47 protein-coding genes (1 of these 47 running past the window's edge) are annotated in these 57,671 nt (G+C 62.3%); 16 read left to right on the forward strand and 31 right to left on the reverse strand.

Going from position 1 to position 57,671, the window contains the following annotated elements:
* The 5 genes from ACSYDV_RS00005 to ACSYDV_RS00025 form a co-directional block, all read right to left on the reverse strand.
* Positions 1 to 578: hypothetical protein (locus ACSYDV_RS00005; protein ID WP_438321682.1), on the reverse strand; the 578-nt coding region annotated here is incomplete at its 3' end.
* Between the two features lie 139 nt (positions 579 to 717).
* Positions 718 to 1,377 carry a class I SAM-dependent methyltransferase gene (locus ACSYDV_RS00010; RefSeq protein WP_438321683.1) on the reverse strand — a complete coding sequence of 220 codons (660 nt, stop codon included), beginning with the start codon at positions 1,375 to 1,377 and terminating at the stop codon, positions 718 to 720.
* Between the two features lie 46 nt (positions 1,378 to 1,423).
* Positions 1,424 to 2,110: a helix-turn-helix domain-containing protein gene (locus ACSYDV_RS00015; protein WP_438321684.1), complete on the reverse strand. Its 687-nt coding sequence runs from the start codon at positions 2,108 to 2,110 to the stop codon at positions 1,424 to 1,426.
* A 256-nt stretch (positions 2,111 to 2,366) separates the two neighbouring features.
* Entirely contained in the window at positions 2,367 to 2,972 is a 606-nt protein-coding gene (locus ACSYDV_RS00020) for an NADPH-dependent FMN reductase (protein WP_438321685.1), read from the reverse strand.
* A gap of 11 nt (positions 2,973 to 2,983) precedes the next feature.
* The gene (locus tag ACSYDV_RS00025) at positions 2,984 to 3,748 is read right to left on the reverse strand and encodes a phytanoyl-CoA dioxygenase family protein (RefSeq protein ID WP_438321686.1); all 765 of its coding nucleotides are present in this window, start codon (positions 3,746 to 3,748) and stop codon (positions 2,984 to 2,986) included.
* A gap of 108 nt (positions 3,749 to 3,856) precedes the next feature.
* Between ACSYDV_RS00025 and ACSYDV_RS00030 the strand changes: the two genes are divergently transcribed.
* Positions 3,857 to 4,771 carry a LysR substrate-binding domain-containing protein gene (locus ACSYDV_RS00030; RefSeq protein ID WP_438321687.1) on the forward strand — a complete coding sequence of 305 codons (915 nt, stop codon included), beginning with the start codon at positions 3,857 to 3,859 and terminating at the stop codon, positions 4,769 to 4,771.
* A 29-nt stretch (positions 4,772 to 4,800) separates the two neighbouring features.
* Here ACSYDV_RS00030 and ACSYDV_RS00035 read toward each other — a convergent pair whose 3' ends face one another.
* Positions 4,801 to 5,232: a hypothetical protein gene (locus tag ACSYDV_RS00035; RefSeq protein WP_438321689.1), complete on the reverse strand. Its 432-nt coding sequence runs from the start codon at positions 5,230 to 5,232 to the stop codon at positions 4,801 to 4,803.
* A 477-nt stretch (positions 5,233 to 5,709) separates the two neighbouring features.
* Here ACSYDV_RS00035 and ACSYDV_RS00040 point away from each other — a divergent pair, with 477 nt between their 5' ends.
* Together ACSYDV_RS00040 and ACSYDV_RS00045 are read left to right on the forward strand one after the other, a co-directional pair.
* On the forward strand, positions 5,710 to 8,040 hold the full coding sequence (locus ACSYDV_RS00040) for a TonB-dependent receptor (protein WP_438321690.1): 2,331 nt from the start codon (positions 5,710 to 5,712) through the stop codon (positions 8,038 to 8,040).
* A gap of 179 nt (positions 8,041 to 8,219) precedes the next feature.
* Positions 8,220 to 10,229, forward strand: coding sequence for an alpha-glucosidase (locus ACSYDV_RS00045; protein WP_438321691.1), 2,010 nt, complete (start codon positions 8,220 to 8,222; stop codon positions 10,227 to 10,229).
* On the opposite strand, the gene ACSYDV_RS00050 is transcribed toward ACSYDV_RS00045, so the two are convergent.
* Positions 10,175 to 11,104: a LysR family transcriptional regulator gene (locus ACSYDV_RS00050; RefSeq protein ID WP_438321692.1), complete on the reverse strand. Its 930-nt coding sequence runs from the start codon at positions 11,102 to 11,104 to the stop codon at positions 10,175 to 10,177. The genes ACSYDV_RS00045 and ACSYDV_RS00050 overlap by 55 nt on opposite strands.
* A 53-nt stretch (positions 11,105 to 11,157) precedes the next feature.
* Between ACSYDV_RS00050 and ACSYDV_RS00055 the strand changes: the two genes are divergently transcribed.
* From ACSYDV_RS00055 to ACSYDV_RS00065, 3 genes are all read left to right on the forward strand, one after another.
* The gene (locus tag ACSYDV_RS00055) at positions 11,158 to 12,711 is read left to right on the forward strand and encodes a glycerol-3-phosphate dehydrogenase/oxidase (RefSeq protein ID WP_438321693.1); all 1,554 of its coding nucleotides are present in this window, start codon (positions 11,158 to 11,160) and stop codon (positions 12,709 to 12,711) included.
* Position 12,712: 1 nt separating this feature from the next.
* Entirely contained in the window at positions 12,713 to 14,116 is a 1,404-nt protein-coding gene (locus ACSYDV_RS00060; RefSeq protein ID WP_438321694.1) for an FAD-binding oxidoreductase, read from the forward strand.
* Between the two features lie 105 nt (positions 14,117 to 14,221).
* The gene (locus ACSYDV_RS00065; RefSeq protein WP_438321695.1) at positions 14,222 to 15,649 is read left to right on the forward strand and encodes an FGGY family carbohydrate kinase; all 1,428 of its coding nucleotides are present in this window, start codon (positions 14,222 to 14,224) and stop codon (positions 15,647 to 15,649) included.
* A 128-nt stretch (positions 15,650 to 15,777) separates the two neighbouring features.
* Here the strand turns inward: ACSYDV_RS00065 and ACSYDV_RS00070 are convergent, their stop codons facing one another.
* A complete protein-coding gene (locus ACSYDV_RS00070) occupies positions 15,778 to 16,614 on the reverse strand; it encodes a hypothetical protein (RefSeq protein WP_438321696.1) in 837 nt (278 codons plus the stop codon).
* Positions 16,615 to 16,788: 174 nt separating this feature from the next.
* Between ACSYDV_RS00070 and ACSYDV_RS00075 the strand changes: the two genes are divergently transcribed.
* Positions 16,789 to 18,126 carry a spinster family MFS transporter gene (locus tag ACSYDV_RS00075; RefSeq protein WP_438321697.1) on the forward strand — a complete coding sequence of 446 codons (1,338 nt, stop codon included), beginning with the start codon at positions 16,789 to 16,791 and terminating at the stop codon, positions 18,124 to 18,126.
* A complete protein-coding gene (locus tag ACSYDV_RS00080) occupies positions 18,123 to 19,289 on the forward strand; it encodes an iron-containing alcohol dehydrogenase (RefSeq protein ID WP_438321698.1) in 1,167 nt (388 codons plus the stop codon). The genes ACSYDV_RS00075 and ACSYDV_RS00080 overlap by 4 nt, the downstream gene beginning before the upstream one ends.
* A gap of 106 nt (positions 19,290 to 19,395) precedes the next feature.
* Here ACSYDV_RS00080 and ACSYDV_RS00085 read toward each other — a convergent pair whose 3' ends face one another.
* From ACSYDV_RS00085 to ACSYDV_RS00100, 4 genes are all read right to left on the reverse strand, one after another.
* Positions 19,396 to 20,463 carry an LLM class flavin-dependent oxidoreductase gene (locus ACSYDV_RS00085; protein ID WP_438321699.1) on the reverse strand — a complete coding sequence of 356 codons (1,068 nt, stop codon included), beginning with the start codon at positions 20,461 to 20,463 and terminating at the stop codon, positions 19,396 to 19,398.
* Positions 20,460 to 21,362, reverse strand: coding sequence for an aldo/keto reductase (locus ACSYDV_RS00090; protein WP_438322809.1), 903 nt, complete (start codon positions 21,360 to 21,362; stop codon positions 20,460 to 20,462). Before ACSYDV_RS00090 ends, ACSYDV_RS00085 begins: the two co-directional genes overlap by 4 nt.
* A gap of 106 nt (positions 21,363 to 21,468) precedes the next feature.
* The gene (locus ACSYDV_RS00095; protein WP_438321700.1) at positions 21,469 to 22,719 is read right to left on the reverse strand and encodes an MFS transporter; all 1,251 of its coding nucleotides are present in this window, start codon (positions 22,717 to 22,719) and stop codon (positions 21,469 to 21,471) included.
* Positions 22,720 to 22,999: 280 nt separating this feature from the next.
* Positions 23,000 to 24,079: a LacI family DNA-binding transcriptional regulator gene (locus ACSYDV_RS00100; protein WP_438321702.1), complete on the reverse strand. Its 1,080-nt coding sequence runs from the start codon at positions 24,077 to 24,079 to the stop codon at positions 23,000 to 23,002.
* A gap of 113 nt (positions 24,080 to 24,192) precedes the next feature.
* Here ACSYDV_RS00100 and ACSYDV_RS00105 point away from each other — a divergent pair, with 113 nt between their 5' ends.
* Positions 24,193 to 25,260 (forward strand): YeiH family protein, encoded by a 1,068-nt coding sequence (locus ACSYDV_RS00105; protein WP_438321703.1) that lies wholly within the window; start codon positions 24,193 to 24,195, stop codon positions 25,258 to 25,260.
* 263 nt (positions 25,261 to 25,523) lie between these two features.
* Here the strand turns inward: ACSYDV_RS00105 and ACSYDV_RS00110 are convergent, their stop codons facing one another.
* From ACSYDV_RS00110 to ACSYDV_RS00125, 4 genes are all read right to left on the reverse strand, one after another.
* Positions 25,524 to 26,444, reverse strand: a complete 921-nt coding sequence (locus ACSYDV_RS00110) for an alpha/beta hydrolase (RefSeq protein ID WP_438321704.1) — start codon at positions 26,442 to 26,444, stop codon at positions 25,524 to 25,526.
* A 181-nt stretch (positions 26,445 to 26,625) separates the two neighbouring features.
* Positions 26,626 to 28,776: a TonB-dependent receptor gene (locus ACSYDV_RS00115; RefSeq protein ID WP_438321705.1), complete on the reverse strand. Its 2,151-nt coding sequence runs from the start codon at positions 28,774 to 28,776 to the stop codon at positions 26,626 to 26,628.
* Positions 28,777 to 28,863: 87 nt separating this feature from the next.
* On the reverse strand, positions 28,864 to 30,036 hold the full coding sequence (locus tag ACSYDV_RS00120) for a metal-dependent hydrolase family protein (protein WP_438321706.1): 1,173 nt from the start codon (positions 30,034 to 30,036) through the stop codon (positions 28,864 to 28,866).
* Positions 30,037 to 30,339: 303 nt separating this feature from the next.
* Complete coding sequence (locus ACSYDV_RS00125; protein ID WP_438321707.1) at positions 30,340 to 32,655, reverse strand: TonB-dependent receptor; 2,316 nt, start codon at positions 32,653 to 32,655, stop codon at positions 30,340 to 30,342.
* 224 nt (positions 32,656 to 32,879) lie between these two features.
* Here ACSYDV_RS00125 and ACSYDV_RS00130 point away from each other — a divergent pair, with 224 nt between their 5' ends.
* Positions 32,880 to 34,088, forward strand: coding sequence for a helix-turn-helix transcriptional regulator (locus ACSYDV_RS00130; RefSeq protein ID WP_438321708.1), 1,209 nt, complete (start codon positions 32,880 to 32,882; stop codon positions 34,086 to 34,088).
* Positions 34,089 to 34,290: 202 nt separating this feature from the next.
* Here ACSYDV_RS00130 and ACSYDV_RS00135 read toward each other — a convergent pair whose 3' ends face one another.
* Positions 34,291 to 35,205 (reverse strand): alpha/beta hydrolase, encoded by a 915-nt coding sequence (locus ACSYDV_RS00135; protein WP_438321709.1) that lies wholly within the window; start codon positions 35,203 to 35,205, stop codon positions 34,291 to 34,293.
* Positions 35,206 to 35,445: 240 nt separating this feature from the next.
* Between ACSYDV_RS00135 and ACSYDV_RS00140 the strand changes: the two genes are divergently transcribed.
* The 3 genes from ACSYDV_RS00140 to ACSYDV_RS00150 all read left to right on the forward strand — a co-directional run bounded on the left by ACSYDV_RS00140 (position 35,446) and on the right by ACSYDV_RS00150 (position 38,935).
* Positions 35,446 to 36,753 carry a spinster family MFS transporter gene (locus ACSYDV_RS00140; RefSeq protein ID WP_438321710.1) on the forward strand — a complete coding sequence of 436 codons (1,308 nt, stop codon included), beginning with the start codon at positions 35,446 to 35,448 and terminating at the stop codon, positions 36,751 to 36,753.
* 145 nt (positions 36,754 to 36,898) lie between these two features.
* Positions 36,899 to 37,075: a TetR/AcrR family transcriptional regulator gene (locus ACSYDV_RS00145; protein WP_438321711.1), complete on the forward strand. Its 177-nt coding sequence runs from the start codon at positions 36,899 to 36,901 to the stop codon at positions 37,073 to 37,075.
* Between the two features lie 894 nt (positions 37,076 to 37,969).
* On the forward strand, positions 37,970 to 38,935 hold the full coding sequence (locus ACSYDV_RS00150; RefSeq protein ID WP_438321712.1) for an alpha/beta hydrolase: 966 nt from the start codon (positions 37,970 to 37,972) through the stop codon (positions 38,933 to 38,935).
* A 252-nt stretch (positions 38,936 to 39,187) separates the two neighbouring features.
* On the opposite strand, the gene ACSYDV_RS00155 is transcribed toward ACSYDV_RS00150, so the two are convergent.
* The 12 genes from ACSYDV_RS00155 to ACSYDV_RS00210 form a co-directional block, all read right to left on the reverse strand.
* Positions 39,188 to 40,387 (reverse strand): spinster family MFS transporter, encoded by a 1,200-nt coding sequence (locus ACSYDV_RS00155; RefSeq protein WP_438322810.1) that lies wholly within the window; start codon positions 40,385 to 40,387, stop codon positions 39,188 to 39,190.
* Positions 40,388 to 40,601: 214 nt separating this feature from the next.
* The gene (locus ACSYDV_RS00160) at positions 40,602 to 41,591 is read right to left on the reverse strand and encodes an amidohydrolase family protein (protein ID WP_438321713.1); all 990 of its coding nucleotides are present in this window, start codon (positions 41,589 to 41,591) and stop codon (positions 40,602 to 40,604) included.
* On the reverse strand, positions 41,584 to 43,212 hold the full coding sequence (locus ACSYDV_RS00165; RefSeq protein WP_438321714.1) for an AMP-binding protein: 1,629 nt from the start codon (positions 43,210 to 43,212) through the stop codon (positions 41,584 to 41,586). Before ACSYDV_RS00165 ends, ACSYDV_RS00160 begins: the two co-directional genes overlap by 8 nt.
* A gap of 4 nt (positions 43,213 to 43,216) precedes the next feature.
* The gene (locus ACSYDV_RS00170; RefSeq protein WP_438321715.1) at positions 43,217 to 44,029 is read right to left on the reverse strand and encodes an enoyl-CoA hydratase/isomerase family protein; all 813 of its coding nucleotides are present in this window, start codon (positions 44,027 to 44,029) and stop codon (positions 43,217 to 43,219) included.
* Positions 44,013 to 44,852, reverse strand: coding sequence for an SDR family NAD(P)-dependent oxidoreductase (locus tag ACSYDV_RS00175; protein ID WP_438321716.1), 840 nt, complete (start codon positions 44,850 to 44,852; stop codon positions 44,013 to 44,015). Before ACSYDV_RS00175 ends, ACSYDV_RS00170 begins: the two co-directional genes overlap by 17 nt.
* Positions 44,849 to 45,589 (reverse strand): SDR family NAD(P)-dependent oxidoreductase, encoded by a 741-nt coding sequence (locus tag ACSYDV_RS00180; RefSeq protein WP_438321717.1) that lies wholly within the window; start codon positions 45,587 to 45,589, stop codon positions 44,849 to 44,851. Before ACSYDV_RS00180 ends, ACSYDV_RS00175 begins: the two co-directional genes overlap by 4 nt.
* The gene (locus ACSYDV_RS00185; protein ID WP_438321718.1) at positions 45,586 to 46,341 is read right to left on the reverse strand and encodes an SDR family NAD(P)-dependent oxidoreductase; all 756 of its coding nucleotides are present in this window, start codon (positions 46,339 to 46,341) and stop codon (positions 45,586 to 45,588) included. Before ACSYDV_RS00185 ends, ACSYDV_RS00180 begins: the two co-directional genes overlap by 4 nt.
* The gene (locus ACSYDV_RS00190; protein WP_438321719.1) at positions 46,338 to 47,072 is read right to left on the reverse strand and encodes an SDR family NAD(P)-dependent oxidoreductase; all 735 of its coding nucleotides are present in this window, start codon (positions 47,070 to 47,072) and stop codon (positions 46,338 to 46,340) included. The genes ACSYDV_RS00185 and ACSYDV_RS00190 overlap by 4 nt, the downstream gene beginning before the upstream one ends.
* A 14-nt stretch (positions 47,073 to 47,086) precedes the next feature.
* A complete protein-coding gene (locus tag ACSYDV_RS00195) occupies positions 47,087 to 48,133 on the reverse strand; it encodes a hypothetical protein (protein ID WP_438321720.1) in 1,047 nt (348 codons plus the stop codon).
* Positions 48,130 to 48,552 (reverse strand): Zn-ribbon domain-containing OB-fold protein, encoded by a 423-nt coding sequence (locus tag ACSYDV_RS00200; RefSeq protein ID WP_438321721.1) that lies wholly within the window; start codon positions 48,550 to 48,552, stop codon positions 48,130 to 48,132. The genes ACSYDV_RS00195 and ACSYDV_RS00200 overlap by 4 nt, the downstream gene beginning before the upstream one ends.
* Before the next feature lie 2 nt (positions 48,553 to 48,554).
* Entirely contained in the window at positions 48,555 to 49,733 is a 1,179-nt protein-coding gene (locus ACSYDV_RS00205) for a thiolase family protein (protein ID WP_438321722.1), read from the reverse strand.
* A gap of 12 nt (positions 49,734 to 49,745) precedes the next feature.
* On the reverse strand, positions 49,746 to 51,890 hold the full coding sequence (locus ACSYDV_RS00210; protein WP_438321724.1) for a TonB-dependent receptor: 2,145 nt from the start codon (positions 51,888 to 51,890) through the stop codon (positions 49,746 to 49,748).
* A gap of 143 nt (positions 51,891 to 52,033) precedes the next feature.
* Here ACSYDV_RS00210 and ACSYDV_RS00215 point away from each other — a divergent pair, with 143 nt between their 5' ends.
* Complete coding sequence (locus ACSYDV_RS00215) at positions 52,034 to 53,701, forward strand: CocE/NonD family hydrolase (RefSeq protein ID WP_438321725.1); 1,668 nt, start codon at positions 52,034 to 52,036, stop codon at positions 53,699 to 53,701.
* On the opposite strand, the gene ACSYDV_RS00220 is transcribed toward ACSYDV_RS00215, so the two are convergent.
* On the reverse strand, positions 53,698 to 54,381 hold the full coding sequence (locus tag ACSYDV_RS00220) for a TetR/AcrR family transcriptional regulator (protein WP_438321726.1): 684 nt from the start codon (positions 54,379 to 54,381) through the stop codon (positions 53,698 to 53,700). The two genes, ACSYDV_RS00215 and ACSYDV_RS00220, sit on opposite strands and share 4 nt — an antisense overlap.
* A 111-nt stretch (positions 54,382 to 54,492) precedes the next feature.
* On the opposite strand from ACSYDV_RS00220, the gene ACSYDV_RS00225 reads away from it, so the two are divergent.
* Positions 54,493 to 56,703: a TonB-dependent receptor gene (locus ACSYDV_RS00225; protein WP_438321727.1), complete on the forward strand. Its 2,211-nt coding sequence runs from the start codon at positions 54,493 to 54,495 to the stop codon at positions 56,701 to 56,703.
* 2 nt (positions 56,704 to 56,705) lie between these two features.
* Positions 56,706 to 57,521, forward strand: coding sequence for an alpha/beta fold hydrolase (locus ACSYDV_RS00230; RefSeq protein ID WP_438321728.1), 816 nt, complete (start codon positions 56,706 to 56,708; stop codon positions 57,519 to 57,521).
* A gap of 47 nt (positions 57,522 to 57,568) precedes the next feature.
* On the opposite strand, the gene ACSYDV_RS00235 is transcribed toward ACSYDV_RS00230, so the two are convergent.
* Positions 57,569 to 57,671, reverse strand: partial view of a LysE family translocator gene (locus tag ACSYDV_RS00235; RefSeq protein WP_438321729.1) — the final stretch only. The gene runs 530 nt beyond the window's last position; the window shows 103 of its 633 coding nt (coding positions 531-633); the start codon falls outside the window, past its right edge; it ends in the stop codon at positions 57,569 to 57,571.

Genomic DNA, 57,671 nt, shown 5'->3' on the forward strand with positions numbered 1-57,671 from the left:
ACCTCAGGGGTGCTGGCGATGCCAGAGAGGCCCCGCTCCGGCCCGATCCCCAGCATGTCGAGTGCCAGCGCCGCGAGTTCGAAACTTTTCGCCGATTCCTGCAGCCTGCCCGCCACCCCGGAAAAAGGCTGGTGCAGGATTTGATTGGCAATGCTGGTCATGACGGCGGGTGTCGGGCGCCGCTTTTGCGCGACGCCTTCGCCAAGACGCTGCAGGTCCTGCTCCAGCAGGTCCTCGACGAGGCCGGCCTCCAGATGGAGCGTGACATATCGCAACCGGGTGCCGGCATCGAACCGGTGATCAAGCACCCAATCGTCCCGGCTGACGAACAGACTGCTGCTGGCGCCCGGTACCTGCTCGAACCGATCGCCGCCGATGCCCAGTTCGAATTGCCCTTCGAGCAGCAACGCCAGCTTCAATCCCGGGCCGAGTCGCTCTTGCGCCTGATGCATCTGCTGAAAATGCCTTGCGCCCCCCGCCAGAAATATCCCTGCAGACGGATTGCTAGACCAAAAGCCCGGCGCATATTCGCCGGCACCAGGATGAACGGCCTCCGGGATGTTCCAATGGGTCTGCATAGTGGCGCAGCCTGCCACTATTGCGAGCAAATCGCAATAGTGGCAGGCTGCGAGACGCGATTGTCACAGCGGCCACCCCGCTTTTAGAAAGAAAAGGATGTAACGAGACATTGCGCGCATTTGATCGTAGAAATCAAAATTAGCGCCGCCCCCGGTAAAGCGAGATCGAACCCGTCGGTGTCTGGATTACCCGAACTTCCTCGACGTCGCGAAATCCCGCGGCGACGAGGATCCCGGGGACGCAACCGCGCGCATTCGGTTCCGTGAGGTCGAAGCCGTCGATCATCTGGACCTGCCGAAAAAGGGTGCGCATCAACAGCGTGCGCTGCTCGCCATAGTCGGCGATGAACAATTCGCCCCGGGGTTTCAGAAGCCGCCACATCTGGCGGACGATCGCTTCCTTCACCTCCATCGGACATTGATGGAGAACGAGGCTTGAGACGATCTTGTCGCAGCCGCGCAACGGCTCGAAGGTATCGAGAGCGTCACCCATGGCTTCGAACCATTGCACCGTCTTGTCCGCATCGCGAGCCTTGGCTTTGGCGATTGCCAGCACCGCGGGATCGGGATCGACACCCAGAACGATAGCGTCCGGCGCCACCGCCTTGAGTGCGATGGCGAGCGTGCCAGTCCCGCAGCCGATGTCGACGATCGTTTCACCCGCATGCGGCGCGACGAGCCGCACGAGTTCACTCCTCCATCGCTTCTCCCGCGTCATCAACGCGACGACGGCGTCATAGCGGTCTGTATTTCCGGCCTTTCCCAAGGCGGGGACGAAATCTCGGCTCACATCGGTCATACCCGTTACTTAGCCAAACAGGTAGCTCGGCGCTTGAACGCAGGGGCTAAGCCTTCAGATTCAGATCGCCAGCCCGGATCCCGAACATCGCCTTGATCGTTCGCGCAAAATGGGCGGCATCGGCGAAACCTGCAGCATGGGCCGACCGGGTGATGTTGTATCCCGCGATGAGTGCATCGAATGCAGCCCGCAACCGGCACCACAATATATATCGCTGGAAAGGCATTCCGACTTCCGAGGAAAAGAGGTGCCGAAACCGGCCGATTGAGAGCTGGGTACCTGCACAGACGTCCGCGAGGCGGACGGTGCCATCAGGAAGCAGCCGTTCAATGGCCGAAATGGCATGCGACACGCGCGTATCGATCCGCCGGCCCGCGGACCGGCCGATCGCCTCCTTCCAGAAGGATCGGGTTTTCGCATCAGATATAATATATGCTCTGTCTCGTTCTATACGCTCGCGCAGGGGGGCCGGTAGACTAAAGGAGCCGGTGGGTTCGACGTAGCAGATGTCGGCGGCATGAGCCGGCAGAAGCCGATGCAAGGCATTGGGTTCAATGAGAAGGCAAGTTGCCGATACTTCTTCGCCATCACCGTCGAGCAAGCGGATCGGCACATCGGAAAGCACAGCCTGTGCCGCGAAATGCCGATGCGAGGCGGTGTCGCCAACGCAGCCCGACCACCAGGCAGTCTCGCCTTCAATCCGTAATTTGCCGCGCCAGGATCGATTTGTCATGCCGGTCTATTAGACGGTACAATCCTGATCGTCACGGCCGGTCAGTGGCCGACAGCGGACTGGCAGCTTTTGAGATCGATGCCATCGAAGCCGCCTTTGGATCGGTGACGATGGATCGCTTCGACGCGATCATATTCAACGTAGCCGGGCGCCCCTAGCTCGATCCGTCGCCGTCGCGGTTAGCCGCCGACATAGTGGAGGGTGTGAGCTTGTCAAAAGCGATGCGCATGGCCGGAGATAACCTAAATGCGGGACCTCAAGCTGTCATAACGACAGCTAGAGAGGCTTTCATCTGCGTAAAAATGACGAGTTGCCGCGTCATAATGTCAAGTTGCTGATTGATGCCGCAATCGGTCAACGTGCCATGCGAATCAAACAACTGCTGACTGGAATTTGCCATCACTGCCATTGGCGTGGGCCAACCTCGCAAAGCGTGGGTGACCGATCGTAACGTCGCAAGTGTACTGCCAGCCGCCTGCCAGCCGCCCGCGACTGCGATGAGGCCGACGGCCCGGCCGTCAAAATAGGGCTGCACATCCGACGCGAGATCCTGCGCATAGTCGAGTGCATTTTTGACTACACCCGACACGGTGCCGTGGTAGGCGGGCGACGCGACGATGATACCGTCGGCCTTGCGTAGCGCTTCAGTCAAGGCCTCGGCCTTATCGCATCGATCGCCATGGTGTGGCGCATACAGCGGCAGATTGATCGCATTGCCCGCAAACAGCAATGTCTCCGCGCCTTCAGCTTCGCAACGATCGAGCGCGTGGCGAAGGAGCCGCTCGGCCGATCCGCCGGCGGTTGCGTTGCCGCCAAGCGCGACGATGCGCGGCCGATGCGCGAAAACTGGACGCTCGATCATGGCTTTACCCCTCAATTAAAGGTCACCTGGCTGCCGCCGCGCAAGAAGGCGATGGCATTGCGGCGCAGGTGGTTGGTGCCGGGATTGAGGATCGGCTCTGGCGAATATTGCGCCAGATAGACGCGGCGCATGTTCGGAGTCGAATTCGATCCGGTGGCGTGGAGCGCGAGGCTGGAGAAAGCGACGACGCTGCCCGCGGGTACTTCGAGCGTCACGCCTTCGCTGTCGCCGGTGTAGCCGACGAGGTCGTTGCTGCCAGGCTGGCGACTGTGCGGGACGATGCCCTTCCGCGTTTCGGGGGCCTGCGAGAAGGGCATGATACGCACGGTGCCATTGGCGATCGTCGTATCGTCGAGCGTGCACCAGCAGGTGAGATAGGGCTTGTGATCGACGGGGCCGCCGTTGCCGACGACATAGCCTGAATCCTGATGCCAGCTGAACGGCATGCCTTCGCTGGCGCCCTTCACGACATATTGATCATAGAAGAAATAGGCATCGTCGCCGAGCGTCGCACGGCAGATGTCGGCCATTGTCTCGCTGAACAACATATTGCGCAGATCGGGCTGGCGGCGCTGGCATTCGCCCGCAAAATAACGCTTGCCCTTGTGGCTGATGCCATCGACTTCGACGCCGAGGCTGTCGAGGCGAGCATCCTCGCGGTCGATGACGCGGCCGCATTCGTCGCGCAGCAGATCGAGCAGCGGGCCTTCGAGGATGCGTTCGAAGACCGCATAGCCTTCGGTGGCGAATTGTTCGCGCTGAGCCGCATAATCCATCTTCACTCTCCCGTATCTTTTCGATCTTCACGCATATCGCAGAGGACGGTCATCGCATCCAATCGAATTGCATCCATCGATCATACGTCTATACTATGGCCTATGCGAATGAGACAGGTTGAGGCGTTTCGCGCCGTGATGATGAGCGGGGGCATCACCGCCGCCGCGACGATGCTCAACATCAGCCAGCCGTCGGTGAGTCGGCTGATCGCCGACATGGAGCGTGCGGTCGGATTCCGGCTGTTCGACCGGCGCGGCGCGCGAGTGCATCCAACCGCGCAGGCGCAGGCGCTGTATGAAGCGGTGCGACGCAGCTATGCCGGGCTCGACCTGCTCGATCAGGCCGCGCGGCGTATTCGCGCGCATCCGGTGGGGACGGTGCGGATCGCGGCGCTTGCCGCCATCGCAATGGCCATCTTGCCCGCGGTGATCGCCCGCTTTCGCATCCTGTATCCCGACATCAAGATCATCGTGGAATCGCTGGGCCAGCGCGCGATCGAGGAACGCGTGTTCCTGGGCCAGGCCGATCTGGGCATCGGGGTCGATATGCAGGGGCGCGAAGGCATCAGGGCGACGCCGCTCGCGCGCGCCGAATATGTGTGCATACTGCCCGCCAACCACCCGCTCGCGGCGCGCGATCGGCTGAAGATATCCGATCTGGCAGGCGAGGAATTCGTCGGCCCGATGCACGAAGCCGACGCACTGTGGACCGGGATCGACACCGCGCTGGAAGAATCGGGCATCAGCGTATCGCGGCGGCTGGAGACGCAGCATTCGCAGATATTATATGCCTTTGTCGAAGCTGGGCTGGGCGTCACGATCGCCGAGCCGTTCAGCGCACCGCGCTTTCACCGGCTGGGCGTCGCGGTACGGCCAATCTCGCCGCCGGTGTATCTGGATTTCGCGCTGCTCGAGCCCGACATCGGGCCGACGCCCGAGATTGTCGCGTGGCTGAACGCCGATGTGCAGCGCGAGACGGCGGCATGTCTGGCGCATGTGCAGCAGGTGGTTTCGTCGAAATAGGCGGTGTCGCTGTTGTCCGTTTTGGGCGGTCAGCGGACATAGGGTGTTAGGGGCTTGCCGTCCCATTCAGCTTTGCTGGTAAAGGGCCACACGCTGAGATCGCCATGAGCATCCATCGCCGCGTCGACCTTGGCGTTTCGTGATTTGATCAGGCGATCGATCGGGCTTAACAAACCCAAAGAAAGCGGCACTAGCGCTCCTAGGCCTTCGATACGAATGAAATTGTCCTCCGGCCACTCGTAGGACAGGTCGGTCCTCAAATACGCTTCGTATCGGCTAAAAAGCGATATTTCTTCGCATGTGGCAGCATCCTTGCCGACCATGCGTCGAGGCTTATGATCGTCGTAGTGCAGCCACAGCATCGATCCGATGGCTTCGATTGCGCGATCTTCGGCGCTGGTCGGCCATTCAGATTCCAAGTCGTCGCTGTCTATTTCGCCACGTGCGAAGCGCACGATCATGGAAGCCGCTCGCTCTCTTTTTTGTCGGTCGATCATGCCAGCATAATGCGCCGTTCGTTTATGACTGCAACCGGTCGTTAGCAGCCACTCGCCCAAGTCATAGCATTTGGACATAACAGACCGACATTTCTCGATTAGACTGCAATGATTTTGGCGCGCATCCCTAGTTTGGCTGATGGGCAATGGCGCCGATTGGCCGATTCGTGGCTGTGGACGACATCCGTTCGCGGCCTGATGTCGAAGCGGGCGAATGATCCGTCACGACAGGGGGAAGGGTTGCTGATGACGAGGCCGACGCGCATGCCAGAGCATTTCGCCAGCTTCTCGCGCTGTCCTGTAAGCCATAGCATTCGGATATGGCATCACGACCTTTCTCTATTGGACCACAAAAATAATTGCGCGCATGGGTCGGCTCTACATTATCAATAAAATTGATTGAGATACCGATTTAGCAGTGCATCAAGGGAGGATCTGAAGATGGTTTCGTCGAAAGCCAAAGCGTATCTGACACTTACAACGGCATTGGGCATGGCGCTGTTCGCCGCCCCCGCCGCCGCACAAGACGCCGCAGCACAAGCCCCGGCCGAAACCAATGCGCCTTTCGCCTCCACCGACATCATCGTCACCGCGCAGAAGCGCGAACAGAATCTGCAGGATGTGCCGGTCGCAATCTCGGTCGTGTCGGGCGCGCAGCTCGAGCGTTCGAACGTCAATTCGGCCGAACAGCTTTTCCAGCGCGTCCCCACGCTGACCTTTCGCAAGGGCAACACCAACAAGGATTCGGCGCTGTCGATCCGCGGCGTCGGCACGATCAGCTTCTCGTCGGGCGTCGAACCGTCGGTATCGACGGTTATCGACGGCGTCGTCTATGCACGCACCGGCCAGCAGACGTCGGACTTCCTCGACGTCGAGCGCATCGAAGTGCTGCGCGGCCCACAGGGCAGCCTGTTCGGCAAGAATGCCAGCGCCGGCGTGATCAATATCGTGTCGCGCGAGCCGGGTAATGAGCTGGGCGGTTATGTCGATGCGGCCTGGTATGAGGGCAATGAAATGCGCCTCCGCGGCAGCATCGGCGGCCCGATCGGCGATGGCATCCGCGCGTCGCTGACCGGTTTCTGGTCGCAATATGACGGCAACGCCCGCAACGTCTTCAACAACCACAAGGTCAACGGGTACGAACATTGGGGCGTACGCGGCAAGCTGATCGCCGAGCCGACCGACAACCTCAAGATCACGCTGATCGCCGATTATTCGAAGAACAGCGACAATGGCTTTGCCGACAGCATCGGCACCGTTTTCCCGTCGGCGTTCAACAATGCGGTGTTCATCCCCAGCCTCGCGCCGCTGACGCTCGACGGCAAGAACAAGGATATCGACAACGACCTCGACCCCTACACCAAGGACAAGAACAGCGGCGTGTCGGGGCAGATCGACCTCGACCTTGGCGGGGTCACGCTGACCTCGATCACCGCATATCGTCACTGGTATAATTTCCAGCAGCGCGACGGCGATTTCCGGTCGGATGCACCGCGTTACGTCAACACCGGCACTGCGGCGGGCGATGTCCGTTCGCACGATCGCGGCGATTTGAAGTTCGACCAGTTCACGCAGGAACTGCGCATCGCGTCGGCCAATCCGCAATTTTTCGAATATGTTGCGGGGCTTTATTATTATCACACGAAGGAAGTCGATTTCTTCAACCGGACGGTCACGAGCTGCACCGCGTCGACGCTGCCGACCGTCGGCGGATTGACCCCCTGCACCGCCGGATCGTCGACCTATGTGACCAACGAGGGCAACGCCGATTTCACGACCAAGCTCACCAGCTATTCGGCGTTCGGCCAAGCGACGCTGAACTTTACCGATGCGTTCCGCGGTATCGTCGGCCTGCGCCATACCAATGACAAGGTCAGCTATGACTTTGCGCGCCGATCGACATCGCTCGCCGCCTTCTCCGGCGTGAACCCGGCCTTCGCCTCGGCCGGCTCGATCAAGGACACTGGCTGGTCGGGCAATGCCGGCCTGCAATATGACCTGACCGACGATGTCGTCGCCTATACGACCTACACCCGCGGCTATAAGGGTCCGGCGCTCAACGTGTTCTTCAACATGCTGGCGCGCGACACGGGCCGCATCGATCCTGAAAAGTCGGATGCCTATGAAGTGGGCCTCAAGACCCGGCTGTTCGATCGCCGCCTGACGCTGAACATCGCAGGCTTTTATGCGAAATATGACAATTATCAGGCGAACTTCCTCGACCTCGTCGCCGGGCAGGTCGTCACGCGTCTGACCAATGCGGGCACGGTGTCCACGCGCGGCATCGAAATGGATTTCAACGCCGCAATCACCGACGATTTCTCGCTGTCGGGCGGCTTCAACTACACCGACGCGCATATCAACCAGTTCATCTGTCCGTCGGGCGCGGCGGTGACCTGTGCCGATGCGATCAACGGCAAGCCGCTGCCCTTTGCCCCGAAATATAAGGGCACGGTAACGGTGGACTGGCGCCTGCCGCTGAACATCGACGGGTTCAACGTCGATCTGAACAGCTCGCTGGTTTACCAGAGCCGCACCCAGTTCGACATCAACCAGAACCCCAACGCCTTCCAGAGCGCCTATGCAATCTGGGATGCCGGGATCAAGGTGAGTACCGACGACGACAAATACAGCCTGTCGTTCATCGCCAAGAACCTGACCGACAAGCAATTCGTGATCCAGCGCATCCCGAACGGGACCAGCTTCATGCGCCAGATCACGCCGCGCGACGCCGAGCGTTATTTCGGGGTCACCGCACGGATGAATTTCTGACGAACCCCCTGCCCCGCCGCGTCCCGTCCACGATGCGACGGGGAATCTCCTTGGCCAATCAAGGGCGCGATGTTTCAATCGTCACCCCGGACTTGATCCGGGGCCTGCCTTCCCGAAAAAAAGGCGGGTGCCGGGTCAAGCCCGGCATGACGATGACGATATGAAAAGGATCCTCCCCCATGGCGCTTGATGCGCGCGACACCGGCTTTGCACTCCGTCTTGGCGGACAGGTGATCCTTTCGCATCAGAGCGGAGCGCCCTGTTTCTTTGTCGGGCGTGGCGAAGCGCATGTCCATTCGAAGCTGGGCCATTTCGATGTTTCGCAAGATGTGATCGAGCGGATTGCGCTGGAGCATGTCGAGGTCGACGGGCCTGTCATGCGTTTCGCCGCGGCGGCGGGTTCGCCCTGGCTGCTCGAAGCGCGCGTTGCGGGCGATGGCGACGATGCGGCGATCGCGCTGAAGACGCTCGACCCGGCGCTCAACCGGCTATGGCTGCGCGTGCCCGCTGACGCGGGCGAGCATGTGTGGGGCGGCGGCGAGCAATTCTCCTATTTCGACCTGCGCGGACGGCATGTCCCTTTATGGTCGAGCGAGCCCGGCGTCGGGCGCGATGCCTCGTCGGAGCTGTTCCGGCAGGTCGAGGCGCACCGCAAGGGCGGCGGCGGCAGCCCGACGCACACCAATTATCCGCAGCCGACGTTCGTGAGTTCGCGACGCTATGCGCTGCATGTCGACAGCTTTGCCTATTCCGCGTTCGATTTCCGTGCGGCGGATTATCACGAGGTCGAGGTATGGGAGATTCCCGCGAGAATCGAACTGTGGGCGCGGCCGCATTTTACCCAGCTGGTCTCGGCACTGTCGGCGCGCTTCGGGCGCCAGCCGCCGCTGCCCGAATGGCTCCTGAAAGGTGCGGTCATCGGCCTGAAGGATGGCGACAACAGCTTTGCGCGGCTCAAGGCCTATGAGGATGCCGGCGTCGCGGTGTCAGGGCTGTGGTGCGAAGATTGGGTTGGGCTGCGCATAACGAGCTTCGGCAACCGGCTGTTCTGGGACTGGCAGTGGAATGCCGAGCGCTATCCCGAATTGCCGGCGCGGATCGCAGAATTGCGCGAACGCGGGATTCGCTTCCTTGGTTATGTGAACCCTTATCTGGCAGTCGATGGTCCGCTCTATGCGGAGGCGGCGGCGCAGGGATTTATGGTGATGCGTCCGGACAAGGACGAGCCCTATATCATCGACTTTGGCGAGTTCGATTGCGGACATGTCGACTTCACCAATCCGGCGGCGGCGGCGTGGTTCGCCGATACGATCATCGGCGAGAAGATGATCGATTTCGGGCTGTCGGGCTGGATGGCCGACTTCGGCGAATATCTGCCGGTCGATGTTCGGCTGGCGAATGGCGAGAGCGGGATGACCGCGCACAATCGCTGGCCCGCGCTGTGGGGCGGGGTCAACGCGCAGGGGATCGCGGGACGCGGCCAGACGGGCGAGATGATGGTGTTCATGCGATCGGGCGCAGCCGGGGTGCAAGGCGATTGCCCGATGCTGTGGGCGGGCGACCAGTCGGTCGATTTTTCGCGCCACGACGGGATCGGCACGGTGATCTGCGCCGCGCTGTCGGCGGGGATGCTGGGCAATGCGCATCATCACAGCGATTGCGGCGGCTATACCAGCCTGTTCGACACCATACGCGACGCCGAACTGGCGATGCGCTGGGCCGAGATGTCAGCGTTCACCTCGATGATCCGCACGCATGAGGGCAACCGGCCGCGGCAGAATGTGCAATATGACGACGATCCCGAATTGCTCGCGCATTTTGCGAAGATGACGCGAATTTATGCGCATCTCGCGCCCTATCTGCGGCGGCTGTCGCTGGAGGCTTCGCAGACCGGATTGCCGGTGCAGCGGCCATTGTTCCTGCATTTCGAGGAGGATGCGGAGACCTATGCGATCCAGACCTCCTATCTGCTCGGTCCCGATCTGCTCGTCGCGCCGGTGATTGCGGCGGGGAAAAGCGAATGGACGACCTATCTGCCGGAGGGGGCCGATTGGGTCCATGTCTGGTCGGGGGTGCGCCATGACGGCGGGCAGCATGTGACGGTCGCGGCGCCCTTTGGTGAGCCGCCGGTTTTCTATCGCGCGGGTTCGGGTGATAGCGCGCTGTTCGCGGGGATCGCGTCGGCCTGACCCACCGCTTTCAGAACATCGACGAACGCGGCGACGAGCGCGCTGCGGCTGCGGTTGCGCAGGAGATGGATGGCGTCGCGGGTGACTTCGGACGGCGGGAGCGCGATCATCGCGAGGCCGCTGCGAAGCGCGAGCCGTTGCGGCACGACGGTGATCGCGCGTCCGCTCGCCGCCATGTCGAGGCAGGCGGCGGTGGAATCCAGTTCATAGTCAGGGAACTGCCCGGCGGCGAAGCGGGCGCGGAGCGCGCGCGGAAAATTGCTGCCCGGTGCCGGACGCGGCAGCGCCCAGGGGAAATCGGCGCTGTCGCCCTGCCCCTTCGCGAGCGGGTGGTCGGCCGCGCAGACGAGCATGAGCGGTTCGGGCGGCAACGGGATGCTGAGCACCTCGTCGGCATGGCCCGACGCCGCGAACTTCGCCCGGTTGCACACGACCAGATCGAGCCGCCGGTCGATCAGCGTTTCGAGCAATTGGTCCGATGGCCCGCCGGTCACCGTCACCCGCACCCCGGGATGATCGACCGCGAAGCGCGCCACCGCGTCGGTGATGAGCGGCTGCAGCGGATAAGGCCCGCTGCCGACCGCGACCGTGCCGCTGCTGGGATGGCCGAGGCCACGCGCTTCCTGTTCGAGGTTCGCCGCCGCAGCGATGACGTCGCGGGCGGAACGGATCAGGCGGTCGGCGTCCGGGGTCGGGTGAACATAATGGGTGGTGCGGTCGAACAGCAGCGCCCCCATTTCCTCTTCGAGCTTCTGGATCGAGCGCGTCAGCGCCGATTGCGTAAGGCCAAGCTCGTCGGCGGCACGGGCATAGCTGGCCAGGCGGTAGAGCGTGTCAAAATGGCGGAGGCGGCGGAGGTTCATGCTGCGCAGCATATCATTCCTGTTTTGCAATACCAATGCCGCCGTGATGCGCATAGCGTGAAGCCATGAGCAGCACCCAACTCGACGCGCGGCGGCGTACACAGGTCTTCGCCGAACTGGAATCGCGGACGTTCGATCTGGCGGTGATCGGCGGCGGGATCACCGGCGCGGGAATCGCGCGCGATGCGGCGATGCGCGGGCTGTCGGTCGCGCTGGTCGAAGCGCGCGACTATGCCAGCGGGACGAGCAGCCGAAGCTCGAAGATGATCCACGGCGGGCTGCGTTACCTGGCGCAAGGCGATATCGCGCTGGTCAAGGAAGCGGCGTCGGAGCGGCAGATACTGCGGCGGATCGCGCCGCATCTGACGCGGCTGACGCCCTTTCTGATCCCGACCACGAACATGGCGATGACCGCGAAATTGCGGACGGGGCTGTGGACCTTCGAGAAGCTGGGCGGGGTGCCCGAAGCCGAGAAGCATGAGGTCATCGGGCTGGTGGAGTTGCAGGTGCGCGAGCCGTTGATGCGCACCGACAAGCTCAATGGGGCGGTGCTATACCCCGAGTTTCTGACCGACGATGCGCGGTTGGTGCTCGCGAATATCCGTAGCGCGCAGGGCGCGGGCGCGGTGGTGGTCAACCATGCGGCGGCGTCGGAACTGACGGAGGGCGGGCTGGTCGCGACGTCGACGCTGGACGATGGTCTGGGCGCGCGGATCAAGGCGAAGCTGGTGGTGAACGCCGCGGGCGCGTGGGTCGATCAGGTGCGCGGGCTGGAAGCGGACGAAGGCGACGCGCGCATGTCGCTGAGCCGCGGTATCCATCTGGTGCTGCCGCGCGAGCGGCTGCCGATCCATTCCACGATCATCATCCGCGCGCCCGACAAGCGCAGCATTTTCGCGGTGCCGCGCGGGGTGTTCACGTACATCGGCACGACCGACGTGTTCCACGACGGCGCCGATTACTGGCCCGCACCGACGCGGGGCGACATCGACTATCTGCTGCGCGCGACCGAGGCGGCGCTGGCCATCGATCCGATCCGCGACGCCGAGATCGTGTCTTTGTGGTCGGGGGTGCGCCCGCTGATCGCCCAGCCAGGCAAGAAGGCGAACGAGGTGTCGCGCAAGGACGAGATCTGGATCTCGCCCGGCGGGCTGGTGTCGATCGCGGGAGGCAAGCTCAGCGCCTATCGCGCGATGGCCGAACGCGTCGTCGATCTGGTGGTTGAGCGGCTGAACGTCATGGCAGCGCCCTGCTCGACGGCCGAGGTTCCGCTGCCCGGAGGATCGCGCGAGGTGCGGCTCGCCGGGCTTGATCCGCTGGCTGCCGAGCGGCTGACGGGGCTCTATGGTGACGAGGCGAACGAGATTGCTATCGCGGGCGGCGACGTTGCTGCGGAAGCCGCGCGCGCGGTGACGCATGAGGGCGCGTCGACGCTGGAGGATTATTGGGTGCGGCGAAGCGCACGTGCCTGGTTCGACGATGGTGCAGGCCTTGCCGCGCTGGCCCCTGCCGCTGGCGCGATGGGCGCGCTGCTCGGCTGGGACGACGCCATGAAGGCGAACCAGATCGCGCATTGCCTTCAGATCAATGAGGAAAGCCGCAGGCTTTTGGGAGAGTGAAATGAGTTCGATTGCCGAAGCCCTTGCCAGCCTTATCGGCGCCGATCGCGTGGCGAGCGATGCGGAGGCGGTAAATGCGCGCCGCTACGACCAGTGGGCGGTCAAACATCTGCGCGATTGGCGCGGCGAAGCGGTGCCCGCGCCGGCATGCGTCGTGCGACCGCAGTCGGTCGAAGATGTCCAGAGGGTTGTGAAGCTCGCCGCCGAGAAGCGCGTGCCGCTGATCCCCTATGGCCTTGGCAGCGGGGTGTGCGGCGGGATCGAGCCGACGCCCGATGCGATCCTGCTCGATATGAGTTCGATGAACCGCGTCCGCTATATCGACAATGACGATCTCCTCGCGAGCTTCGATGCGGGGCTGAACGGCATGGAGGCCGAGGAGGCGGTCGCGGCGCACGGACTGACGATCGGGCATTGGCCGCAGTCGATCGCGATCAGCAGCGTCGGCGGCTGGGTCGCGACGCGCGCATCGGGGCAATTCTCGACCGCTTACGGCAATATCGAGGATATCATCCATTCGATCGAGGCGGTGCTGCCGAACGGCGAGCTGGTGACGCTGGGCAAGGCCGTGCGCGCCGCCGCCGGACCCGATCTGCGCCACCTGCTGATGGGCGCCGAAGGGACGATGGGCGTCATCACCGGCGTGACCTTCTCGCTGCGCGCGAAGGCGCCGCACCGCGATTACAGCATCTTCTATGCGAACGACATGCGCGCGGGGTTCGAAGCGCAGCGGCAGATCATGCGCGCCGACTGGCGTCCGCCGGTGATGCGCCAATATGACGGGCGCGAAGTGCGGCGGCTGTTCCGCGACTATGAGCGTGACGGCAAAGCGATGCTGCTGATGGTGCATGAAGGGCCGAAAGCCCGTGTCGACGCCGAACTGGCCGCGATGCACGAGATTTGCGGCGCTGCGGGCCTCGAAGCGGGCGATCCGAAGGCAGCGAAACAGTGGATCGAAAAGCGTAACCATGTGCCGAGCTGGCGCGACATGTTCGAGCGCGGCTATGTCGCCGACACGGTCGAGATTTCGGGGCGCTGGAGCGAGATCGGCGCAATCTATGACGACAGCATCGCGGCGCTGAACGAGATTCCGGGCGTGATCAACGCGTCGGCGCACAGCAGCCACGTCTATCGCTCGGGCATCAACCTCTATTTCAGCTTCGCCGCGACGTTTGAGGACAGTGCGAAGATGGAGCCCGCCTATTTCGCCGGCTGGCGCGCGATCATGGAGGCGACCGCGAAGCATGGCGGCGGGGTTGCGCATCACCATGGCGCGGGGCGGCTGCGCAAGCCGTATCTGCACCATGATCTGGGTGAGAGCGGCGTGGCGTTGCTGCGGCGGGTGAAACAGGCTCTCGATCCGGACGGGATCATGAACCCGGGGAATTTGATACCCGATGTTTGAAAACGCCGACATTGCGAGCAGCAAAGCCGCGCGGCAATCCAGAGCAGGCGTAAACCGCTCTGGATTGTTTCGCTTCGCTCGCAATGACGATTGGGAGGGGGGCAAGTGAGCACCCACGGCCACCTTGTCCTCGCCCTCGATGCGGGCACGACGAGCGCCCGCGCGATGCTGGTCGATCCGGCGGGCGCGGTGCTGGGCGTCGACAAAAGGCCGATCGCGAGCCGCTTTCCCGGCCCGGGACTGGTCGAGCAAGATGCCGCCGAGGTCTGGAGCCTCTGCCGCGCGGTGATCGACGGCGCGCTCGCCGCGGCGGGGCGAAGCATCACCGATGTCGCGGCGATCGGGGTGACAACGCAGCGTGCGAGCATTGTGCTGTGGGATCGCAGGACGGGCGAACCCGTCGCGCCGATGATCGTGTGGAGCGATTTGCGCGGGCTGGAGGAATATAAGGCGCTGCGTGCGGCGGGGTTTACCGGCTGGCCGCAGGTGCCGTCGGCGAAACTGCCCGCCGCGATTGCGCTGTCGGGACGCGATCCCGCCGACCTGCAATGGGGAACGCTTGACAGCTGGCTGACCTACAAGCTGAGCGGCGCGCATGTTACCGATGCGTCGGCGGCGTGGTTCACCGGCTATCATGATTATGCGGCAGGCAGCGGATGGGATGCAGCCTTGCTGGGGCACCAGCGCCTGCCCGCGACGCTGTTTCCGGCGCAGGTCGATAGCTGGGGCACAATTGCGGAGAGCGATCCGGCGGTGCTGGGCGCGCGGGTGCCGATTACCGCGCTGATCGCCGATCAGGAAGCGGCGATGGTCGCGCATGGCGCGCTGGAGCGTGGCGACTGGAAAGCGACCTATGGCACGTCGGGCGTGCTGATGGCGGGGACCGGCGCGGTGCCCGAGACGATCCATGGCAGCATGCCCGCCGAGGCGCTGGCCTTTGCGGGCGGCAAGGCGCGCTTCTGCGTCGAGGGCATGGTGATCACGACCGGGTCGATGATCGAATGGCTGTGCGGCGGACTGGGGCTGTTCACTTCGTCGGCCGCGATGGAGACTGCGGCGGCTTCGGTGGCCGATGCGGGCCATGTCATGGTGCGGCCTTCGCTTGCGGGCATGGGCGCGCCGCACGGCAAGTTCGAGGCACGCGGGCTGATTGCGGGGCTGAGCTTTGCCGACGGGCCGGGTCAGGTGGCGCGCGCGACGTTGCAGGGGATCGCTTTCCGGTTTCGCGAAATTGCCGATGTGATCGCCGAGGCTCTGCCCGTGCCCGAGGCTTTGCCCGTGGCGGGCGGTTTGTCGGCGAGCGATACGCTGCTGCAATTGCAGGCCGACGCGCTGCAACGGCCGGTGCGGCGCCATTCGGTGCGCGAGGCGAGCGCCTATGGCGCGGCGCTGGCGGCGGGCATGGGCGCGGGGCTATTCGGGGAAAGCGATTTGAAGCGGCTGGCGCGCTATGATGCGGAGTTTGTGCCGAAGGTGTCGCGGGATCAGGCTGATGCCGCGTTTGCGCGCTGGCGAGATGCGGTGGCGGTTTGATGCCCGCCCACACTCCGTTTGTCCTGAGCGTGTCGAAGGACCGTCGTTTTTCTTTCCTAAGGCCTGCAAGAGAAGAACGGCCCTTCGACAAGCTCAGGGCGAACGGGTTTTGGTGTGAGATTCGTGTTTCAACCTCCGCTCACCTCACGCCACAGCCCACGCACAATATCGCGCATGCGCTGCGCCTCGTCCCAGCGGTTCGTCAGTTCGCTGCCGTCGGGCGCGGTGATGGCATAGGGCGGCGGGCCGAGTTCGCACATGAAGGTCAGCGCATCGTCCGCGCGCGCCTGCTCCAGCCAGAGCTCGAACCCGCGGCGCCACCAGGCGGTATGCTGGTCGAGCCAGCCCCGATGCTGCGGCGCGTCCAGCGCGACTTGAACCTGATGCGTAGTCGAAACGCGGCCGTGAAAATTATGGCTGCCCTGCAAGATCGTCTCGATCGCGGCGAGTTGGTCGTCACGCAGCGGCAGTTCCATCTCGCCCGCAACCGGATAGTGCGACAGGTCGGCGGTGAGCGGCAGGCCGGGGCGTTCCTCGATCAGGCGCAACGTGAAGAGCAGGTCGTTGGTCAGGCGGCCGCGGTGGGTTTCGAACCAGACCGGCAGCGGCGCGTCCTTGGCCGCTGCGACGAGGCTGTCGATCAGACGCAGCGCGGCGCGGAAATCGGCAGTCGGGCCGGCGATCTGGACGTTAAGATGATGCGCGCCGAGGCGCTGGGCTTCGCCGATCCAGTGGGTGAGCTGAGCGGCGTCATGGACGAGCACCTGCCCCTCCCATACGAGGCCGCGCGGGTTCATCACCCGCGCGACGCCGTCGGTGCGCGCGGTACGCGCGAGGTTGACGCCGACGCCGTCGAAGCCCGCAGCGACGACCTGCTCAAGCGCATCGTCGAGGTGGTTTTCGATGTCGAAACCGGGGCATTTGTCGAGGCCCCAGACCGATTGAAGAACGAGCAATTCGGGCATTGACTTCCCTTTTCAGACAACGCTGTCATATCGTGTCGGGTGGGGGAGTCAAATCAAACCCGTCGCCCCCGCGCAGGCGGGGGCCGCTGTCCATTTACACTGCGGCCCCGACCAAGGCCGATGGCGGGCCCCGCCTTCGCGGGGGTGACGAACTAAAGATCTTGAGAGGATGAGATGACAAGCGAAGCCCCCGCCCTGCCCGTCGTACCGCCCGTGTCTCTGGCCTATCGCCGCTACGCGCTGACGGTGTTGCTGATCATCTATATCCTCAACTTTCTGGACCGGCAGATCGTCTCGATCCTGGCCGAGCCGATCAAGAATGAGCTGCATCTGGCCGACTGGCAGTTGGGGGTGATGACGGGCCTCGCCTTTGCGCTTTTCTATACCGTGCTCGGCATTCCGATCGCGCGGTTCGCCGAGACGGGCGATCGGCCGCGGATCATCGCGGTGGCGGCGGGGCTATGGAGCATCTTTACCGTCACCTGCGGTTTTGCGCAGAATTTCGTCCAGTTGGTGCTGTGCCGGATAGGGGTCGGGATCGGCGAAGCGGGGTGTACGCCGCCCGCGCATTCGCTGATCACCGACTATACGCCGAAAGAAAAGCGGGCGTCGGCGCTCGCTTTCTACTCGCTCGGCATTCCCTTGGGCGGGCTGATCGGACTGGCGATGGGCGGGCTGATCGCCGACGCTTATGGCTGGCGCACCGCGTTCCTCGTTGCGGGCGCGCCCGGTGTGGTGATGGCGCTGATCGCGTGGACGACGCTGAAAGAGCCGCGGCGGCAACAGATGAATGCCGATCTGGATGCGCTGAAAGCCTCGCGGCCCGACTTCAAGACCGCGATGGCCGAGATCCGTGGCAAGCGGACCTTCTGGCTGATCGCCTTTGCCGCCGCGATCAAGGCGTTCATCGGCTATGGCGCCGCCGCGTTCCTCGCCCCCTTTTTCTTTCGCAACCATGCCGAGGAATTGACCGTGATCGCGGGTGGTTTCGGGCTGGGCCTGACGGGGTTTCTGGGCGTTGCGCTGGGCATCGTGCTGGGGCTGACCGGCGCGGTGGGGACGTGGATGGGCGGGCAGCTTGCCGATAAATATGGCGCGCGCGATTTGCGCGCTTATGTGGCCATCCCGGCGGTTTCGACTTTTCTGGGCATACCCTTTTACATCGCGGGATTGATGGCCGATTCAGCGGTGTTCGCGCTGGTCATGTTCGCCTTTCCGCCGGTGCTGAACACGCTCTGGTACGGGCCGGGCTTCGCCGCCGTGCAGGGGCTGGTGCGGCCGCAGACCCGCGCGACCGCCGTGGCGGTGTTGCTGTTCATCATCAACCTGCTCGGGCTGGGCCTCGGCCCGCTCGGGGTCGGCGCGGTCAGCGATTTCCTGTCGGGCCCGATGGGGCTGGGGTCGGCCGAGGGCGTGCGCTGGTCGCTGATGATCTTCATCCTGTTCGGCGCGCTCGCCTCGGCGCTGTTCTGGATGGCGCGCCAAACGATCCGCGAGGAGATGGTCAGTTGAGTATCGCGAGTATCGCCCTGCCCCGCATCTTCCGCATCGGCGGCGGGGCATCGAAGCAATTGCCCGAGGTGCTGGCATCGCTGGGACTGTCGCGGCCGCTGGTCGTGACCGATGGCTGGCTGGTGAGCAGCGGGCGCGTTGCGGAATTGGTCGACGGGCTCGCGGCGGCGGGGATCGCTTCGCAGGTATTTGCCGATACGGTGCCCGATCCGACGGTGGCTTCGGTCGATGCTGGGGTTGCGTATCTGCTGGAGGGCGACCACGACTGCGTCGTCGGCTTTGGTGGCGGGAGCCCGCTCGACAGTGCCAAGGCGATCGCGCTGCTCGGCCGGTTCGGCGGGGCGATGGCCGATTACAAGGCGCCGCATGTGCAGGACGCGCCGGGCCTGCCGGTGATCGCGATCCCGACGACGGCGGGCACGGGGTCGGAGGCGACGCGCTTCACGATCATCACCGACGAGACGACCGACGAGAAGATGCTGTGTCCGGGGCTCGCCTATCTGCCGATCGCGGCACTCGTCGATTACGAGCTGACCTTCACCAAGCCCAAAAGGCTGACCGCCGACACCGGCATCGACTCGCTGGTCCATGCGATCGAGGCCTATGTGTCGAAGCGCGCCAACCCATTCAGCGATGGCATGGCCTTGCTCGCGATGCGCGCGCTCGCGCCGAACCTGCGCCGCGTGTGCAGCGACCCGATGGATGCCGCCGCGCGCGAGGCAATGATGCTCGGCGCAACGCAGGCGGGGATCGCCTTTTCGAACAGCTCGGTCGCGCTGGTTCACGGGATGAGCCGGCCGATCGGCGCGCATTTTCACGTCCCGCACGGGCTGTCGAACGCGATGCTGCTGCCTGCGGTAACCGCCTGGTCGGCGCCCGCCGCGCTACATCGCTACGCCGATTGCGCACGCGCGATGGGGGTGGCGGACGAGGCCGAGGGCGATCAGGCGGCGGTGGCGCGGCTGCTCGACGAGCTGGCGGCATTGAACCGCGAACTCGAGGTTCCGGGGCCGGCGGCGTGGGGGATCGACGCGGCGCGTTGGGACGCGCTGGTGCCGACGATGTGCGCGCAGGCGGCGGCGTCAGGCTCGCCCGCGAATAACCCGCGCGTGCCCGACGCGGAAGAGATGGCGATGCTCTACGCGCAGGTCTGGGCGGGATAAGACCTTCGGTTAATCGACGGGCAAGGCGCGCTCTGCTTAAGCGCGCTCGCCCCGTCTCCCTCTCTCCTACGTCTCATCGAGGAGGCGGGGCATCCCTTTCCCGGCGTTACAGTTCCAGCGGGCCGTGCTTCATTTTCGGCAGCACGTGACGCGCGAAGAGGTCGGCTTCGGCGGCGTGCGGGTAGCCGGACAGGATGAACGCCTCGATTCCCATGTCCTGATAGCGGTTCAGCTTCGCGAGCACCTGATCGGGGTCGCCGACGATCGCGGCGCCGCAGCCCGAACGGGCACGGCCGACGCCGGTCCACAAATTATCCTCGACATAGCCGTCGTCGGATGCGGCTTCGCGCAGGGCGACCTGGGCGTTGACGCCGAACGACTGCGAGTCGAGCGACTTGGCCTTGATCTCGGCGCCCTTCGCGGCGTCGAGTTTCGACAGCAGGCGGTCGGCGGCGGTGCGCGCTTCGCTTTCGGTATCGCGCACGATCATATGCGCGCGGTAGCCGAATTTAAGGGTGCGGCCGTAGGCGGCGGCGCGTGCGGTCATGTCGGCGATGATGTCCTTCACCACCTCTTCGCGGTCGGGCCACATCAGGAAGACGTCGCAACCCTTGGCGGCGGCGTCGCGCGCAGCCGGCGACAGCCCGCCGAAATAGAGCGGCGGCGCCTTGCCCGAGACGGTGCCGACGCGCGCGGGTGCGACCTGCAGCTTCCAGAACTCGCCGTCATGGTCGAGCGCTTCGCCGTTGAGCAGCGTTTTCAGGATATGCATCGCCTCGACCGTGCGGCGGTAGCGCGGTTCGGACTCCATCGTCTCGCCCGGCATGTCGGAGGAGATGATGTTGACCGTCAGGCGGCCCCCGAGGATCTGGTCGATCGTCGCAATCTGGCGCGCGAGCTGCGGCGGCCAGCTTTCACCGATGCGCACCGCCATCAGCAGGCGGATGCGCTTGACCATCGTCGCGATTGCCGCCGCAAAGGCGGTGGTGTCGATGCCGAGCGCATAGCCCGATGGCAGCAGGATATTGTCGAACCCAAGGGTATCCGCCTGCACCACGATATCGCGGCAATGCTCCCAGCTCGACTTGAGCATCGGGTCGGGAACACCCAGAAATTCATAGTCGTCGTCGCAGAGCGCCGAAAACCAGCTGACTTCGCACGAGCGGTTGGTCATGGCAGATTCTCCCCCATCGATGTTTGCAGCACCGCGTACCATTCGGCGCGCGTCCAGCGCGGGGCGAAGGCTTGCGGAATGTCCTTGATCCGGTCCGGATTTTGCGTGCCGACGATGGGGATCGGGCGCGCGGGATGCGCCATCACCCAGCTGTAGGTCGCGGCGGCGCGCGAGACGTCATATTCGGCCGCCTTCGCATCGAGCAGTCCGGCGACTGCGCGCGTGCGCTCGTCGGCCGGATCGCCGAGCCGGCCACCGCCAAGGGTGGACCAGGCGAGGAAAGACATGCCGCGCTCCATCGACTGGTCGAAGATGCCGTCGAACAGCGGGTCGAGGTGCAGCGGCGAAAATTCGCTCTGATGGCTGACCAGCGGGACGGTCAGATGGTGCGCGAGCGCGCGGGTCTGCGCGGGCGTGAAGTTCGACACACCGATCGCGCCGATCTTGCCCGCGCGATGTGCATCCTCCAGCGTCCGCGCGATTTCCTGCGGATGGGTGAGCAGGTCGGGGCGGTGAATCTGCCACAGCTCGACATGGTCGGTGCGCAGGCGCTTCAGCGAGATATCGATCGCCGAGGTCAGATAGGCCGCGCTGCTATCATAAGGCACGCCGAGGACGATCCCGCCTTTGGTCGCCAGCACCATGCGGTCGCGCAGTTCGGACGCTTCGGCAAAGACCTTACCCAGCAAAGCTTCGGCTGAGCCGAATCCGTCGGGGGTGTCGCAGCCATAGATGTCGGCGGTGTCGAACAAGGTGACCCCCGCCTCGAACGCGGCGTCGAGCCGCGCACGGGCGGTTGCGACATCGGCGCCGGCGAAGCGCCACATGCCCCACGCGATGGGAGCGACGTCATGACCCGCGAGGGTCATATGGGCGGGAGCGGGAAGAAAATCTGACATCGCTGTCATATACTCCAAAAGTTCGGAATGGGAAAGCGGGTTTCTTTTACGGTTCGGCTTATCTGTTTAGTCATCCCCGCGTTCGCGGGGATGACAAGGATGGGTCTCAATGTGCCAGGACTTGCACTTCGCCGTCGTCGTCTTCGTCGATGGCAATAAGGCGCGGCAGGATGAGGTGGATCGCCGCGAGCGCGACAAGATAGGTGCCGGCGCAGACGAGGAACATCGGCATATAGCCCCTGCCCGTGTCGAGCGACCAGCCCGCGAACTCGATCATCGCCATGCCCGACAGATTGCCGGCAAAGGCGCCGATGCCGATCGCCGAGCCGACGATTCGCGCGGGAAAAACGTCGGTGGTCAGGCCGAACAAATTGGTCGAGAAGCCTTGATGCGCGAAGAGCGCGAGGCCGAGGATCATCGCCGCCGTCCAGGCGCTATCGACACCGACGAGCAACGGCACCGGAACGATCAGCAGCGCATAGATCAACATCGTGGTCTTGCGCGCAGCATTCACGGTCCAGCCCCGGCGGGTCATCAGATAGGATGGCAGAAAACCGCCAGTGATGCCGCCGAACGCCGCCATCAGATAGACAAAAGCGACGGGGAGCCCGAGCGTCCCCTGCGTCAGGCCGAAGAGACGATGGAACAGGTCGGGCATGAAGAAGAGCAGGAACCACCACACCTGGTCGGTCAGCGCCTTGCCCAGGATCACCGCCCATTGGCGGCGGTCGCGCAGCAGGCTGCTCCACGCGATCTTCGGCGCGGCGGCGTCGCGCGCGGCATTCGGCTGTTCGGGAATGCGGACCATCAGCCAGACGACGACCCAGACGAGGCCGAGCCCGCCCGCGATCAGGAAGGTCGCCTGCCACCCCCACATCAGGGCCATGACGGGAATCAGCAAAGGCGTCAGGATCGCGCCGACATTCGGGGCGATGCCGCCAAGGCCGAGGACGAAACTCCGCTCTTTCGCGTTGAAATAAGTCGCGGCGGTCTTGACCGCAGCGGGGGTGCCGATCGATTCCGCCGCGCCGAGGACGGCGCGCGACGCGACGAAGCCCGAGACGGTGGTAGCAAAGGCGTGCGCCATGCCGGCCAGGCTCCAGACGCCGACCCCGATCGCGAAGCCCCAGCGAAGCCCGACGCGGTCAATGAACCAGCCGGTGCCAAGGAAGGCGAGCGCCGCCGCGAACTGAAAGGCCGAGGCCATGTGGCTGTAATCACGGTCCGACCAGTCGAATTCGAGTTGCAGCGTGGGTTTCAGCAGCGCGAGGATCTGGCGGTCGACATAGTTGAGGACGATCGCGACGAACACGAGTCCCACCACCAGCCAGCGGCGTCTGTCGGCGATTTGCGCCAAGATCGTCTCTCCCCGAATCTGTTATTGCCCGATAAGATAACGTTGTCATATGGAAAAGGACAAGGGCTTTTTGGTCGAATTGGTATTTTTGGGCCCAAGACAATCCTCCCCACTTGTGGGGAGGTGGCAGCGCGCAGCGCTGACCGAGGGGGATGCGCGTCCTCAAGGAGCGTTGCTGAGGGCCGAAAGCCCCCTCCGCCACCGCCTTCGGCGGCGGCCCCCTTCCCCGCAAGCGAGGAGGATTTTACGTCCGCTCCCGACCGAATACGGCCCTTCCTAACTATTCGCCCGGCGCTGCGGTCGAACCTCGCACGATCAGTTCGTGCGGCAATTGCCGCCGCTCGATCGTCTCGCCGAAGGCGAGCAGCAAATCGGCGGCGGCGTAGCCCAGGTCGCGGATCGGCTGATGGATCGTGGTCAGCGCCGGCCAGACGACCTGCGCGAGGTCGGTGTCGTCGAAGCCTGCGACCGACAATTGTTCGGGCACCCTGATCCCCAGCCGATGCGCCGCGGCGAGCACGCCCGCCGCCATGTCGTCGCTGCTCGCAAAGATCGCGGTCGGCGGCGCGTCGAGCGCCAGCAACGCTTCGGCCGCAGCGGCGCCCGACAGGAAATCGAAATGGCCGGGGAACACCAGCGCCGCATCGAAGCCGATCCCCGCGCGCTGCAACGCCAGCCGGTATCCGGTCAGCCGCTGACCGCTGGCGAAATAATTGCCATGGCCGGTCACGAAGCCGATGCGGCGATGGCCGAGCGAAATCAGATAGGCGGTCATGTCGTCGGCGGCCTGCACATTGTCGATGTAAACCGCCGACGTCGCGGTCAGATCGGTACCGGGCTGGACGCGCACAACGGGAATCTTGCGTCGAAACAGTTCGGCGAGTGCGGTGCCGACGTCGGTCACCGGCGGGGTCATGATGATGCCGTCGAGCTGTGCCTGATCGATCAGCGCGCCGATGTCATCGACGAGGCCGGGCGAATTGACGTCGCACGGCTGGACGATCATCCGGAAATCCGCCTCGCGACAGCGCTGTCCGACCCCCGCCTGCATGTTGAAGATATAATAGGGGCTGGGGTTGTCATGGATCAGGCCGATCTGGAACGATCGTTTCCCGGCCAGCGTCCGTGCCGCCTGGCTGGGGTGATAGTTGAGGCGCGCGACCGCCTCCTCGACCTTTTGCCGCATGTCGTCGCTGACATAGCGTTCCTTGTTGAGCACGCGCGACACGGTCTTGATCGACACACCGGCGACCCGCGAGACATCCTTGATCGTCGCCCGGGTCATGCGCGCAAACGCTCCGCACCCGGCTTGCAAATCCTCGTCACGGCTGCGCATCTCCCGCTCGGCCACCTTGGCCACCGCATCCGCTTTGGCGAGTCAGGTCCGGCATCGCAAGAGAAGCCTTGCGCGCAGACGCGGGTTGGCGATATGTCGCCACTATGACAGCGTTGGACAGAAACGAATTGACGTCGATGCGTCACGCGCATTGGAACAATCTGCCGAGCGGGGGCGACCTGTTCGGCGAATTGCAACTGGCGCAGGCCGCAGCCGGGACCGCGCCGAAACGCAGCCTGTTTCCGGGGCTCGCGGCCTGCGCGGCGGCATCGGGGGCGGCCGCGTGGCTGTCCGACCATTATGGCTTTCCAATCATCCTGCTGGGCCTGCTGGTCGGGTTATCGCTGAATTTCATGTCGTCGAACGAGGCTACGCATCGCGGGCTGGACTTCGCGTCGCGTAGCTTTCTGCGCATCGGCATCGTCATCCTGGGATTGCAGGTGACCTTTATGCAGATCGCGGTGCTTGGCCCGATGCCGTTTGCGGCGCTGATCGTCATCATGACATTGACCATGGGGGCCGGGTTTCTGGGCGCACGATTGTCGGGGCAGACATCCTATGTGGGGTTGCTGGCGGGCGGGGCGACGGCGATTTGCGGCGCCAGCGCGGCGCTCGCGCTTTACAGTGTGATCGGGCGCCAGCGCCTGTCGCAAGCGCAGTTCGCGCTGACCCTGGTCGGCGTCTCGCTGGCAAGCGCGTTGGCGATGACGATCTATCCCCTTCTGGCAGGCAAATTCGGCCTGAACGATGCGCAAGCCGGCTTTCTTATCGGCGCGTCGATCCACGACGTCGCGCAGGCGATCGGTGGCGGCTATGCTTTTTCCGATGCAGCCGGGGCGAGCGCGACGATCGTCAAGCTCGCACGCGTGGCCCTCCTCGCGCCCGTGGTCGCGCTCGTTGGACTGCTCCTCAAGCCCCAAGATGGCAGCAATCCACGCATCTGGCGCCGGCTCGCCCTGCCTTGGTTCATCGTTGCTTTCTTCGCGATGGTAACTCTGAACAGCGTTGTGCCAGTCCCCGATACCGTACGGGACGGCGCGTTGACGGCATCGAAGGCGCTGCTGCTGCTCGCGGTAACCGCGACCGCGATGCGCACGCGAATGGACCTGCTGCTCGAAACGGGCTGGCGCGCGATCGCTCCGGTCGCGCTCGCCTCCGTCACCAGTTTCACACTGTCGCTGATCTTCGCGTTTGTGATAGTCTGAGCCGCTCTACCAGGATTGTACACGGCCGCCGATGGTCGTTAGGAGACAGTTCGCTTCCAGCTCGACACAAGCGGAAGCGGACTGTCGAGCTCTGCTAGGGCAGTCTGTCGTCGCCCAGCGGGCGAATTATTGCCGCAGGCCCTCCGATTCCAAGTTCGTACTCGGAACAGTAGATCAAAAGGCCAGTCGGCTCGGCAATGCTACCAAGCTTGGAAGGAAAGTCCGCCCTGACAGGCCTGATAGTCTTCAGGCTATGCAGGGCTCTAATCGTAAAGATGGATCAGAGCATCATTTAATGCCGGCATCAAAACGGACGTATGCGTATGGCCTTCGTAGGTTTTGGCCGACCATGTCAGGTTGTTCGGCGACTTTCTCGACAAGGCGCTCACAGTCCGGTTGAAGCTTCGACCGATCTCTTCGTAAAAACCGACCCCTCCTGCCATCTCTCTGGTACCGATCGAAAGGAACATTTTGGTCGGGTGGACCAGCGAACGGCTCAGACACGTCTCGAACTGTGCAACATAATCGGCCCGGGTCTCGAAAATGCCCGGGCTTCCTAGCCAATATCGATTAAAGAGCTTCGATTGCCGCAGAAACGCGTAGAAGGTGAAAGTGCCGCCGAATGAGTCACCGAGTATTCCGGCCGGGCCTTCTTTGATCTCATATCTGGAGCGTAGGAACGGATCCAGTTCGCTCTCGAGAAACTCCAGAAACCGATCGGCACCCCCCGGGGTTGTCTCCGGCGTTCCCGCCCCCAGCAATTTGCCCATATAGTCGGGAACCGAATCCGTCATGGTATAGTCGCGGGTGCGCGCGTTTGGCCTGCCTTCCGGATAGTCGAGCCCGACCAGCAAGACGGGCGGGAATCCCGGATTGACGAGGTCGGCGCTCAGCAACCTGCAAGACGCCGCAGCAACTGCAAGGACGAATGACCCGTCAAGAACGTACACCAGTTCCAGCGGCACGGGCTTTGCTTCCTTCGATGGCCCCGGCCGGACGCTGGACCAGATACCAACCGCAATCGTGTCGCCTATTGCCCTCGACCGAAATTCGAAGGCCTGACTGTCCCGGAGTGGCCAGGGAGCTCCCTTCGACTCTATCGGCGGCCGCTGCTCTGCGTGCGCCGCCCCGGCATTGAGCTGTGTTGCGCCGAGCACGGCTGTTACGCTCAGGCCGCTCTCCATGAATTTCCTCCGATCGATCACAGTCCGTCCCTTTGTTTTGGCGATAGCCGACGATGGCGCTGCTGCTGCTCAAAGACGCCGTTCCGAGCCGCCGAGCCTCGCATATTTCGCCGAACCCTGTCCGCTGCGACGGACTGACGCCCAGAGATGGCCTCTCCCGTCAACCGGTCACCCGATGGCATCAGAATTTCGCGTTTGCGCGCACGCCCCAGTAACGTGGATCACCATATACCGAGCCCGCGGACGGCGCACCGAACTGGGCCAGAGCCGTCGCCGCCAAAAAGTCTGTCGCGTAAGTCTTGTCGAGCAGATTTTTCGCAAACAGCGAGATCCGGTAACGTGACCACACAAGAGATGCGCTAGCGTCCACGAGCGTGTAGGCATTGCGCGTAGGGCACGGTCCGAAAACTTGCGCTTCGCCGCAGAAGTGCGTGGGCCCGACGCCATTGACCGCTCCGTTGACCTCGAACGACACATCGTCGGACACTGGCTGGGTGTAGGTCGCAGCGAGACGGTAGCTCCATTTCGGCGCGCGCTGGAACTGTTCCCCGACATTGCCGACACCCGGCGCGATGGTGGGCGAAAGGACGGTCGGACGGACGCGATTGTAGCCGCCGCTCAAGTCCACCACGAACTCGGGAATGATGCGATACGACGCGTCGACTTCGACGCCGTAGGATTCGAGCTTGCCGACGGCGACCTGCACGACGCGCGGTCCGAGTGGCGTCGGAACCGTCGCAGCGGCGTTGAACGACTGTGCATCGATATAGAACAGGGCGACGGAAAGGCTGCCGCGCCGATCATCGAAATTGGTTTTTACGCCGGCCTCATATTGCCAAAGTCGCTGGTTGGGATAGGTCGCCAGCGGGCTGCCGGTGCCGACCAGTGAAGAGTTGAAACCACCCTGAGTGAAACCCTTCGTGATCGAGCCATATATCTGGGTGTCTGGCGTGAACAGGTAGCGAGCCGTCACCTTGGGCTGGAAGCCATGAAAGCGACCTTTTAGTGCGGCTCCGGTCGCCGGCCTGAGTTCCTGCTTGAGGTCATCATAGCGCGCGCCTGCCCCGATCACGAGATGATCGCCGATCTTGTATTCCAGGTCGGTGAAGGCGGCCAACGCACGGTAGAAGACCGGCGGTACTGCTTGCGCGATCGATCGACTGCCGAGCGCAATGCCTCCAAAAAGACCACCGCAGTCAGAGCAATCGCCATTGGCGCCGCGATTATAATATCCGCCGACAAGCCATTTAAAGGGGCCATTGCCGGTCGACTGAATCCGCACCTCCTCGCTGAAATCACGCAGCGCGCCTGTCCCGCGCGCCGCGAAATTGTCCGGCGTGTTCAGGTCGGCATCATATGTGTCGCTGAAGTGCAGCCTGTTGTAGGCTGTGGTGCTGATCAGATCGAACGCGTCTGCCGAGAAGGTGATCTTGCCCGAATAGCTGTTGCTGCGCAGGCGGCTTTGGGGACGGCTGCCGGCGAGCACGCCGGTTGCCGGACCAAATACCGGAGTCAACAACAGGCGGCCGCGCTTGTCATTGATATCCGCAACCTGGTGGTAGAGGAACGATGGCCCAAGCTTGTTCACATAGGCATATTTGAGATCCACCGTCAGATTTGTGGAGGGCGCGATCATCACGCGGCCGCTAAACGCCTCGTAATTATCCCGGTCCGCGTCGCTGCCATCACTGAAATTGCGGAAGCCCGAGCGACGCTGGATCGTTCCCGACACCCGCGCGGTGATCAGGTCTTCAACGATCGGCCCAGCGACGGTTGCAGAACCGCGGAGCGTTCCGGCATTGCCCACTTCGGCGTTCATCTCGCCTTCGAAATCATTGGTCGGTGCGCGCGTGACATAGCTGATCGCGCCCGAATATGCGTTGCGCCCATAGAGCGTTCCCTGCGGGCCTTTGAGCACTTCAACGCGTTCGAGATCGAATAGCGGAATGGCGAAGGCCACATCTGAAGGCTGATAAACGCCATCGATGTAGAGCCCGACGCCCGGCACGCCAAGCCCGCGCATCGTAACCGATATCCGCGTGGCCCGCGGCGCGGCAATGAAGAAGTTCGGCAATTTGGTCGATAGATCGTTGATGGTGAGATTGCCGGAAGGCGCCAAATCCTTGGACGAGAAGACATTGATCGTCGCCGGAACCTCGACAAGGCGTTCGGAGCGCTTGCGCGCGGTCACAACGATTTCGCCTGAGGACGATGCGCCGTCATCTTCTGCCGCAATGGTATCGGCAGTGTCAGACTCCGCAGAAGCTTGTGCCATCGCAGGTTGCGCCAGCACGGGAACCAATCCTGCCAGTAGAGCCGCCTTCATCTTCATTCGCATATCCATCTTCCCATTTCTATTTGGTGGGCTCTGTTCGACAGCCTTTATCTTGATTGCTCCATGTCGGCGCGGCGTCGGGTCTCAGATCAACCGGTTCTTCACGATCTCGCCGGCGCGCATGATCAGGTCCAGCTTGCGTCCATCGGCGGCAAGCAGCCCGATATCCGTGAGCGGATCACCGTCGACGACGATCAGGTCGGCATGCGCACCGGGCCGGACACAGCCGAGCATCCCTTCCTGCATCAAAATCTCCGCCCCTATGGATGTCGCCTGGCGCAGCATTTCCAGCGGGGTAAATACTTCTCTCCGGAACTCGAACTCGCGGCACTGCTGATTGTAGGTCGCCCCGAGCAGATCGGTGCCAAAGCCCATCTTCACCCCGGCATCGCGCATGTGCTGGAGGCCCTCGATCGCCGCATCCGCCGCAACCTCGAGCTTCGCCATACTGTCGGGCGTCATGCCCAGCTTCGCGCCTATTTCCATCGTGACGAAAATGACCGACATCGTGGGCACGACATAGCAGCCCCGTTCAGCGACGAATTTCGCGGTGTCGGCATCAATCAGCGTCCCATGCTCGATGCAACGGACCCCGAACTCGATCGAGCGGCGGATCGCGCTGACCGGATGGCAATGCGCCGACACATAGGTTCGGCGTTCGGCGGCTTCGCCGACGATTGCGCGAATCTCATCCTCGCGAAACTGGTTCATCCACATCGGGTCGCTCGGCGACATCACTCCGCCCGACGCGGTAATCTTGATGCAATGGGCACCGCGGCGCAGTTCCTCGCGCGCGGCTTTGATGCATTCGTCGACACCGTCGACCACGACGCCGCCCCAGTTCATCGATCCGCACGAACAATAGCCATGGGCATGGTGCATTTCGTTGGGCGTTCGATAATCGACGTGCCCCCCGGTCATCGACAAGACCTTGCCGGCGTAGAAGAAGCGCGGCGCACGGATCAGACCGTCTGCGATCGCCGCAGCCAAGGGATAATCGCCGCCGCCGATGTCGCGGACGGTGGTGAAGCCGCAATCCAGCGCGTGGCCGAGTTTCTGGACCGCGTGCGCGGTCCGGTAGGGCGCATCGCGGCCGTCGACCACCTTGGCGTTGAGATCGGAGAAATAGGCGTGAATGTGCAGGTCAATCAGGCCGGGCATGAGCGTCTTGCCGGCGACATCGATCCGCTGCGCATCGGCCTTGATCCGGCGATCAGACACCTCCTTTATCGCGCCCTGCTCAATCAGGACCGACATTCCTTCGGCGCATTCTGCATTCTTACCATCAAAAATGCGGGCGTTTTCCAATAAGATCATGTGCTGATAACTTCGGTGAAGGAGGTTGAAGGAAACTTCGGGCGCTGACTGAATGCGCGGTCTTTCTTCCTGGTCGATTGGGCTGCACCGGCGGTTTCCGGACCGTCGCGCCGGGGCTGATCATCCGCAAAAGCGGCGGACGCCCCGCGGCCAGATTCCCCACCGGGAAAACCCGACAGCGCGCCATTTGTCGCTGACCGCGGCCAACAGGCGCGGCCCATTGCAGATCGCCGGGCGCCCACGCTAAAAGTCGGTGCTGAGTGACAAGGTAAAGCTGCGCGGGCGGATCAAATAGGCGGCCGCAGGGGCACTTGGCCCCGCAGAAACATAGTTGATAACCCCATTTCGGTCGAAGAGGTTTTCAGCGCGCACCTGGAGCTGGTAGCGCTGGTAACGAAGGCCCGCACGCAGATCGGCCGTGGTGACGTCCGGCAACCGCACATTGGGATTGCTGACACTGCCCGGGTATGACGTGAATTTGTGCGACTGCATGCGAACCGTCGCACCCAGTTGTCCTTCGATATCTGCACCAAGTGGAATGCGCTGATCCACGGTAGCGGATACCGTCCAGCGCGGGGTTTGAGGAATGGGATCGCCAGCGGCAGCGCCGATCAAGGCCGTGACGCCCGGGTCGACCTGCGTAATCCGCGCATCGGTGTGCCCGACATTCGCGCCGATGCTCAGCAAGCGCGTCGGCCGCGCGTTCAACTGAAGTTCGAAGCCCTGCACTCTCGCCTTGCCTGCGTTGGCGAGCAGCTGCTGCGATTGGAAAATGGTGTAGAGCTGAATATCCTTCCAGTCGATCTGATAGACTGAAGCCTGGATGCTAAATGTCCGGTCGATAATGTCCGCCTTGAATCCGGCTTCGTAATTCCAGACCGTATCGGGCCGGATCTGAGCCTGCGCGCCCGGTGGCAGGATCGCGGCAGGCTGTGGTCCACCGGGCCGGAAGCTGCTTGCGGCGCGTAGAAAGGCGCTGAGTGTAGAGGTGGGCCGCCAACGCAAGGTCGCAAGATAATTGATCTTGTCGTCGCTGCCTTCAAATGGCGGAATTTGCTGAGGACCGCCGAGGAAAATGTCATAATAGATCCCGCTGTACGCCAGCGTGAAATTCTCCTTGTAGCGGGCGTAACGTATGCCGCCGGTAACATCGAGATTGTCGGTCAGATAATAGGTCAGGTTGCCGAAGGCCGAGAGTTCTTCATAACGATCTTTAACCGGGGACCGGACAATGAAGCCCAAGTCGCCGGGAAGCTGGGTATCGGTGGCGGCGTCGCGGGCCACGATGTCGGTCGGTATCGACGAACGCTCTTCGGTGTAGAAACCCCCGACGATGAATTCGACCGGGCCCAGACGATCGGAGACGAACCGCAGTTCCGCGGCCTTCTTCTTCTGGGGGATCGTGGAGATCACGGCCGCTCCGGTGTTTGCCGGATAAATATAGCCCAACTGAGCGAATAACGGGAAAAAGGGCGCATAGGTAGAGCTGACGTCCCGATCGACTTGCAGCTCGCTCTCAAGATAGGCTGCACTGGCGATCAGTTGCCCGATACCGACCGCATATTTCCCCGTGATGGAAGCCAGACGGTATTGAACATTCGTCGGGGCATCGAAGAAATTGCTGTATTGGCGCGCCCCAAAAATTGGCGTGGACGTACCCGGCGCGACATCCTGGGCGGCGAGCCCCCTGGTCTCTGTGTCCTGGATCATGCCGACGATATCGACGGTCAACCGATCGGTCGGCGTCCAGCCAATCGCGAGCCGCGCGCCCTTCGAGACGCTCTCGTTGACGTTTTTCGAGCCTGTGCCAACATTGTCGACATAGCCCGGCGCGCGGCGGTAAAAGCCCGTCGCGCGCACGGCGAGCCGATCTGATATCAGCGGAACATTGAGGGAGCCGTTCAGCAAATAACCGGTGCCGCCACCTTCGATCGCGGTCAACTCCGCCCGCGCGCTTCCCGAAAAGCGAGATGCATCGGGCCGCTTCGAAATCAGGCGAATGACGCCGCCGAGACTCGAAGCGCCGTAGAGCGTGCCCTGTGGGCCCTTCAACACTTCGATGCGATCGATGTCGGCGAGTTCAGGCTCCGGCGCGATGAAGGATCCCCCGCCATTGGCAGAACTGGCTGTGAATGGCACGTCGTCGAGATAATAGACCGTTGTCGCCGATTGCTGCAGCGAACCCGTCGTCAAGCCGCGGATGGACACCTTCCCATATCCCGGAGCGCCCGTGTCTTCGACGACCAGACCTGGCGTCAACGTCGCATAGTCGCGGACGGTCTGGACGCCCAAATTGTCGAGCTCATCGCCGCCGAGCACGGTAATTGCGGACGGCACATCGCGTAATTTCTCGCCGCGCTTGCTCGCCGTCACGACGATCTCGCCGGAGTTCGCATCGTTCGACTCTGCCGTCGTCAACTGCGCCGAAGCTTGCGCCTCCGCTTGCGCATAGGCGTCTCCAGCGGATACTGCGAGACAAAGCGCAAGCAAGCTTGCCGATCGGCGAAAAACCCTTTTGGTTGGCGCGACCCGCCCACCATGCCCGTCGCTGTCGATCACGATATTTTTGTCGCGCATATCCCACCTCCGCCTATGGCTCCCGGGTCTGATGCGTTAGGTTTGAAGACGCCCGGATTGCAGTCACGATGTACGCCGCACCGCTTTCGAGCGTGTCCAAAAGGTTTTCGAATATCGCCAATACGCCTTCGCTAGCGGCGTCTGCGCCATCTAGATGTTGACCTGACGGCCATTTCACGTCGAGGTAGGCGGGACGGAGAAATGGGATGCACCGACAAGTCAACGACACTCCGAACGTCCAATCCACCGCTGGCGACGGGATGGCAGTCGAACGGGGCGGACCAGATGAGGTGACGGAGCGGCGGGATGCTGCGCATGCGGCCGAATCCTGTTCGAACGCGGCGCCGACCGTTTCAACCTTTGTCAGAGACACCACGAACGGGGACGCCGATCCGCTGCAAGGCTATGGCATCGTTCCAACCGATGGCGCCCACGCATTATGGGAAGGCCTCGTCCCGCTAAGCGACCCGCTGCATTACTGCTGGCGCAGCCGGCTTCTGGGCAGCGGACGCTACGAGTTTTGCGGGCTATCCAAGGGCTTCTTCATCACGTTCGGCGATATGGAAGTCGGCATACCGCAATTGGTGCATATGTCGTTCCCCGACACACTGCGCGTTTACGTGACGAGCAATGGCGACTGCGAATATGGCGCTCAGCAAGCCAGCAAAGTAAGTCTGGACGCGCCGAACACCGCCATCCTGATCCAGCCAGCCGACGCTCCCCCGACCGAAGCAACGTTCGCAGGTTGCACCCGGTTCGTGTGCATTTTCATCCACCGCGAGGCATTGAAGTCGCTTCATGCCGGCGGGGAGCACGAATTGCCTGCTGTGCTTCAATCTTTCCTCAAGGGTGCCCTGGAGTCGACAGTTGCACGGACGCTTCCCTTGGGCGCGGCCCTTTTGCGCTGTCTTGAGGATGTCCATGCCAGTGCGCTGGAAGGTCTGCGCCGCCGCTTGTTCCTTCAGTCGAAGGCTGTTGAAATCCTGTGCCAGGCGATCGAGGCTTTCGAACATAGCGAGAGCTTCGGTTCGCCCGACACAACCAGATTGACGGCTAGAGGTGTCATGAAGGCCCAACGCCTTCTGATGGAAAATTTCGTGGCGCCGCCCTCGCTGGAAGACCTCGCGCACGAAGTGGGTTTGAGCCGCAGCGGCTTATGCGCCGGCTTCCGCCAGATTCTGGGCCAATCAGTGTTCGACTACACACAGGAACTTCGCATGCAGCATGCGCTGTCGATGCTGAGCGAGCGCAACGTTTCGATTTCCCAGATCGCCTATGCGGTCGGCTACAACCGCGCGTCCAGCTTCTCGGTAGCGGTGCAACGCCATTTTGGGGCAACGCCTAGCGAACTACGCAAGCGTGGCCACCAATCGAGAGATGTGCAGAAGGCCGCCGTCGCACCCCTTGCGCAATAAACACCGCAATAGAGCAAGCGTCGTGCAACGCGAAATTCAAGAGCGGCTGCCTCAGGCGTGCGTTTCCGCACGCCTGAGGACGAAGCAACGCCGCGTCGAGCGCTCTGGAAGAAGGATGAAAAAGGCGCCGATCCGCTGCAGATCTGCCAATTGTCTTTGTCATCCGATACAGGTTTCACACTGGAAGGATCGCTTTTGACGCTTAGGGCTTCAAAGCAAATCGCAATCCGCGGCTAAACATCGGCGCCATCACGCTGATATGCGTCTCGCCGTCGAAGACAAATGTTTCGACCTCGCAGTCGGCTGACCCGGCCATGGCCCCAAGCCGCTCGGCCAGCGCCTTGATGTTTTGGATCACGCCTGCGGCCTTCAACATTTCGGCCAGGTCCTCGCGGCTCATTCCCGGAGGAAGCGTCGGATTGTTGTCGGCAGATTCCTCCAGCCCGCCAGCCGTCAACAACACTCTGGGCATGACGTTACCGTTGGCGATCGATGCTGCCAGATTTGCTTCCCCCATGAGTATCTCGCCATCGTTCCAGATGATCGACGGACTACCAATCACATAGGCATTGTAGGCCTGCGGATCGTTAAACAGCACATGGAGAGCGAACAGGCCGCCCAGCGAATGACCACACAGCGTGCTATCATTCTTGTTGGTGTCATAGACGGCGTCGATCTGCGGCTTGAGCTCCTCACGCAGGAAGCGGCGGAACCCATCGGCACCTCCGAAGGTCGCACCCTCGAACATCGGCGCGCCCTCGATGGACGCACCGACAGTCTTGCCCGGCGGTGTCGGGGTAAAATCCATGAACCGCGACACCGTCGCTGCCATCACGCCTGTGCCATATCCGATCCCAACAATGATCGCGGGCTTTGCCTGCATGCCGATGCTGAGCATCATCTGCGTGTCGGCTGCCGTGTGAAAGATATAGTCGGCGTCGGTGACGTAAACCACCGGATAACCGCCTGGCGGCGGCGGGAGCACCTCTTCCGGGAGGGAAACATAGATGCGATAGGTGCGCCCCGTGATCGTCGAGGTTACATCCCACTGCTCGGCCCCGGGACGTATGATGGGCGAGCGAGCCGACGCCGCGACCGATGCAATATCGTTGTCCATGTTTCCCTCTCCAAATGGTTCGCCCGCTTGATCGCTTGAGATTTAGCCAGAGCAGGACGTGGCTCAAGACATAGACCACCCAGCTTTCGAGTATCGCCAAAAGGGTTTCGCATGTCGCCAAAACGGCCTCCACCAAGGCCTGGGCGGTCATCGCTACGTTGACTTGAAAGGGATTTTCGCGACCAAGCATGGACGAAACTTGTCAGAAAAATTCAAATCGAGAGGGATTGGATGAACAGCGTGGCACCGGCCGAATATCCTACGCCACGCCCGGATGGCGAGACGAAAAGCTGGGACTTATACTCCGGCCGCCAACGCAGCACCTACCTCCTCGTCCTTTTTCTCGTTGGCACATCCAATTATGTCGACCGCAATATCATCGGCGTGTTGCTCGAGCCGATCAAACGGGAATTCGGCGTTTCCGACACCATGCTCGGCCTGCTTTCGGGCCTATCCTTCGCCTTGTTCTACGCCACCCTGGGGATCCCGGTGGCGCGTTGGGCAGACCGCGGCGACCGGCGCTTCATCATCACGATTTCACTGACGGTGTGGAGCCTGATGACGGTCCTGTGCGGGATGGCGCATAATTTTTGGCAGCTTGCGTTGGCCAGAGTGGGCGTCGGAATGGGGGAAGCAGGCGCAATCCCGCCCGCGCAAAGTCTGATTGCGGACTATTATCCTCCCGATCGCCGCGCCAAGGCGATCGGCTTCTACATGATGTGCTCGATGGCCGGCTATGTGATCGGCCTCGTCGCGGGCGGATGGATTGCGCAGCATCATGGCTGGCGCGCGGCTTTCTTCATTGTCGGATTACCGGGCCTTCTGCTGGCCGTAGCGACACGCTTCATGCTCGCCGAACCGCGGCTTTTACCGCAATTCGCCATCAAGGCGCAAAGTCAGGAGCCGGTCACCGCGACGTTCCGTGCGCTGTTCGAAAAGCCGTCCTATCGGAATATCATCGGGGCCATGGTTCTCTATTTCCTGATGGCCTATGGCGCACTCCTCTTCACCGCTTCGTTCATGATACGGGTGCATGATCTCAGCATTTCCGAAGCCGGCGCCTTGTTCGGCGGGCTGTCGGCGGCTGGCGCTATCGTCGGCAATATCGGCGGCGGGATCGTCACAGATTATCTCGCCAAACGCGATATCGCCTGGACCGCGCGGCTGCCTGGATGGGGCCTGATCCTGGCCTTGCCGCTTTATCTGGTGGCATTCATGGCGCCAACTATTCCCATTATGGCCGGCGCCCTGTTCCTCGCGTCGATATTCTTGACCGGCGTCATTCCGCCGATGTTCTCCGCTTTGCATGCCGTCTGCGGTTCCGCTCGGCGGGCAATGGCCGTGGCTATCGCCTTCTTCTTCGCCAACCTGATCGGCCTTGGCCTCGGCCCCGTGATCGCCGGTTCACTCAGCGATTGGTTTGCGCAAAGTTACGGACCAGCCAACGGACTGCGATACGCTTTAATGACCGTCATGTTCACGTTCGTGCCGAGCGGCATGCTCATGCTGCGCGCCGCTCGGACTCTGGGAAACGACATGGAGGATTAACGGAGGCGGCTTGCGGATGTTCCGGCCAGTCTTTCCCTATTTCGATGGGGCCGGATGCACTCTCCCTTCCCCGGACAGAAGAGCGGTAACAGCTTCCAAAGGTGCAAGTCCGACGGGTGCGCCGGAGGCAGGAACATGGACGCCGATGGCTGGACGCGCAGCAAAGACAACCGAGACAGACTGGATCGACGCGGCGAAGCGCACGCTGATTGACGAAGGCATTGGCGGAGTGAAGATCGATCGCTTGGCGATACGGCTAGGCGTCACGCGAAGCGGCTTTTATCGCTTCTGCAACGACCGCGAAGATTTGTCGACCGGTTGATTGCACATTGGGAAGCGACATGTTGCCTTCTGCCTAAAGAGCTACCGCAGATCACCCCCGAGTCGCCCCTTGCGCGGATCGAACGCTTCATCACGCACCTGACAGACCCGCACTGCTACGACTTTCGGTTTGACTTGGCTGTTCGGGGATGGGCGCGGCCAGACAAGCGCGCCGCATGGGCGATCGAACGTGCAGACCGCGAGCGGCTCGAAGCCCTTCAGCGAGTTTTCGAGACAATCGGTTCCGATAAAAATCCGCTGGAATCCGAGCGAAGTCAAATATTTCACTCTGATCGGCTCCTTCACGACCGGCGACTGACATAGCGTCGCCGAACGCCACAAGACAATGCAGCGGCACATTGATATGCCTTGTGAGGAAAAGCTTGTGGCAGCAAAAAGCAATGGGGATTATAAGGCCCTTCAACAGGCATTGCAGGTTCGGGTTCCGCAACAATGATCGCGATCTGGAGTCCGTGTTCGCACCGGCCAATCGCCAAAAGGATATATTTCCTCGCTTGGCGGTCGGCGTGAAATCTAGCGTATGATTTTCCCTTAGTCGACTCTTGCTAAGTTAGTGATCACGACAACCGGTCTTCTAGTCGCAGCTTCACAAGGCAAAACCTAACGACGGGTTGCTGTTGGCCGGTAGGAGACGGTCCGCTTCCAGGCATAAATCGCATCAAACGGACAGGCGTCAGCCCCGCGCATTGCAGTCACCCAACAAGGCGGTAGCCCGAAGTGCAGAGATGTTGCGACAGGGCGTATCTTTTCGGCGCTGGCGCGAAGAAGACACGCCGATATCCGACTGCTAAGCGCCCTTGATCATTACATATATCACCGCTGATTTGCGTGACGGGAATCTGGCGGATTCACAGTATCAGAGTCGGAACGCACGTTGTTCAGGTCCATCTTTTCCATCGGCGTCAGCGCCTGCCTTTTCGCGGCCTGCACCGACACCGCAACGGGACACGCCCAAGGCGAGGCGAAGCCAGGCATGTCGGTTCAGCGCGGTGCGGGGCTGCCGTATGAGGTGACCGATAGCGAGGTATGGGATGTTCCCGATCCCGTCTCCGGGCGCGGCTATCAAGTTTTCGTGGCTTTACCGCCGTCCTATTTTGCGCAGCCGCAGCGACGGTATCCCGTGCTTTATGTGACGGATGCGGATTACGCCTTTCCTCTGCTCAAGCAGATCGGGCGGCGCCTCAATGTCGAGAGCCCAACCGTCGAAGAATATATTCTTGTCGGATTGTCCTACGCAAAGGGCGAAGGCGGGATGGAAAGCCGCCGCCGCGATTACACCCCGACCGCAAATGGTCCCGCCGGAACGCCCGCGGGGACGGTGCACGGCGGATCGAAAGCGTATCAAGCCTATGTCCGCGATCAGGTGCTCCCGTTCGTCGCGCAGCGTTATCGGACAGACGAAAAGCGGCGTATCTTTCTGGGCCATTCCTATGGTTCGCTGCTGGGTACGCAAATCCTGCTGAGCGAGCCCCGCCTGTTCGATGGCTATATTCTGGGCAGTCCCTCATTCTGGTTCGATCGCCACTATATGGCCGGTCGGGAGCGCGCCTATGCGGCCAAACATGACGATCTGCCAGCACGTGTCTACATGTACATCGGCGAGTATGAAGAGATGCGGCCAGGCGATGCGCGCTTTGCCAAATCAGGTAATATGGTGACCGATACCAAGAACATGGCGCAGGCACTTTCATCTCGCGACTATCCGTCCCTCCATATGCAAATGGAGGTATTGAACGACGAAACCCACGTCAGCGTTGCCCCGCGCGGCTTTACCCATGGCCTGAAATTTATGTTACCGGCCGGTGACCTGCCCCGCATCGATATGGCGCGCGATCAATAAGAACACCGTGACGCGGCAATGACCGGGCATAGATCGGCAGACGACCCCCGCGGTCGAAGCCTGGCCGGTTGGAGACTGTCCGTATTCGAGTAAAATTCGAGAAAAGCTGACATCTGGTCCCGTCGCGGGCTGACCGCCCCAATTTGGGGAAGCTTAGTGAAGTGGAGATTGCGCGTCCTCGGCGTGCAAAAATCCATAGCTTTCGTTCGCCGACGATAAAGTGGCGTTCGACAAGTTAAGTCGAAACGGGCTTCAATCGACCCAATCGCGATCGAGTGATCGGGCACCGAATAACATCATAACCGCTGAAACGACATAGAACAGCAGACAGCACATCATCGCATATTTGAGCCCGTCACTACCAAAAACCGGCAGCAACGCGTCCGAGAGCCCCCCCAATATATAGATACCAAGCCCCGGTCCGAGCAGGTTGTTGATGAACAGAAGGCTTGCGGTCGCGGTGGTGCGCATTTGCGCCGGCACAAGATGCTGGACGGCACCAATGACCGGCGCCAGCCACACATAGCCCAGCGCCATCGGGATGCTGAACAGGACAAAGGTCAGCGGAAGCGAGTCCGACAATATACCGGCGGCAAAGACGGGCGCCGCTACCAGAAAGCAAAGGGCGGGCACCGTCGCGAGCGCCCTTTTATTGTTCCGGCCAACGCGGTCGCCGATCACCCCGCCAAGAAGCACTCCGACGCCGCCACCGATCAACAGCATCGTCCCGAAGAAGAGCGACGTCCCTTCCAAATCCAGACCAAAGCTGCGTTGCAAAAGAGTCGGAAGCCAGAACGCCATGCCATAGCCCATGATCGAGCTGGACGCCGCGCCGAGCGCAAGAAACCAGAAACTGCGCTTTTGCGACAATATGGTCAGCACACTCCAGAGAGGCATGGCATCCGGCGACCCTGCGGTGCGAGGGGGATCGCGAACGATGAGCCGAAACAGCGGAGCCAGCGCGACGCCAGCCAATCCCACGACTATGAACGCTGCGCGCCAATCGACGGAGGCAGCGATATAGCCCCCAAAATATACGCCCAAAGCCGATCCCAGCGGGATTCCAAGCGAATAGATTGCTAGCGCCCTCGCGCGCTGTGCCGAGGGAAAATAATCCGAGATGAGCGAAAAGGACGGCGCTACGCCTCCCGCCTCGCCTACTCCGACGCCTAGTCGGCAAAGGAATAGCGTCCAGAATCCACCAGCGAGGCCACACAAGGCTGTAAAGCCGCTCCACACCGCCAATGAGCCGGTAATAACCCAGGTGCGTCCCGTCCGATCGGCGAGCCAGGCCAGCGGAATGGCTGCCGTGGAATAGAGCAGGGCGAAAGCAATCCCCCCCAAGAGACCAAGCTGCGTGTCGCTAAGGCCCAACTCTGCCTGAACCGGCACCGCAAGAATGCCCAGTATCTGGCGGTCGATGAAATTGAAGGTGTAAACGAGGAGGAGCATCAGGAGGACAAGGCCCCGATAGGTGCTCGACCCATGGCCTTCGGCCGCGCCGCCCGGAGAAACTGGCAGAGAATTTTTCACGCGGGACTTCCCTCGCGGCGGAGCATTTTCCCGACCCACGATCGCCCGGTGCGCTGCTGTGCAGAGGTGCTCACACTTGTTTTCATTCTATTGCCCTCAATGTAAAACAGCATGTGCCGGGATTTCCAACGGTTCAGCCACGCGTCTTCCGGCCAGCCTGGGCCAGCAGCGACGCTGCATTGTCGTGACGCCATTCGCCCGCGATATCCGCTGGCAATCCCAGTTCATCGATCTGCGCCGCTAGGTCGGCGGGTCCTAAACTGGAAACCCAGGCAGTGGCGCCGAACAGGACGCGACCTCGCAACGCGCCTCGCGCCTGCGCGAGCAGAGGCTCCCAACCCGACCCGGCGCGTCCCATGAAGCGAGGGCTGTGGCTCGACAGTTCGAGATAAACGTTGGGATGCCGCTGCACGATCGCCACAGCATCCGATATCCAGGGCCATCCGCCGTGACCGATCAAGATCGTCAAATCGGGAAAGGCCGTCGCGACGCGATCGATATTTCGTACATCCGAAAGATCGAGCGAGATCGAGCGATTGAAATTCTGGCCTGCATGAATCCAGATCGGCAGATTAAGCCATTGAGCCATTTCATATATCGGCGCCAGCGCGGGCTCGGACGCCGGAACGGCTTCCCAAAAGGGCGAAATCGAGACGCCGCCAATGCTCCATTCGCGATGCGCATACTCGATTTGTGAGGCGGCTTCATCGGGTGAGCGCAAAGAAACGCCGAGCCAGCATGTGAGAAGATCGGGCGCTGTCGAGGCAAACCGCGCGATCGATTGATTGGCATCGGCGCCGGATCGCCCCCGCCAGGGAAAACCATGCAGCACCTGATGTGTGATGCCCTCGGCGCGCAGACCGGCTATATAATCCTGATCCGCGACGTCGAAACCCTTGCCCTCGTCCATCAGGTAATGAACCGCAGAATGAGGATAGGTGGCGAGCCGGCGGCGATACTCTTCTATGTCCACCCCTCCCCGCCGCGTCAGGGGCTCAGCGAATTTTTCGAGGTAATCGGGTGCAGCGATGGCAAAGCCGGTAAGATAGGCTTCCCACACGTCACGGTCCCCATGGACAGCGCAGATGTCGATGACGCCGGGTCCGGCACTGCCGTCAGCCATCGATGCGATCCCGTTTCAAGATGATGCCATGCGCCTCACGATCCCAGGCGTCGGCCGTTCGCCCCTCAGCGCGTAACTCCGTCTTCAAAATCTTCGCAGTCGGCGTTTTGGGCAGATCGTCCAGAATACGGATGTAGCGCGGCACCATGTAATAGGGCATCCGGACGCGCAGATGATCGACAAGAGCGACCCGGTCGATCGGCGCTCCCGGATTTGAGGAAAGCGCAACCATCACTTCATCTTCGCCGAATTCGCTCGCGACTGCATAAGCAGCGGCTTCCCGCACGGCCCCGAACGAGAGGCATTCACGCTCGACCTCGTATGAGGATATATTTTCCCCTCGCCGTCGTATGGAGTCCTTGGCCCGGTCGACGAAATAATAATCGCCGTCAGCCGAGCAGCGAAACAGGTCTCCTGTATGAAACCAGCCATTGCGCCAGGCGGTGGCCGTCGCTTCGGCATTGCCGGCATAGCCGTGTGACGTCGACCATGGGCGGTCGGTACGGATGAGCAGTTCGCCGACCTCGCCGGGCGCGACCTCGCGATCATGTGTATCCGCGATGCACAAGGTCACGCCGGCACGCGCCCGTCCGCAGCTTTCGGCATCGCTCTGATCGTCGCGCGACAGGATCGGCACCGCCAGTTCGGTCATGTTGAACATGGTCCGGGTGGCAACGCCAAAGCGGTCGGAAAAGTCCGTTGCCGTCTGGCCATGCGGAAGGACATAAGCCCATTGCAGGCCGTGATCCCGTTCACCGGGCGCTAAAATCTGCTTGTTCAGAAATCCCGCCATCGCACCCAGAAGCGTGCAGCAGGTCGACCGCGTTTCACGTACCACATCCCAGAAGCGCCCGGTTTCGAATTGCTCGGGCAACGCGATCGAGTGTCCCAGCAGCAGAGTGCCGATCGTCCCGATGGTCCCGCCAGCGTGAAACAAGGGCAAAGTGACAAGATAGCGCAGGTCGTCCTGACTCTTTTCCTCGAATGCGACGAGGGCTGCCGTCGCTCCATGACAATAGGAACTGAGTACCCCCTTCGATGGCCCGGTCGTCCCCGATGTATATATGATCGCCTGCTCGTCCCAGGGTTCGATCGGTTCCTCCAGCAAGAGCAATGTCTCGTCGATACCGCCATCGAGGCAGTCACCGCCCAACAGCGGCCTTGAACTCTTTGCATCGACGCTGGGCTGGTCGATCAGGATGGCCGCCAACGCCGGGTCGATCCCCGCCTCGTCCAGCCGGGCCACGAGGCTGGAGTGACAGATGATAAGCTTCGGTTCCGCAATCTCGACTGCATTGTGAAGGATCGAGCCACGATAGGCCAGATTGATCGGCGCGTAGACGGCACCCAGCCAGTTTATGCCGAACCAGACGCGCAAAGCGTCGGGTCCGTTGGGCAGCCAGCTCATCACACGGTCGCCACGCACGACGCCGAGCCGTGCAAGTCCTGTCGCGACCAGACGGGCCTGTCGGCCCATTTCGGCAAAGCTCCATTGCCCGCCGTTTGGAAAAACCGCGTAAGCCTGTTCGCTGCGTTCGACCTCCCATCGCTCGAGCGCATAACGCAGCACGCACTGTTCCCGCGGCGGAACATTGGGGCTCATCCAGCTGAAAATACTCATAGGTTCACCTGCCTGCAAACGTCGGCTTGCGGTTCTCGATGAAGGCGCTCGCGCCTTCCCTTGCATCTTCGGTTTCGAAAAAACAGGTCTGGTGTGCGGCTTCCTGCAACATGGCACGGGCGTCGAGATTGCGCCCTTCAGACGCTGCAAGCAGCTTTTTCTGCATCGCGATAATGCGGGTCGGACCGTTCGCCAGCCGGTCCGCCAATGCCGCGACGCCATCCATGAATTCGCCATCCTCGAACACATGTGTCGCAAGTCCGATCGCCAGCGCCTCGTCCGCTCCGACGGCACGTCCCGTCGCGAAAATCTCGAATGCGCGGGCATGTCCGACGACGTGACCGAGATAGGCTGCATTTCCAAGCTGTGCGATTTTGACGAGCCCGCTCCCGATGGCGGCAGAGCGCGCCATGCATCTTATGTCCGCAGCGCACGCCAGTTCGGTGCCGGCGCCGAACGACAGGCCGTTGACCGCCGCGATGACAGGCTTGGGGCACCGGGTCATCAGCTGTGCCACCCGCATGTAAAGGCTGGACTTGTCGGTCGGATCGACAGCCGCCCGCTCATGATCGAAGTCGCCTTCGAGGAAAGCCTTGAGACCCGCGATATCGTCACCGGCGCAAAAAGCGCGGCCAGAACCGGTAAGGACGACCGCCCGAACATCATCGTCGCGTTCGGCCGCATGAAAGGCCTTGAGGAGTTCAAGACCCAATATCCGGTCGATCGCGTTCAGCGCCGCCGGTCTATTCATCGTCAGCCAGAGAACGCCGCCATCACGGCGCACCTGCAGGCAGTCATTGTCACGTGCGCTTTGCATGGAGGCTCCAGTCATCCTTTGTATCGCCCGGCGTGCGGCTGAACCAACGCGGATAGCCGTGCAGCGTCTGGCCACCATCGATCAGGATTTCGGCCCCGGTGATGAAGGTGGAACGGTCGCCCAAAAGGAAAAGCGCAAGCTCGGCGATGTCTTCCGGTCGGCCCAGGCGGCCGACCGGCGTCTCGCCCACAATGTCCGCATTGATCTCGGGGTCGGCGAGCAGGCCCGACGTCATGCGCGTCTCGATGACACCGGGCATGATCAGATTGGCGCGAATGCCATGCGAGCCGAGTTCGCCCGCGAGCGTCCGGGAGAGCATCCGCAAACCCGCCTTCGACGCGCCATATGCGCCAAACAACTCTGCCGCATGGGCGGCGGCGGTCGACGCGTTGAACAGCAACGCCCCGCCCCGCCCCGTGCCGATCATCAGCCGGGCGGACGCTTGGGCGATGAGAAAGCTTCCCGTCAGATTGACGTCGACATGCTGCTTCCAGTCCTTGACCGCCACGTCCAGCAGCGCGCCGTAGCGGCCGATACCGGCGTTGATGAAGGCACCATCAAGCGCGCCGAGACTATCGAAGAGCCGTGCGGAAAGACGGTCGACATCCTCTGCCTCGGCTTGATCGCAGGCGATGGCGATCACCTCATGTCCGGTTCCGTCCAGTTCCTGCGCCAGCGCTTCGATCGGATCAACGTGCCGGTCGGCCAGGCACAGGCGGGCTCCGGCACCGCGCAGCAGCCGCGCGGTCGCGACCCCCATGGCCCCCGCAGCGCCCGACACGAGAAATGTCCGGCCAGAAAGCTCTTGCACCGACCGGCTCACAGCCTCGCTCCGCCCGATGCGTGGATCACCTCGCCCGTCACATAAGATGCATCGCGCGAGATCAGGAACGCGACAACCGACGCAATTTCTTCTGGCTCTCCGTAACGCCGAAGCGGTATCTGTTCCATCATCCGCAGCCGCAGGCGATCCTGGCTGCCATCGGCGGGATTGGTCATTTCGGTCTCGGTCATGCCCGGCGCGACGGCATTGACCCGGATTTTATGCCGGGCGAGTTCCATCGCCGCGCCTTTGGTCAGCGAGACCACCCCGCCTTTGGACGCAACATAAGCGATCTGCCGGGTCATCCCCTTATAAGACATCGAGGATATATTGACGATCGCTCCCCCGCCTCCGCGCGCAATACGGCAACGGGCGAAGTTCTTCGTGAGCAGATGCACCGCGGACAGATTGATCTCGATCACGCGGTCCCAGTCGGCGTCGGGAAAATCCTCGATCGGCCCCATGCTGACGATCCCGGCATTGTTGACGAGTGCGTCCATTCCCCGCTGATCGGCCCAGTCGACCAAATCGGCGATCTGGCTCCGGTCGTCGAGATCGGCGGCCCGAAATTCTGCCGCCAGTTCGGACGCGAGTGATGAAAGAGTCCCCGCGTCGCGATCGGTGAGCAGCAACCGAGCGCCGCGCGCCGCCAGCGTCCGGGCGGTGACAGCTCCGATTCCACCGGCGGCGCCGGTGATCAATATGGTGAAGTCTTCGAGTGAATTGGCAATTGTCACGGTCTTATCCAACCTCCATCGACAAATAATGCGTGGCCGGTGACATAGCTGGCGTCGTCAGACCCCAGCCACAGCACCGCTTCCGCGATTTCTTCCGGACGCGCGAGACGTCCCAGCGGCAGCGAACGCGCAAATTTCTGCGAATGACGATGCAGGCTTGCGTCGGATTTAAGCATTTCCGTGTCGACAAAGCCGGGGCAGACGGAGTTGACGCGCACGCCAGCCGACCCGAGCTCGAGTGCGAGCGACCGCGTCAGCGAAATCAGCCCGCCCTTCGACGCATCGTAGGAACATTGATCCTTCATCCCATAGGCGGCCGCCGAAGCGATATTGACGATCGCGCCGCGCGCCTGCCGCAACGGTTCCTGCGCAGCCCTCGCAAGGAGAAAGGGCCCCATCAGATTCACCTCCAGAACCTTGCACCAATAATCGGTCTTGTGGCCCGCGAGTGGCGCGGCGCGACCGATTGCGGCATTGTTGACTAGGACTGCGAGCCCGCCTGTCACATCACAGGCGCTGGCGACAATCTCCGCGCAAGCATTCTCGTTCGAAACATCGCCCGGAACCGCGATCGCATCGCTTCCCTTTTCGCGCAGCGCGGCGACGGCCCGATCCACGTCGGCGGGGTCCCGGTCATTGATCGCCACCCGCGCGCCGCGCGCCGCGAATGCTCGCGCTATCGCCAATCCGATCCCGCGCGCCGCGCCCGTTACCAGCACCGAACGTTCGCTCATATCGCTGTGGCAGGTCATCGCCGCATCCACCCCCCGTCGACGAAAAGCGTGTGGCCCGTAACGTAGCTTGCGTACTCGGACGCGAGCCATGCGACGGCAGAGGCAACCTCCTCCACCCGGCCCGTCCGGGCGATCGGCAGTGTCGCGACAAAACGCTCCGCCACCGCCGCGAGGTCAGGCATTTCCTTCACCATTTCCGTGTCGATAAAGCCCGGCGCCACCGCGTTGGCGCGAACGCCCATCGGACCCAGTTCGACCGCCAGCGAGCGCGTCAGCGTCGCGAGTCCGCCTTTTGAGGCGTCATAAGCGGCCTGTCCCGCAAAGCCGACAACGGCCACCGACGCGAGGTTGACGATTGCGCCCCGCGTTGCGGCAAGATCGTCGGTCAGTTCGCGAACGAGGCGGAACGTCGCCGACAGGTTGATGTCGATGACGCGGTCCCATGCCGCATCGTCATGCGCGGCAACTTTGCCGCGAAACTCGACGCCGGCGTTGTTTACCAGCACGGCAATTGCACCATGGGCAGTGCGCGCCGCATCGGCGATCTGGCGAGGTGCGGAGCGATCCTGCAAATCCGCAACCAGCGTCTCGATCGCCGGGCACTGACCACTACATTTGTTCGCGGTTTCGGCGAGACCGGCGGCGTCGCGATCGACGAGCAGCAAGGGCGCGCCCTCGCTCGCCAGCCGTATCGCGATCGCGCGGCCGATCCCGCGCGCGGCACCGGTCACGATCGCGGGGCGCTGCATGAAACGGGCTCCCGTCATTCGAACACGCTCAGCGGATGTGCGTGCCGCCGGTATCGCCCCTCCCATCGGACCGCGGTTGCATAATCGACCGGGCGTCCCCGTTCGACCGCCTGCTCGAACGACGCGGCGTCGATCGGGCGCTCGACAATGAACGACAAGGCATCCGATCCCGCACCAAAACCGTAGGACAAAAGCCCGACCCGGTCGCCCGGCTGACGCTCTTGCAATTGACAAAGCAATGCGGCCAGCGGCGATGCCGCGCCGAGGTCGCCGAGCATCGGCGCCACCGATCCGCCAGCAAAAAGCGCCGCATCGATCGTTGCGGCTCGCGCCAGTCGCCCCGTCAGCCGCCCATCGGGCTGCTGCGCCGCAATCGCCGCAAAGTTCGCGCCATCCTCCAGCTTCGCAAGCAACAGCTTCCAGGCGCCGACCATATGTTGCAAATCGCCGATGCCGCTCGATGCAAAGCCCGCACCGCCAGACCGGACATAAGGATCGCCCTCAAGCCGGAAACCATCGGCGGCGTCGGACGCCGTCGAGGCCAACGCTTCGAAGCGTGCGGCAATATTGGTGTTGCCGACGAGGACGCAAACGGCCCCGGCACCCGCGGTCATTTCCAGCGGGTCGCCCGGCGCCGCCCGCAGGCACAGCGTGTCGGCACCGACCGCCAACGCATATTCGGAAAAGCCCGCGCTCACCCATGCAATCGCCATGGCGAGTGCCGCCGTCCCCGACTTTCCGCTGAACCGCACATCGGTCGCGAAAACGGCTGGCGCGATACCGAGCATGTCGGCAAGCACCGCCGCAGCCGACCGGGAGAGGTCGGGCGACGACTGGGTGCCGAAGAAGATCGCGCCGATGTTCGACGGAAGCGGCGCGAGCCTGCGCGCAGCCTCTGCCGCCAGCGTAATCACGTCCGCGTCCGGATCAAGAACTGTGCGCTCGCGAACCCCGCTCCGCTTTGCGGATCCCGACTGCCAGACTGCTTCTACCTCCGCGGTTGCCAGACGGCCCGAAGGCGCGGCGAATGCCAGATCGACGATGCCAACGGCCGCCTTCATGAGGCCACCCGAAACTTGAAGCCATAGAGCGCAAGGCCCGACTGCTCGGGACGCCATTTGCGAATGACCATTTCCACCGGCTGCTCGGGCGCCAGACCATCATATTCAGCGTCCACGACCTCGGCCATGAGGACTGGCCCCTCTTCGAGGCGGATCATCGCGAACGGCCTGGGCGCTCGATCGCCATGGCCAACCAGCGGTGAATGATCTTCTGCAAGGCAAATCACCGTGCCGCGCCCCGATAAGATCGTCTCTTCCTGTATGGCATCGACGCAGCAAGGACAGCGCCGCTGCGGCGGGAACGAAAAGGACTGGCAAATCTGGCAATGACTGCCGACCAAACCGTAGCGATTGCGGCGGGTGCGCCACGCGCGCGCCGGTCCGGCAACGACGGGCCGGGCGGAGATGTTCTGACTCATTTTCAGTTTCCTTTCAGGACGGCAACCGCGCTGACGGCGTTGTTTCCACCCATCGACTGCGCCACACCGACACGCGCCCCGGCGACCTGACGCTCGCCTGCCTCGCCGCGAAGTTGTGTGACGGTTTCGCAGATAATGCTGAGGCCGGTGGCTCCGGTGGGATGACCCAGACCTATGCGGCCGCCATCGGTATTGGTCGGACAAGCGCCGCCGAGCGCCGTTTCGCCGCTTGCAACGGCGCGCGCGGCCTCCCCACGCGGAAAAATGCCGAGCCCTTCGAGGTGAAGCGAGCCCATGACGCTGAAACAGTCATGTACCTGCGCCACGTCGACGTCGCTCGCGGTGATGCCGGCCTCCCGATAGGCGCGCTCGGCAGCGATGCGAGTCGGCACAGCCTCGGCGATATCGTCCTCGCCTGACCATGCGCCGAACTTGGCACCCATGGCATTCGGCCCCGTGGCGGCCGTGACGCTTGCAACCTGGACGGCGCGTCGACGTGACGCATCGCCGCCCGACCGGGCCAGAATGACCGCAGCCGCGCCATCACAGCCCCGCGCGCATTCGGCGCGGGTGATCGGCCGCGACGCCCAGCCCGACTGCATGATCTCGTCAATCCCGAGCGCACCGCGGCGATAGTCGATCGCATGGGGATTGCGCGCCGCGTACCAGCGGTCCTGCATCGCAAAGGCCGCGACATGTTCTGGTGCCACGCCGTATTTCTGCATGTAGCGCGCATGCATCAGCGCCATGGTGTCGACATAGTCGAAGCCTGCCGGCGCCTCGTAATCCTGATCGGGATAAGAAAGCAGAGCATCCGACACCGAGTACACATCCGACATTTTCTCGACGCCAACGACGATGACGCACTCGCTCTGGCCCGACCGGATCATGTTGACGCCCTGCATGAACGCCATGGTCCCGCCCGCGCACGCGCCGACGACCTGCGCGAAAGGACCGCTGGGCAGGTCGAGTTCTTCGGCTACAAGCGGGCCGAGATTCTGCTGTTCAAAGGCTTCCGGGCAGGTGACCGACACCAGCCCGCCGTCAATCGACGATCGTTCAATGCCGGCGTCGGCGAGGGCGCTGCTTCCCGCTTCGAACACGAGGTCGCGCCATCCCTTGTCGGCCCGATAGCCATGTCTGGCCATGCCCACACCGATGATTTCTGCTTTGATGGTCATTGTCGAGGCGCCCTAAATTTTGAGATTGATGTCCATTCCGACGGTGCGCCCCTCGTTGATCGGTACGAAAAAGCCGCCGCCGACCGATGGGGGAAGCGGGGTATTGCCGCCCTGCGTCACGCGATTGAGGAGATTTTTGCCGAAAACCCCGACCGAAAAGCGGTCATCGAGAAACGACAGCCGCGCGCTCGCCGACAGGTCGTTGACCTGATTGAGATAGGCGGAGTTGTTGTCGGTGAAGGCGACCCGGCTGCGATATCCGTAATCGGCACGAAGCATCAGTTCGGCACCGTCCCCCACGGGCTGAACGATCGTCGCGTTCGCGCCGAAACTCCATTTCGGGAGCCGTGTCAGGTCGAGTTCGTAGCCCAGCCCCGGAGCAGCCCCGTTCAGGTCGACGGCCAATTTCGTATATTTGCCGTTCAGGTGGCCGAAGCTGCCGCCCAGCGTCAGACCGCGGAACGGTGCGAGAGTGAGTTCGCCTTCGACGCCGCGCACCCGCGCTGTTCCGACATTCGACGTGACCTGTACCACGCCCGACACCGGGTCTGGAATGTTGATGTCCCGCTGCAGGTCACGCAGTGTGCTTTGGAAGATCGCAGCGTTGAGGCGGACGCGCCGGTCGAGAAAAGTCGATTTCCATCCGAGTTCGAATGCGTCCTGCGTCTCCATATCGTAAGGACCGGGCGGGATCGTCGCGGCCGTGCTCTTGACGTTGAAACCGCCGCTGCGAATGCCGCGGCTCCAGCTTCCGTAAAGCAGAAGATCCCGGCCCGGTTCATATTGAAAGCCTAGTTTCGGGGTCAGGCTGCCCCAGCTTTTTACGCCGGTCGCCCCCGGGAACTCACCCGGAAAATCGAAATCGCACGTGCGCGCATCGAGGTCGCACAGGCCCGGCGCCCGGAAAGTCGCGACGTCGGCCTTTTTTCGCTCCCACGAGTAGCGCAGGCCGCCGACAAGGCTGACGCCCGCCCCGATGTCATAGCTGAGCTGCGAAAAGGCGCCCCAGCTATCCTGGTCGATTCGACCGCCAAAGGCACGATCGACAGCGCCGCCTGACAGCACGCGCCGCTCGATATAGAAATAGTTCTGACTGAAATAATAGAGGCCGAGAGTAGCCTTTATCGGTCCGAACGTCCCGGCGTAGCGCAGTTCCTCGCTGAACTGATGCTGCCGCAAATTGACGAAGGAATGAAACCCCGAAATGGGCAAACCATCGACATCGACCGCCCCGTTCTGGTTCAGCCGCCGGTAACCGGCCACATTCGTAATCACCCCGTCGCCGAGCGCCACGTTGATGTTGGTCTCCGATGTCAGCGCGTCCCAGTCGATATCGAAATAGCCGGGGTTATCGATGTCGATCTGAAATCCCGACTGGAACGCCGGGTTTTGCGCCACCGTCCCGTCGCCCCTGCTGCGTCCATGCTCATAGATCAGCGTCGTCTCGATATCGGGAGAGATGTCCCACACAACTGTCGGGCGCACGAACACCGTCTCGCGCTTCCCGAACGGCCGGTCGTTGAAGTCGTTGTGAAACCAGCCCTGGTCATTGCTGTAATAAAGCGCCACCTTGGCGCGGAGATTGTTCGCGACGGGCCCTTCGACGCTCAGGCCGGCGGTATATTGTGGCCCCGTTTCGACGGCCAGCCGGCCGCGCACCTGAAACTCATCACCCGGACGCCGCGTGCGCAGCGTCACGGCACCGCCAGTCGTATTGCGGCCGAACAAGAGCCCTTGGGGACCTCGCAGCACCTCGACGCTCTCGAGATCGAAAACGTCGATCACCGCACCCGCCGACATGCCAAGATAAACGCCGTCGACGAAAAGCCCGACCGAAGGTTCGACCGACGGTATCGAGCTTACGATCCCGAAACCACGGATGGTAAAATTCGCTGTGCCGGGGATGGTGCCGACATCTTCAAGAGCGACATTGGGCGCGGCCGTGCTGAGCGACCGCAAGTCGCGGACCTGAAGCGTATCCAGCGTCGCGCTGTCGAAGGCCGTGATCGCGACCGGCACCCGCTGAGCCGATTCGGCAACGCCGCGCTTTTGCGCGGTGACGAGAATTTCGGCCAGCCCCGGACTTGCGCCGTCGGGCACCTCTGCATCCTGCGCCATGCAGAGCGTCGGAAAACCGAGCGCAGCATAAGAAAGCAAAGCCCATCTCGCATCCGCTCGCATCCTACTCCCTTTCAAGTCTTTTATATGAACGATCGTTCGTCTATATATATTCCTGTAAGCTGTCAACGGATGGGATGAGAAAGTCTCGCGTGCGGCGACAGCGATGCTAGGAGCAGGATATGAAGCGCTTTACCGTGGATAAGGACGTCTCGATTCCGATGCGGGATGGCATCAGACTGAAGGCCGACATCTGGCTGCCGGACGTCGAGCGTCCGGTTGCAGCCATTCTTTACCGCACGCCTTATGACCGGGCGGCGCTCAATCCCGACTTCTTGCGACCGCAAGACGCGGTCAACGCGGGATTCGCCGCCATCGTCCAGGACACGCGCGGTCGCTTTGGTTCGGAAGGCGCATGGAAGCCGCTGATGTGGGATCAGGAGGGCGACGACGGATATGACAGCGTCGAATGGGTCGCACAGCAGGACTGGAGCTCGGGTCCGGTGGGTATGGCGGGTCCGTCCTACCTTGGCATTGCGCAACTCATGGCGGCGGCGCGCAAGCCACCGCATCTGAAGGCCATCGCTCCTGCCCTCACGAGCAGCCGGGATTTCGAACTAATCGAAATGGGCGGAGGTTTACGTCTCGATCATCTTCTGTCCTGGGTCGCTTTCATGGCAGTCGACTGGATGCGGCGGCAGCAGGAAAGCGGTGCCGCCTTACCGCCGGATGCCGCCGATCTGATCATGAAGGCCGCGCTCAATCCGCGGATCCTGATGGATCATCGTCCACTCAAGGATTGCCCGATCTTCTCGCTCCCCGGATTTCCCATCGGTTTTGACGAGTTGGTCAATCCCGATGGCAGCGCACCGATCGCAGCCGGGGTCGCCGATATTCCAACCCTGCATGTCGGCGGTTGGTACGATATATTTGCGCAGGCCAGCATCGGCATGTTCCAGCGCCAGCGCAGTGCGGGCAGATCCGATGCGCATCTGATCATGGGCTGCTGGACACACAGCGGATCGCTGGGGCAGCAACATGGCGAAGTGAATTTCGGCGTGATGGCATCCGCCGGAGGCACGCGCATAGCCGACCGCCATATCGCCTTCTTCCGCCGCTACCTCGAAGGTGCCGAAATTGCGCTACCTGCTGTCCAGTATTTCCTCGCAAACGCCAATGAATGGCGGACTGCAGATGCGTGGCCACCGCATGATGCCGCCGCTCTGGGCCTGGAATTGGCCGGAAGCGGCGAACAGCAATATGACTATGATCCCGCTGACCCGACACCGACCGTCGGCGGACGCACGCTTTACCTTGGGGGATTGGCCATGGGGCCGATCGATCAGCGCAAGCTCGACACGCGTCAGGACTTTCTACGCTATGTCGCCGAGGCCTCTCGTGAGCCCGTCGACCTGATCGGGCCGGTAACGGCACGTCTGACCGTATCCACCTCCGCCGTCGATACGGATTTCATCTGCAAGCTGATCGATGTTGCGCCCGACGGCACAATCCTTCCGATTTGCGAAGGCACGCTTCGCCTTCGTTACCGGAACGGGTTTGATTGCGAAGTCCCGGTCGAACCCGATACTCCCTTACCGATCCGCATCCCCCTGGGCCACGCCGCCTGGCGCGTTCAGACTGGTCACCGGATCGGTATCCAGATTCAAAGTGGCAATTATCCGCATCTCGATCCCAATATGAATGAAATGACTCGAACTGGTGAAGGCGTCGCCGGAACGATTGCCCGGAACAGCATCCACGACAATCCCGGCGCGTCGATGATCCAAGTGATGTTTGCCGGTCCGCAGCGGCCGCCGACCGCCCTTCATCCAGTCAGGACCGCAATCTAGGACGGGGCCCCCACAAGACGCAGCGCAAACGCTGCATAGGCCTGCTCGACATCGCTGCTCGCGAGTGCCTCCTCGGGACGATACCATTCGGCAACGCGCAGGCACATGTCGCCAATCGCGACCGCGGCCAGCTTTGGTGAAGACATGCCACCCGCATCAACCAGAGTGAACCGGCCGGTCGACGCCCCTCGTTCGATGACCTCCTCGAACAGGCTGCGCAATCGCACGCGTTCAGCCCGCACGCGAGACAAGCGCGGTTCCGGAAGTGCACCATATTCCGCATTCGCCACCAGCGCGAAGACCTGATGATGCGTGTGGAACCGTACATATGCGGCGACGATTGCGGCAAGCTCGCGAGCCGGATCATCCGACGCGTCTTGCAAAGCCTCCTGCATCATTACGCCCACCGTCGCGTGGCCCTCGGCGACGATTTCGTAAAGCAGTTCCTCCTTCGTCGCGAAATGATTGTAGAATGATGCCGGCGTCAGATTGCAGGCATCCACAATCGCGCGGATCGACGTCACCTCATAGCCGTGGGCGAAGAAGAGCTGCGACGCGACATCCTTGATTTGCGCACGCGAATTATTGCGCCTCCGGTCCACAATCGGCTCGGCCAGCCCCTTCGTCTCGGATGTCTTGCCGGATGCGCGCGGACGGGATGCTCGAGTGGGCGTCTTCATGACACGACGTTGGCCTGAAATATGGTCATCCGCAAGCGCAGACTTGACATATATATAAACGCTTGTTTATACATTATCTCACAGATGAAAAAATATCATTGGGAGGGATCATTGACCATTTCACGTGCACCATTGGGCCTTGTGGCCGCGTTGCTTGTCGGCACTTCGGGAACAGCCATCGCGCAAAGCGAACCGGTCGCGCCTTCAACCGCCGCCACGGCGCAGGATGATCACGAAATCATTGTCACCGCCCGGCGGACCAACGAGCGCCTGCAGGACGTTCCTGTCGCCGTAACAGCGGTCAGCGGCGATGCTTTGGAACGTCGGCAAAGTGCAAATATCGCCGATGTAGAAGCCCTGATCCCCAATGCGACTTTCTTTGCATTCGGGGGCTCGAACAACAATGCGTCGGTTTATATCCGGGGCGTCGGTCAGGCTGACCAACTCTTCATGTTCGATCCCGGTGTCGGCATCTACCTCGACGACGCCTACATCGGCCGGGCGCAGGGCGCGCTCTTCGAGACGCTGGACATCGCCCGGGTCGAAGTGCTTCGCGGACCGCAGGGCACGCTATATGGCAAGAATACGAGCGGCGGTGCATTAAAAGTCTATACCCGGGACCCTGATCTGGTCGAAGCGGGTGCGCAGATGACCGCGACCGGCGGATCCTATGACTATTTTTCCGGAAAAGCATCCTTCGACCTGCCGATCGTCGAGGACCGCGCAGGTATCCGCGCAAGCGTGCTGCGCGTGTCGCGCGATGGCGTCGTCCGGAATCTGAATAGCGGAGACGACCTTCAGGATCGCGATTATCTCGGCGGCCAGGTCACCGCGCTTGCCCGGATCGACGAGCGCCTGACCGCCCGCCTCACGTTCGACATCATGCGCGATCGCTCGACGCCGGCGGCCCCCACACCGATCGTAGCCGTCAGCTTTCCCCCGAACCTGCCGCCCTTTTCGCCGCAAACCCCGCTACCGCCGCGCCAGAGCAAGGCGGACACTCCGGTGCGGAACGATCAGGACAGCCATGGCTTCAACGGCCAGCTTGCGTGGCGGGGTGACCAGATAGAGATCAAGTCGATCACTTCCTATCGCCGGCTGAAGTTCCGGCAGGCTTTCGACTATGATTCCTTCCCCTATCTTCTGCTCTCGAGCAATCAGCGGCAGCGCACGGCGCAATTTTCGCAGGAGCTTCAGGCCAATTTCGAGCCTACGGACGACCTGTCGTTCGTGGGAGGCCTCTATTATTTCGAGGAGAAGACAGACTCGATCATCGGCGTCCCCAACACCCTGCCCCTTCAGGTAGCCCCGGGCGTCTTCGTTCCGCTGGAGAACAGCTTCACGCAAATCACCGATCTCAAGAACAAAAGCTATGCCGCTTATCTGAACGCTGTATGGGAAGTCACCGATCGCCTGTCGATCAGTGGCGGGCTGCGTTATACGGACGATCGCAAAAAATATCTGTCGAGCCTGACCAACGACGTTTTTCCGACCGGCAATTTCAGCTACGATCTGTCGGACAATTGGTCTCGATGGCTGCCGCGCATCGGCATCGATTTCAAGATCACTCCCGACCAGCTTGTCTATGCAAGCTATGGCACGGGCTTCAAGAGCGGAGGCTTCAACCCCCGCGCCGCGTCTGCTGACGTCGCGCTGTCCTACAAGCCCGAGACGAGCGAAACATACGAGATCGGTTACAAGTCGACCCTTTTCGATCGCAAGCTGACCTTCAATGCCGCCGCCTTCTACAACCGCTTCAAGGACTATCAGACCAATCTGATCGCCTTTGTAGGCACGCCGCCAGGGCCGACCAGTTATTTCACCAACGCAGGCCGGTATGAATCCTGGGGGGCGGAAGCCGAGCTGACGTTGCGCGCAACGGAGCGATTGACACTGAAGGGGCAGGCATCGCTGTTCGACGACAAGTTCGCAACTTTCGTCAATTCGATCATCGGCGACTTTGCCGACAAGACGCTGCCCAATGCGCCGAAATTCACCACCAGCCTTGCCGCAACCTACATCATGCCGCTGGGCACTACGACTGCGCTCGAAATCGATGCCGATGTCGCCTACCGGTCGAGCAGCTTCATCAATATTCTGAACAGCCCCCTGCTCCACCGCGAGGCCTACGCAATCGCGAACGCCCGCATGGCTCTGGCTTTCCGAAACGGCGATCTGCAACTGTTTGCCGGGGTCCGCAACCTGACCGACAAGGATTATGTGGTCGACGGCGTCAATTACATCGGAGCGACCTACGGCTTTCTAAGCTATTATTACAATGAGCCGCGCACCTATTATGGCGGTGTCAGGGTGCGCTTCTGACGATGCAAGCGGACGAAAACCATGCGACTTTCGATACCGGCGACTGCCTGATCCACTACTGGATCGGCGGTCCGCCGGGAGCTCCGCTCGTCGTTCTGACGCCCGGCGCCTATACCGATCATCGCATGTTCGATCCCCAGATCGAGCCGCTTCAGGCCGAGTACAGGACATTGCGCTGGGATCCGCGCGGCCATGGCCGATCGCGCCCGGCCTCTCGCCCCTTTTCCCCACAGCTTGCGGCCGAGAACCTGATCGCCATTCTCGACGCGATCGGGGAAAAGAAGGCGATCCTGATCGGACAGTCGATCGGCGGCAACATTTCCCAAGAGCTATTGTTCCGATACCCGGAGCGTTGCGCGGCCGCGATCCTCATCGGCTGCACCTGCAGCACGATCGCGCCTCGACGGTGGGAACGCTGGCTTCTCGCAAGCTTTCCATTTTTCGTGAGTCTCTATCCTGCTGAAACCTTCAAGCGCAAAGCCATGGGCGATTCCGCATCTGTGCAGGCATCGTGCGACAAGCTGCGCCAGATGATTGCGCCGCTCAGTCGAAGCGATATCCTCTATATCAGCAGAGGTATTGCGCGCGCGGTTCATGACGAACCGGACTATTCCATCGAGCATCCCATCCTCATCATGAACGGCGCGCACGACCGGCTTGGAAATATCTCTCGCATTGTCGAACGGTGGCGCGAGCGCGACAGGAATAGCGAATATGTCGAGGTGGCCGATGCCGGCCATGTGGCGAATCTGGACAATCCCGGCGCGGTCAATGCCGCCATTCTGGCATTTATCAGAAAGCATGGCTGCACACGTTAGGGGGCATATCCGTTCGCCGCCCTCGTAAATCCGCCGCACGGTTCATGTCATCGACGTGTTTCCGTCACCATCTTCACCGCGAGGCCGGCAAGCACCGTTCCCATCATCCAGCGCTGGATAATGGAGAATGTCGGGCGGCGCGTGAGGAAT

The sequence above is a fragment of the Sphingopyxis selenitireducens genome, from assembly GCF_051550705.1.
Classification (GTDB): domain Bacteria; phylum Pseudomonadota; class Alphaproteobacteria; order Sphingomonadales; family Sphingomonadaceae; genus Sphingopyxis.

Bases quoted from the DNA above. Each gene is read 5' to 3' on its own strand.
- ACSYDV_RS00040 (WP_438321690.1), top strand. From the start codon at position 5,710: ATGGTTTCGTCGAAAGCCAAAGCGTATCTGACACTTACAACGGCATTG.
- ACSYDV_RS00020 (WP_438321685.1), bottom strand. From the start codon at position 2,972: ATGATCGAGCGTCCAGTTTTCGCGCATCGGCCGCGCATCGTCGCGCTT.
- ACSYDV_RS00090 (WP_438322809.1), bottom strand. From the start codon at position 21,362: ATGTCAGATTTTCTTCCCGCTCCCGCCCATATGACCCTCGCGGGTCAT.
- ACSYDV_RS00055 (WP_438321693.1), top strand. From the start codon at position 11,158: ATGAGCAGCACCCAACTCGACGCGCGGCGGCGTACACAGGTCTTCGCC.
- ACSYDV_RS00120 (WP_438321706.1), bottom strand. From the start codon at position 30,036: ATGTCGGTCCTGATTGAGCAGGGCGCGATAAAGGAGGTGTCTGATCGC.
- ACSYDV_RS00030 (WP_438321687.1), top strand. From the start codon at position 3,857: ATGAGACAGGTTGAGGCGTTTCGCGCCGTGATGATGAGCGGGGGCATC.
- ACSYDV_RS00105 (WP_438321703.1), top strand. From the start codon at position 24,193: ATGCGTCACGCGCATTGGAACAATCTGCCGAGCGGGGGCGACCTGTTC.
- ACSYDV_RS00215 (WP_438321725.1), top strand. From the start codon at position 52,034: ATGAAGCGCTTTACCGTGGATAAGGACGTCTCGATTCCGATGCGGGAT.
- ACSYDV_RS00085 (WP_438321699.1), bottom strand. From the start codon at position 20,463: ATGACCAACCGCTCGTGCGAAGTCAGCTGGTTTTCGGCGCTCTGCGAC.
- ACSYDV_RS00185 (WP_438321718.1), bottom strand. From the start codon at position 46,341: ATGACCTGCCACAGCGATATGAGCGAACGTTCGGTGCTGGTAACGGGC.
- ACSYDV_RS00145 (WP_438321711.1), top strand. From the start codon at position 36,899: ATGGCTGGACGCGCAGCAAAGACAACCGAGACAGACTGGATCGACGCG.
- ACSYDV_RS00045 (WP_438321691.1), top strand. From the start codon at position 8,220: ATGGCGCTTGATGCGCGCGACACCGGCTTTGCACTCCGTCTTGGCGGA.
- ACSYDV_RS00035 (WP_438321689.1), bottom strand. From the start codon at position 5,232: ATGATCGTGCGCTTCGCACGTGGCGAAATAGACAGCGACGACTTGGAA.
- ACSYDV_RS00015 (WP_438321684.1), bottom strand. From the start codon at position 2,110: ATGACAAATCGATCCTGGCGCGGCAAATTACGGATTGAAGGCGAGACT.
- ACSYDV_RS00160 (WP_438321713.1), bottom strand. From the start codon at position 41,591: ATGGCTGACGGCAGTGCCGGACCCGGCGTCATCGACATCTGCGCTGTC.
- ACSYDV_RS00075 (WP_438321697.1), top strand. From the start codon at position 16,789: ATGACAAGCGAAGCCCCCGCCCTGCCCGTCGTACCGCCCGTGTCTCTG.
- ACSYDV_RS00200 (WP_438321721.1), bottom strand. From the start codon at position 48,552: ATGAGTCAGAACATCTCCGCCCGGCCCGTCGTTGCCGGACCGGCGCGC.
- ACSYDV_RS00165 (WP_438321714.1), bottom strand. From the start codon at position 43,212: ATGAGTATTTTCAGCTGGATGAGCCCCAATGTTCCGCCGCGGGAACAG.
- ACSYDV_RS00070 (WP_438321696.1), bottom strand. From the start codon at position 16,614: ATGCCCGAATTGCTCGTTCTTCAATCGGTCTGGGGCCTCGACAAATGC.
- ACSYDV_RS00110 (WP_438321704.1), bottom strand. From the start codon at position 26,444: ATGGAGAGCGGCCTGAGCGTAACAGCCGTGCTCGGCGCAACACAGCTC.
- ACSYDV_RS00155 (WP_438322810.1), bottom strand. From the start codon at position 40,387: ATGCTCCTCCTCGTTTACACCTTCAATTTCATCGACCGCCAGATACTG.
- ACSYDV_RS00025 (WP_438321686.1), bottom strand. From the start codon at position 3,748: ATGGATTATGCGGCTCAGCGCGAACAATTCGCCACCGAAGGCTATGCG.
- ACSYDV_RS00190 (WP_438321719.1), bottom strand. From the start codon at position 47,072: ATGCAGCGCCCCGCGATCGTGACCGGTGCCGCGCGCGGGATCGGCCGC.
- ACSYDV_RS00060 (WP_438321694.1), top strand. From the start codon at position 12,713: ATGAGTTCGATTGCCGAAGCCCTTGCCAGCCTTATCGGCGCCGATCGC.
- ACSYDV_RS00230 (WP_438321728.1), top strand. From the start codon at position 56,706: ATGCAAGCGGACGAAAACCATGCGACTTTCGATACCGGCGACTGCCTG.
- ACSYDV_RS00220 (WP_438321726.1), bottom strand. From the start codon at position 54,381: ATGAAGACGCCCACTCGAGCATCCCGTCCGCGCGCATCCGGCAAGACA.
- ACSYDV_RS00010 (WP_438321683.1), bottom strand. From the start codon at position 1,377: ATGACCGATGTGAGCCGAGATTTCGTCCCCGCCTTGGGAAAGGCCGGA.
- ACSYDV_RS00130 (WP_438321708.1), top strand. From the start codon at position 32,880: ATGCACCGACAAGTCAACGACACTCCGAACGTCCAATCCACCGCTGGC.
- ACSYDV_RS00115 (WP_438321705.1), bottom strand. From the start codon at position 28,776: ATGAAGATGAAGGCGGCTCTACTGGCAGGATTGGTTCCCGTGCTGGCG.
- ACSYDV_RS00205 (WP_438321722.1), bottom strand. From the start codon at position 49,733: ATGACCATCAAAGCAGAAATCATCGGTGTGGGCATGGCCAGACATGGC.
- ACSYDV_RS00170 (WP_438321715.1), bottom strand. From the start codon at position 44,029: ATGCAAAGCGCACGTGACAATGACTGCCTGCAGGTGCGCCGTGATGGC.
- ACSYDV_RS00195 (WP_438321720.1), bottom strand. From the start codon at position 48,133: ATGAAGGCGGCCGTTGGCATCGTCGATCTGGCATTCGCCGCGCCTTCG.
- ACSYDV_RS00050 (WP_438321692.1), bottom strand. From the start codon at position 11,104: ATGCTGCGCAGCATGAACCTCCGCCGCCTCCGCCATTTTGACACGCTC.
- ACSYDV_RS00135 (WP_438321709.1), bottom strand. From the start codon at position 35,205: ATGGACAACGATATTGCATCGGTCGCGGCGTCGGCTCGCTCGCCCATC.